This is a genomic window from Paenibacillus sp. FSL A5-0031 (assembly GCF_001956295.1).
Lineage (GTDB): Bacteria > Bacillota > Bacilli > Paenibacillales > Paenibacillaceae > Pristimantibacillus.
In genome coordinates this window covers 115,343-173,013 of the sequence record NZ_MRTD01000016.1, presented here as the reverse complement: position 1 = coordinate 173,013, position 57,671 = coordinate 115,343, and the positions used below count along the sequence as shown (strand labels likewise).

Sequence of the window (57,671 nt, the reverse complement as noted above, 5' to 3'; positions counted from 1 at the left end):
GAAGAGCGACCTGCTAGCGAAACTGAACGGCATCAAGAAAGCAACGATTTACGTCATACTGGGATTAATGGTTCTGTCATTATTCATAGCGAACAACATGATCTATTTAGTGTTAAAGCCGTTGTACAGTCTCCAAAGATTGATGAAACGGGTGGAAGAAAATGATCTGAACGTGCGTTTCGAAAGCGAATATAAAGATGAGGTATCCCAGGTGGGGTTTCGCTTTAATCGGATGCTGGACGAAATTAAGCAGCTGATTGAAGACGTCAAGGTGCGGGAGAGTGAGAAACGAAAGGCTGAGATCAAGGCGCTTTCCGCACAGATGGACCCTCATTTTTTTTACAATACGCTGAATACAATTTATTGCAAATCAGTGCTTGGCGAGAATAAGGACGTAAATGAGATGATTCTGGCTTTATCCCAAATGTTTCAGCTTAGCCTCAGCGGCGGGAGAGACTTAATTACGCTGGAGGATGAGCTTGACCATGTGCGCCAATATTTAGCCATTCAGCAGATTTCTTATGAGGAGCTGTTCGTTTGCCATATCGAGGTGCATCCGGAACTGCTTGCCTGCGGAATTCCAAAAGTCGTCATTCAGCCGCTTGTAGAAAACAGCATTTTGCATGGTTTTCAAGATCGTGAATCAGGCGGTGAAATTTATATTAATGCGCAATCGGAAGAGGACTGGCTGCATTTGACGGTAGAGGATAATGGGACGGGGCTCATTCCCGAGCAACTCATGGCTTCGATTATTCATCCAACGACGATGGATGAGGGATATGCTCTCCGCAATATATATCATCGGCTCCAGCTGTACTACGGCGACCAGCAGCGCATGATTATAAGCAATAATGAAAGTGGCGGAGCCCGGATTGAAATTTGGATTCCGAAGCAGACGGAAGGGATGGGGTAACATGAGTCAACCGGTGAAATTGTGCATTGTAGACGATATTCGAAGTGTAGTAGATATGCTGAAGCACAAAATCCCTTGGGCGGAGCATGGGATCGAGGTGGTCGGCAGCGCCACGAATGGCGAGGAGGGGCTTGCGGTTATTAGGCGAACGTCGCCGGACATAATTTTGACCGATATTCGAATGCCGAAGATGGACGGGTTAGAAATGACACGAAGTATTGTGGAAATGCTGCCTCATAGCAAGATCATTATTTTGAGCGCGTACACCGATTTTGAATATGCGAAAAAAGCGATTCAGTACGGGGCGCTTGATTATGTGAAAAAGCCGTTTTCAATCGAGGATATTATCAAAGTTGTCTTAAAGGCGAAAGAAGCATCAGAGCAAGACAAACGGGAGCGTTCACATGTCATTGGGCTGGAGAAAAAGATCAAGGAAAGCCTACCCGCGCTGCGGCAGGAGTATATGTCGCTGCTTGTCCATCATCAGACCGAAGAGGCGGATATTTCACAGTGGTGGGGATTTCTAGATCTGCCGCCTTTGCAGGCTCCGCTTGCGGTCATGGTAATTCAAATTGATCAGTTTACGGACAAATATGGCGGCTTGGTTGTGAAAGAGCTGGAGCTGGCGCGTTTCTCCCTGCAAAATATCGTTGAGGAGACAATCAAGGAGCATACATCGGCGGTTATCTTTCGAGAGGCGCTTAATCGCTACGTCTGCATTATGCAGGCGCAGCCCGGGGATCATTTGATGCGGATTGCTGATTCCTGCTGCGAAAATATCGCCAGCTACACGAAGTTTACTATTTCCATCGGCATCGGGATGGAGGCGGGGAGTGTGCGTGAGCTCCCGAAGAGTTATCAGCAAGCGCTCAGCGCCTTGTCTTATCATTTCTATACCGGGGGAAATGGCGCATTTAGCTCCCAGCAAGAAGCGCAGGACAGCGCCGCTGGATGGATTTATACGACAGAGAGTGAAAATGAATTTTTATTCGGGTTTCGCTCGGGCAATAAGGAGAAGACATTAGAGTGGCTTGCTTCCATTTTTGATGAAATGCAAAGCTCCTCCGTGCTCCCCGAGCCGAGCGATGTCGAGCATCTCTTTCACGGCCTATCCCTCAGAATGCTCAGGGTGCTGCTGGAGAAGTTTCCACGCAGCAGCCTAAAGGAGTTTGAGTCGAAGGTGCAGGAGGCGAGACGGGGAAGCCGTTCGTCGCTGCAGGAGTATAGGCAATGGTTGACTGAGCTTTGCGAAATCGGCTGCAGGCTGATCGATAAGGAGAGGGCAAGCGAATCGCAAAAAATTATATATAGATCGATCGATTATATTAAAACGCATTTGCAGCTTGACCTAACTTTGGAGCATTGCGCAAGGCAGGCGAATTTAAGCTGGGGTTATTATTCCAATTTATTTAAGAAGGTGTCGGGAACGACTTTCCAGCAATTCGTCACGCAGGCCAAAATCGAGCGGGCGAAATCGATGCTAATCGAGGACTTTCAAGTGCAGGAAATCGCGCAGGAGCTTGGTTATGAACACCGGCGTTATTTCAGCGAGGTATTCAAAAAGCAGACCGGCCTTACGCCGACCGAGTTTAAGGAAATCTCCTTAGGCAGGTCGCCAAAGCCGTAGAAGCAGGGTTTTGATAAACATGAAATATCTGCCCTTATTCGCAAGGTAGCCACATTACCTATGTAGGTCTGATCTCTTATAGTTAAGAAGCAAGCAAACGGTTTCACCTACAAAGGGAGGATCACCAATGTACAAAAAACTCGGAACGATCGTGCTGAGCTCATTTCTTGCCGTATCACTGGCAGCATGCGGAAGCACAAACAACAATTCGCCAGGGGCTGAGAGCGGAGCTTCCAACAAGCCTGCGGAATCGGAGGGCGCAACAACTCCAGCGAAAAGCGGTAAAAAGACAAAAATCGTGTATTGGACCGGAGATCGCCACGATATGGACTATATCAAGGGGGTTGTTCAAAGCTTTAATGACACGAATACGGACAACATCGAGGTGGAAATGGTCGTCAAGACGGATGATTACGATCAGGCAATCGACTTGGCGTTTTCTTCCGGACAGGGGCCGGATGTGTTCAGAGTGAAGGAGAATACGATCAAGACTTACGTAACTAAGGGTTATCTTGCACCGATTGATGCGATGCTGACAGACAAGATGAAGGAGCAGTTCCCAGTCATTCAGGACTTTAATCAAATTGATGGCAAAATGTACAGCTTGCCAAACTATGGCTCGACATTAAGGCTGGTGTACAACAAGGATCTGTTCGCCAAAGCAGGCATTGCCGCTCCTCCAACAAGCCTTGCGGAAATGGTCGACGCAGCCAAGAAAATAACGGCTGTCGGCAAGGCAGAGGGCGCTTACGGCTTCGCGCAAAACTTCAAAAATGCGGACAGCGCGTTTGGCCGTTCTGCACGTGTCATTGCTGAAGTGAGCGGTTACGGCGGCTTCGGATATGATTTTAAAACCGGAAAATACGACTTTGCAGGCTTCAAAGACATAATTCAATCCTTCAAACAAATGTATGACGACGGAAGCACGCTGCCGGGCATGGAGTCGCTTGATATCGATCCGCTGCGGGCGCAGTTCGCGGAAGGCAAGCTAGGCATGTACCTTTCCTTCTCTTCCGAACCGGGTGTATACAAAAATCAATTCCCTGCGAAAATCGATTGGGCTGCGGCACCTGTGCCAACAATTGATGGCACAGTCAAAGGAGCAAGCTCGTTCCTTGGCGGCCAATGGCTGGCGCTGAGCAGTTCCTCCAAAAACCAAGAAGCGTCGTGGAAGTTCATGGAGTATATGTACGGCGATGAAATTTTGAAAACGTATCATGAAAAAGGCTTTGGCATCTCGATGGTACCTTCGATTTCGGCAGTTGCCGCGAAACCGGACATCAATGGCATTGATGGTTTCCTGCCAAGCGACAACGATGCTACGTGGCCATTAAGTCCGGCTGTTACGATTGAGGGCATTAAGTACAATGATGCATTCTTTAAATATATGCTAGGCGGCGGGGATCTGGATGCGATCATTCAGGATTTGAACACAAGGTACAATGCGGCGCTTGATAAAGCGATTGCTAGCGGCGATGTGACCACGGCAGCGAAACCAGATTTTGATCCAACGAAGCTGGGTGCCAAATAAAGGCTTCACCATAAGAACAGCAATGCGGGGTGGAGTGCAGACTCCACCCTTTGCTTTCCCCTAAGACAGAGTGTACGGGAGTGGAAACGATGAACAAAGCGCGTCAAATGAGTTTTTCTTATCTCTTTTTATTTCCAAGCCTGCTGCTAACGGTTGTACTAGGCATCTATCCGCTAGGCTGGGCTATCCGGTATATGTTTTATGATTATAAAGGCTATGGCGAAGCTAGATTTACCGGCTTGTACAACTTCCGCAGGCTGCTTGCAGATACCCAGTACTGGGACTCCGTAGTGAATACGTTCATTTATGCGGGCGGCAAGCTCATTGTAACAATACCGCTGTGCCTGCTGCTAGCCGTTATTTTGAACCAGAAGCTCAAAGGCCGCAATGTACTTCGTGCGATCTATTTTATGCCAACGGTCATCAGCTCCGCGGTTATGGCTGTCGTGTTCTTTATTATTTTTAATTCGTATAACGGGGTGCTGAATCAGTATTTGCTTAAGTTCCATATTATCTCCGAGCGAATTGACTGGCTTGGACCCAAAAACGCAATGATGACTACGATTATTATTGCCATCTGGGGCGCCGTGGGCAACTATATGCTGTTGTTCTTGGCCGGACTCCAGAATATTCCGAATGATGTGTATGAGAGTGCTTCGCTAGACGGTGCAAACAAAAGACAGCAGTTTTGGTATTTGACGATTCCGATGCTTGGACCTGTTCTGCAAATCGTTATTATGCTGGCAATTATCAACTCGCTTAAAGGTTATGAAACAATTATGGTACTGACCGAGGGCGGCCCGGTTGGAAAAACTGAAGTTATGTATTTATACGTATATAAGCTATTTTTCCCTACGCCTTCCTCCGGTGCGGTCGTTGACCAGCAGTTCGGCTACGGAAGCGCAGTCGGCTTCACTACAGCCGTCATTGTAGGCATCATTACGCTTGTCTACCATCTGCTGTCTAATCGCATGAATAAAATGCAATAAGGGAGGATGCTATGAAGACGGAAGTTATACCCCATGTTCAAACGAACCAGAAACGAAAACCGCTTCGCACAGGGAAATTAGGCGGTCAGCTGCTGCTCTGGATTTTCTTGATTGCAACGGCGCTCCTGATCTTGTTTCCCATAATCGTTACGTTGTTTGGTTCATTTATGTCGAATGCAGAGATCGCTACGGGCGGCAACATTTTGCCATCGGTGTGGCATTTTGAAAACTATGCGGAGGCTTGGGTGCAAGCGAACTTTTCCCGCTTTACTTGGAACAGTCTCATGCTTAGCGGCATGACAACGATCGGTACGCTTATCGTCGCTTCGATGGCTGCTTATGTTGTAGAACGGATGAATTTTCCGGGCAAAGCTTTGTTCGTGGCGATACAGGCATCGACGATGTTTATCTCGATAGGTGCGGTCGTCATTCGCCCCCAATACGAGCTGATGATCAAGCTGCATTTGCATACTTCTTTATGGGGCGTTATTTTGATATTAATCAGCGGCCACGCATATATTTTTTTCATCCTGCTTAGTTTCCTGAAAGGAATATCCAGAGAGCTGGATGAAGCGGCGCGGATTGACGGCTGTTCTAATGCAGGCATCTTTTGGAAAATTATTTTGCCGCTGCTTAGACCGGGTCTTGGAGTGGGAGCGTTGTTCACGTTCTGCGGGGCGTGGAACGAATATTTGAGGCCGCTCGTCTTTACGATGAATACGCCCGAGCTGCAAACATTAACGGTGGGACTTTCCTACCTGCGCTACGGAGCGTCGGCGGCGGTTCAGACGCATTATATGCTGGCCGGGGCTTGCTTGTCGATTTTACCGCTGCTTATCGTCTACATGCTCGCGAACAAATCGTTTATGCAGATGACGGCAGGATCACTGAAAGGGTAGGGAAAGAGGCATGCGTTATGAATGATAAACGGCTGGTGAAAATGAGAATAAACGCATGTCTGCCGCAGTTTGAGGCGGCTATGCAGCTGCTGCGACAGGAAGCGGAAGAGGCATTACGCATCTCGTATACGATAGGCCCGGCGGAATATGGAGAATGGATGCATCAGTACTACTGCCATCATGACGGGGCGAAGCTTTCCTTTGAATGGGGGCAGCCGCACGCGCATGTCTGTCCGGTATGCGGGACGGTATGGTCTGGCGAACCCTTTGACTCTGCATGGACATCCTTTGTGCATGCGAATATAGGCCGCGCGGTTTATCATATGGCGATGCTTCACACTATAGAGCCGGATGAAGCGCTGCTCCATCAAACGAAGCAGTTTCTTCTGTCTTATGCAGACAATTACGAAGGGTATAAAATTCACGGGAGCATCCCGTACAACGGTCCGGGTAAGCTGTTTGCCCAGACGCTTGACGAGGCGCACTGGATTATTGATTTGTCCGTAGGCTTTCAATTCATTCGGGCTTCGTTGTCTGAAGAGGAAGAGGCTCATATCCGCTATGGCTTGCTGGAGCCTTGCGTACATTTTCTAATCGCGCACAAGGAGGAGCAAATCCATAACCATGCGGTGCTAATTACTTCCGCGATCGCATCCCTGGGGATTTTGCTGAACGATGAGGGAATTATTCATGCCGGACTCTCTGGAGAGTACGGGCTGCATGATCAAATGAAGCGGGGCCGCTTTGCTGACGGACTGTGGTACGAGGGTAATGTTCAGTATCATTTTTATGCGTTCAAGTCGCTGCTGAATTACGCGCTTATGGCGGAAGGGACCCCTTGGGATATTTGGCAGGAGTCTGGCCTCCAATCGATGTTTGATTATCCGGTTCACTGGATATTGCCAAATGGCTATATGCCTTCTTTCAATGATGCAGGAAGCGCGGGCGGCATTCATACCTATGCGCCTTATTATGAAATAGCGCTGGATATTTTCGGAGATGAGCTCTATCGCTCGTTGCTTAATACGGCATATGGCACGCCGTGGGCGGAAACGGCATTTACAGGCGTGAAGACAGTGGAGCGAGACTCTATTCTAGCGTTATTGTTTGGCTGTGAGCTTGCACCTGCGGACGCTTCTGAAGGCGAACAGCTGTGGAAGGCATCACACCGTTCGTTATCCATGCCTGTGAGTGGGATAACGAAGCTGGTCAATGCGAAGCGCTGGCAGGCGTTCATTAAGCACAGCAAGTTCGGCGGCGAGCATGACCATATGGACCGGCTCGGCTTGTCCGTCGTATGCGGGGAAGTGCCGCTGCTCGTTGATCCGGGCACGACCGCTTATGGCGTGCCTGCGCATTATGGGTGGTTTAAGCATACCTTCTCGCATAATACGGTGTGCCTAAATGGCGCCGACCAGCCTCCGGCGGATGGGCGGGTTATTCGGTTTGAGCAGCACCCGTGGGGAATATGGACAGAAACGATGGTAGACTGGAAAGCGGAAGCGTATGAGATGAAGGACCGGATTATTTTGCCCCCGGAGCTTAGTCCATGGGATCTCTTGGCTTATGAAGGTGCTTCTATTAGAAGAATAAATGTGCTGACTGAGCATTATTTACTTGATATGGTTAAGGTAGATGTAAGCGAGCCGCGGGAAATCAGCTGGATGAATCATTTTAGCGGGAGGCTTGAAGAGGAAGAGCACAAGGTCTGGCAATCGACAGATGTATGCTTAAGCAGGCTTGATCAGCAATGGTTTAAGCACAAAAGCAGGTTTGTGGCTGGTGGAATTTCCGAAGGATCGCTAACTTTTCGCTATAAAATGGAGAATGGGAGCTTGAGGCAGCATCTGTGGAGTTCTCAGCCTGTGGAGATCTATTCGGCTTTGACACCGGATAACCCGCCGGATCGGAACCGGACCTCACTTATTATGCAGGTGAAAACCAGCCAAACGATCGTTTTTGCGCAAGTGCTGTTTTATGATTTGGAGCAAGAGCCGTTGTTCGAAGGAGCAAAGCTGGTGGGGAACGTTGAATCAGTAGATTATGCTGATACAATAGAGTCTATAGGAACAGTAGAGGTTATTGAAAAAATAGAGAAAACGGAAACGCTAGTGAATGCGGAAGCTTTGCAGATTACGGAAATGTCGGATCGGAGCTACCGAATGACAATCACAGCAGATGGTATCAGGGATGAGTACTCGCTGATGTGGGACGATGGCGGAGCATGGCTAGACAAATGGGATGGTAGAAGCTAAAGGAGGAAATCGGATGAGCAATATCGGAGTATGGGAAAATGCGGAGCCTGGCGTTACACGTAAAATTTTGCAGCCGGGAAAAACGCTGATGCTGATGGAGGTTCATTTTGAGCCTGGTGCGGTTGGTTATGAGCATGCTCACCCGCATGAGCAGCTGAGCTATTGCTTGAGGGGCGCCATTGAATTTACAATTGACGGCGAGAAGCAAGTGATCCGGCAAGGAGAGTCCATCGTTATACCAAGCGGGGCGAGGCACGGGGTAACGGCATTGGAAGCCTCGGCGCTGCTCGATTCCTTCACGCCGCTGCGCGATGATTTGATTAAGTAAGGGTGAGGATACACTTATATAAAGAAGAGCGATTCCATGGCTGAGCGAGCATGGGTGCTCTTCTTTTTTTGCATGATGATTGTTGCCGCCTTGTAGAGGGTATATTCTTTGTAATAGGGCTGTAATCATTAGAAACTTTGAAAACGTGGTAATATAGAGTAGGATATCCATACAAATAGAAAATGCCGCCTAGTCAAATAGAGCTTGAGCATAGGGTAAGGGGTTTACATATGAGTAAAATGACATTGCTGCGCGAGCCGAAACAGCGGAAACTGTTGTTTAGCGCGGGGCTTAGCTGGCTTTTTGATGCGATGGAGGTCGGAATGATCTCCTTTATCGTAGCTGCTTTGGCAGTAGAATGGCAGCTTGGTTCACAACAAGTAGGGTTGCTGATGGCAATTAATTCGATCGGTATGGCAGTTGGTGCCGCTGTATCCGGTTTGATGGCCGATCGATACGGACGCAGGGCGATCCTGCTCTGGACGCTGCTGATCTTCTCCATTGCGAGCGGTTTGTCCGCTCTGGCAACGAGCTTTATCGTCTTATGCGCGCTGCGTTTCATAGCCGGATTTGGGCTTGGCGGGGAGCTGCCAGTTGCGTCGACGCTTGTATCGGAATCTGTCCCTGCCAAGGAGCGGGGCCGAGCAGTCGTCCTATTGGAGAGCTTCTGGGCGATCGGGTGGATTGCTGCAGCTTTGATTGCCTACTTCATCATTCCCGATTACGGATGGAGGATGGCGTTTGCGCTAGGTGCTGTTCCTGCACTTTTTGCCCTATATTTAAGAAGAGCCATTAAAGACTCGCCCAGCTTCAATGCGCAGCAGAGCCGCAAGCTGAGTCTAAGCGACAGAATGAAATCCATATGGTCCTTGCGCTACCGAAAAACGACAGTAACATTGTGGATCTTATGGTTTACAGTCGTATTTTCCTATTACGGCATGTTCCTCTGGCTGCCTTCCGTCATGGTGCTCAAGGGCTTTGATTTGGTGAAAAGCTTTCAATATGTTCTGATTATGACACTCGCCCAGCTGCCGGGTTATTTCACTGCTGCTTATTTTATCGAGAAGTTTGGGCGAAAATTTGTGCTGGTGGTTTATTTGCTGCTAACTGCGGGCAGCGCCCTTTGGTTCGGCAGCGCGGAAACAGAAGGGGTACTGCTGGCTGCGGGCATCTGTCTCTCTTTCTTTAACCTTGGAGCGTGGGGAGGCATGTACGCCTATACGCCGGAGCTGTACCCAGCAGCTGTTCGAGGAACTGGCGTCGGCTTTGCCGCCTCATTCGGCCGTGTCGGGGGTATTATTGGGCCCTATCTTGTTGGGATGCTCGTTGCTAAACAAGTCGCGATACCATCTATTTTTATGATCTTTTTTGTAACGATTGTCATAGGCGCGCTAACGGTTTTATTCTTTGGCAAAGAAACGAAAGGGATCGATCCAGATAATGAGGAATCAGATTCTGTTCTTACAAGTTGAAGGGATGTTTATTCAAAATGCGAAAAAGCCGTCCAGAATGGGTTGAACCCATCGGGACGGCTTTTTTCTGTGGTTTTATTAGGCACCGGTCACTTGCTTGGAGAAAAAGGTTTTAAGCGCTTTGTACACTTCGCCTTTCTCCTTAATCACCGAATACATAAACTTTTTGTGGTTGATGTGTTTGTAGGCGGACATCAGAGTACTGCTTCGATTGTATTGATTGACCTCTCCGTATCCGAACATATTGCTTCTCTCCATTAGCTGACCGATTAGCTTCACACAGCGTTCGTTGTCTGAAGTTAGGTTGTCGCCATCAGAGAAGTGGAACGGGTATATGTTCCAATTGGGAGTCGGATACCGGCTATCGATGATGTCGATCGCTTTCTGATAAGCGGACGAACAGATGGTGCCGCCGCTTTCCCCACGATTGAAAAATTCCTCCTCAGTAACTTCCTTTGCTTCCGTATGATGCGCGATAAACACAATTTCCACATGCTCATATTTGCGCCTTAAGAAGCGTGTCATCCAGAAGAAAAAGCTGCGCGCGCAATATTTCTCGAACGAGCCCATGCTTCCCGATGTGTCCATGAGGGCAAGAATGACCGCGTTGGATTGGGGTTTGATGACCTCATTCCATGTTTTGTAACGAAGATCGTCAGGTGAAATGCCGCCAATGCCGGATTTGCCCGCATTAGCGTTGCGGCGCAGGTTTTCAATTAATGTTCGCTTCTTGTCAATATTGGACATAATGCCTTTTTTCCGAATATCGTGAAAAACGATTTCGGTAGTTTGCAGCTGATCCTTTTGCTTTTGCTCCAGATTAGGAAGCTCCAGCTCCTCGAACAGCATATCCTCCAATTGATCGATACTTATCTCAGTATCAACAACGTCTTCTCCGGGCTGGTCGCCTGCATCCTGACCCTTGCCGGGCCCCTTAGCTGCTTGTGGATCGACGCCGAGCACATCCCCAACCTGAGAGTCACCATCGCCTTGTCCGACGTGCTGCTTCTTGTTGTAGTTGTATATAAAGTGGGACTCGTCGAGACTTTTAATAGGGACCTTGATCGTTCGCCTGCCATCGGACAATACGATGCTTTCATCGGAAACCAGATCGGGAAGATTTTGCTTAATGGCTTCGTGCACCTTCTCCTGATGTCGCGCTTGATCCTCATAACCCTTGCGGTGGAGCGACCAATCTTCCCTTGAAACAATAAATAGCGGCTCTGACTCCATTTCCCTCACCTCATTCCATTATGTTAACGCTGCAGAATGAAAAAAAGCCTTACATGCTCATCGCTTATTTCTTGTCTGTTACTCAATATATTCAAGAGCAGAGCGGTTATGTGAGGGAAAATGAACAGGGATCGTATGAATTTATCCCCATAAACAGCTTCTAGAAGATTAACTCCGCCGAAAAATAGGTATCTTTTCCAAGCTTCCTGCCTTGCTTAACGAGGTTATTTTTGAGTCATAGCAGCAATCTCAGAAACAATTTGGAAGAAGCAGCGAAGAAGCCGCATACGCTAGTCTATAAGGACCGCTGATGGTCTCATCCACGGTTCGTTCTATTATAGAAGCGGCAGCCGCGAAGGAGGAAAGGAAGGCATGGGCGTGAATGAGGCAGCAATGAATGAAGAAGACAAAGCAGGGCTGTTAGAGAAGGACCGGAACTATTTATGGCATCATATTTCTCCTCATAATGAGAATCCAATGGTTATCGTGTCGGGAGAAGGAAGCTGGTTAACGGATATGGACGGGAATCGCTATTTCGACGGCATGTCCGGGATGTGGTGCGTCAATGTCGGTCATGGCCGGGTCGAAATCGCTGAAGCGGCTGCGGAACAGATGAAGACAGTAGCTTATGCGACGCTCATTCAATCTCATGTTCCAGCAATTGAACTGGCTGCGAAGCTGAATGAATGGCTCATTGGCGATTATCGTTTTTTTTTCTCCAACTCAGGTTCAGATGCCAATGAAGTCGCCTTCAAAATCGGCCGCCAGTATCATCATCAACGTGGGAAGGGCTCTAAGTACAAATACATTTCACGCCACCGCGCCTATCACGGCAATTCTATGGGTGCACTTAGCGCCACAGGGCAAGCGCAGCGCAAGCTGAAATACGAGCCGCTAGGTGTGGGATTTTCCCATGTGCCTCCGCCCTATTGCTATCGTTGTCCTTTCGGGCAAACGAAAGGCTCCTGCAAAATGCAATGCGCTCAAGCCTATGAGGATGCCATCCTATGGGAGGGTGCAGATTCGGTCGCTGGCATTATCGTTGAGCCAGTTATTACCGGAGGTGGAATGATTGTGCCGCCTGATCCATATTTAGCTCGGCTGCGAAAGATCTGCGATAAGCATGATGTCCTGCTCATTGTTGATGAGGTCATTTGCGGCTTCGGGCGATCTGGAGAGAAATTTGGACATCAGAATTTCGGGGTAAGGCCTGATATAGTGACGATGGCGAAAGGGCTGACAAGCGCATATTCTCCATTATCTGCAACGGCAGTGTCCGCCGAAATGTATGAAAGCTTCAAAGAAAGCGGAGCAGACAATCATTTCCGTCATGTGAATACCTTCGGAGGCAATCCTGTATCCTGCGCAGTGGCCCTAAAAAACATAGAAATTATAGAACGTGAAAATTTAGTCAGCCGTTCTGCTTATATAGGCAAAGAGCTGTTTAGCCGAATCAAGCCGCTTGAATCACATCAGTACGTAGGCGAGCTTCGAATTTTTGGTTCGGCTATCGGTATCGAGCTGGTTGAGGATAAACGAACAAAGGAGCCGGCATCTGCTGCTAGAGTTGCTGCTATTATTGCGGAGTGCAAGCAAAAAGGACTGCTCATTAGCAAAAATGGCGATACAGTGCCGGGTTTTATGAATATTTTGACGCTGAGCCCGCCTTTGTCGACTACGGATGATGAGATTGCATTTATCGCCGAAACGCTGCTTCAGGTTTTCGGTGTCTGAGGGAGGCGGATAAAAGAGTGGTGAAAGAACTCAGCATTAATGCGAAGCGGCTGCACAGGCGTATTGATGAGCTCGCTCAGATTGGCAAAATCGGTGATACAGGTGTTTGCAGGCTGGCGCTGTCGAAGGAGGATTTGGCAGGTGTAGAGCTGGTGCGGAGTTGGATGCTTGAAGCGGGGATGGAGGCGCGGATAGATCCGTTCGGCAATTTGATCGGCGTGCTAGAGGGAGCTGACTCGGCAGCACCGGTACTTATGCTTGGCTCCCATATTGATTCGCAACCGTACGGCGGGCGATTCGATGGTGTGATAGGGGTATTAGGGGCAATTGAAGCCGTTCAAACGATGGTTGAAAAAGGCTTTAAACCAGCTAGAAATATTGAAGTTGTCGCTTTTTGCGATGAAGAAGGCTGCAGGTTTAACAAAGGGTTGTTTGGCGCAAGAGGAATGACCGGGAAGCTTGAGGAGGGGGAGCTTGATCGGTCGGATAAAAATGGTGTGACTCGCAGAGAGGCGTTGATCGCATTTGGATGTGATCCTGCTGCGTTTGAAGGATATGTCTTTGAGGAAGGGCGGATAGCTGCTTTTCTGGAGCTGCATATTGAACAAGGTCCAGTGCTGGAGTCGCTCCATGAACCGATTGGAATCGTCAGCGGCATATCCGGCCCTGTCTGGTGGACGGTAGAAATGACAGGTTTCGCAGGACATGCGGGTTCCGTGCCAATGTCTATGCGCCAGGATGCATTGGTCGGCAGCGCTAAGGTTATCATCGCACTCCACGAATTAGCTAGCTCTGAAGCTGGCGCACCGACTGTAGGAACGGTTGGTTCGCTGTCGGTATTTCCGGACTCGCGCAACATTATTGCAGAGAAAGTAAGCTTCACCGTTGATTTCCGTGATATTGATCGGAGTCGCAGGAACAGGCTGGAGGAACAGCTTCTTGCGAGGATAGCTGCTGTTTGTTTAGAGCATGGCTTGACGTACACGATTCGTGAAGATACGAGGAGTGATCCGCGATACTGCGCGCCTGAGCTTAGGGAGCTTATGCAGGAGGAAGCGGCGAAAATAGGTCTTGCCCCGCCCGTTCTGATGAGCGGCCCGTTCCATGATTCGTTAACAATGTCCTATGTTTGCAACTACGGAATGATATTTGTTCGCTGCAAGGACGGGATAAGTCATAATCCGAAGGAATATTCATCGCCGGAAGATATCGAACTCGGTGTAGAGCTTCTATACCGAACAGCGCACAGATTAAGTGACTAAAAGTGAACGATTATAGTAGATCAACAACTCTTGCCCGGGTTATAGACATGTAAAACCTTCAGTGTGATTGAATACTTGAAACCTATAAAAATATTGAAGTTGAATAAGGAGGAGATGGGCATGGGCGCGATAGGAAAGCCGGTGTTTATTCCTGTCGAATCACTGCGGCGAAACTTTGCAGAGGTGAAGGCAGGCATGCGGCCAAAGGAAGCTATAGAGGAATCGAACCGCTGTTTGTACTGTTACGATGCTCCGTGCATAAAAGCGTGCCCGACGGGCATTAACATCCCTTCTTTTATCAAAAAAATTGCTTCCGGCAATATGAAGGGGTCTGCTCGCGTCATTATGGATGCCAATCCCGTTGGAGCGACCTGCGCCAGAGTATGTCCGACTGAGGAGCTGTGCGAGGGCGCATGCGTAATGAACGAATCCTCAAAGCCGATTATGATCGGCAGCCTGCAGCGCTATGCTACGGATTGGGCGATGAAAAATAATCAACAGCTGTTCGCAGCGGGTCAAAGCAACGGCAAATCGGTCGCAATTATAGGCGGCGGACCAGCAGGTCTGTCTGCTGCGCGCGAGCTTGCGAGATTCGGCTTCGCCGTTACGATATTCGAAGCGAAGGAACAAGCGGGCGGTCTTGATACATATGGCATCGTTTCGTTTCGTTTGCCGCAGAGCATCGCTCTGTGGGAGGTTGATCAGGTGAAGAAGCTGGGCGTTGATATTCGGACGAATACAGCAATTGGCTCTGGCATAGCCACAGATTCGCTGCTGGCGCAGTATGATGCGGTTTTACTTGCGATAGGAATGTCGAAGGTGCCTTATCTTAACATCGAGGGCGAACAATTAACCGGTGTGTATGATGCCATTGATTTTGTAGAAGCGACCAAAACGGAGCTTACAAATGATTTTGCTGGCAAACGTGTAGCGGTAATCGGTGCGGGCAATACGGCGGTTGATGCGGCTACCTGCTCGGTGAGGCTCGGGGCTGCGAAGGTGAAGATGGTATACCGCAGGACGAGAGAGGAAATGACCGCCTACGATTTTGAATTCGAATTCGCGAAGCAAGATGGCGTAGAGTTTGAATGGTTAAGCGCTCCCAGCCGGATTATCGGAGATGCTGACGGAAATGTCGAGGCGCTTGAATGCGTGAGGATGCAGCTTGAAGAGGACGAACAAGGAGGAAGAAAGAGGGTGACACCGGTAGAAGGCTCCTCTTTCCTGCTTGATGTTGATGTTGTCATTAAGGCAATTGGTCAGACACGTCACTTGCCGCTAATTGAGCAGTTGGGCTTGCATCATAAGCGAGGAATGGTGATGGTGAATACGGGAACCTATCAGACCTCTAATCCCAAAATTTACGCTGCTGGCGACGTTATTTTCGGTGAAGGTCAAGGGGATGCGATGGTGGTTGCCGCCGCACAGCAAGGCAAGCTGGCAGCTTATTCGATTTACAAAACGCTAGTTGCAGGGAGGGAAAATGATGGCTGATCTGCGCATTCAATTAGCAGGCATAGCTTCTCCAAATCCTTTTTGGCTTGCATCAGCTCCGCCAACGAACACCGGCTATCAAGTTCAGCGAGCATTTGAAGCGGGCTGGGGCGGAGCGGTATGGAAGACGCTGGGCGATCCAATTATTAATACATCCTCGCGATTTGCAGCTATTCATTTCAATGGCCAACGAGTAGCAGGATTCAACAACATTGAGCTGATTTCGGATCGCCCGCTTGAAGTGAACTTAAAGGAAATTTACGAGACAAAGAAGCGATTTCCGGAGCATGCGCTTGTCGTTTCATTGATGGTGGAGCCTAAACGCGAGAAATGGCATGAAATTGTAAAAAAAGTAGAGGCTGTCGGTGTCGATGGACTGGAATTGAACTTCGGATGTCCACATGGCATGGCGGAGCGGGGGATGGGCGCTGCTTCCGGACAACAGCCTGATCTGGTTGAAATGCAGACAATGTGGGTCAAGGAGGCAGCGAGGACGCCAGTCATAGTCAAGCTTACGCCCAATATTACGGACATTACCGCGACAGCGAAAGCAGCCGTTCGCGGAGGAGCGGATGCGATCTCTCTGATCAATACCATTAATTCGCTAGCAGGAGTGGATATCGATACATGGAATACGATTCCGCATGTTGGCGGAAAAGGCGCGCATGGGGGCTACTGCGGGCCTGCTGTTAAGCCGATTGCGCTTAATATGGTTGCGGAATGTGCCCGAAATCCTTTAGTCGGGGTGCCCATTTCCGGTATTGGCGGAATATCGAGCTGGCGGGATGCGGTTGAGTTTATTTTGATGGGATCAACTGGCGTTCAAGTATGTACAGCGGCCATGCATCATGGCTTTAGCATCGTAGAGGATATGATCGATGGTCTGAACAATTATTTGGATGAAAAGGGTTTACAATCAGTCAATGAGCTAATAGGCAAATCGGTAGAGCGCTATTCGGATTGGGGAGATCTTGACCTTAATTACGCGGTCGTTGCACGAATTGAACAGGATATTTGCATCGTTTGCAATAAATGCCATATCGCTTGCGAGGATACGTCGCATCAGTGTATTGAGCGGCATATAGACGATACTGGCGCAGCATACCTGAAGGTTCGCGAGGAAGATTGTGTAGGCTGCAACCTTTGTTCTATTGTTTGCCCGGTTGAAGGTGCAATTGAGATGGTAGAGGTTCCATCGACGGAGCCAGCTCTAAGCTGGAATCAACGGCAAGCGGCAATTGCGTCACTGGGAAAAAGCAATGATTCTGACGATGGCGATAAGAAGGAGGCTGTATAGGATGACGGTGAAGCTCATTAAAAATGGGGTTATTGTAACGGCAGCCGACACGTATAAAGCTGATGTGCTAATTAAGGAAGGCATCATCGCCAAAATCGGCATTGACCTCGAATCGGAAGCGGATGAGATTATCGATGCAACAGGCAAATACGTATTTCCAGGCGGCATTGATCCACATACCCATCTTGATATGCCGTTTGGCGGCACGGTTACGGCGGATGATTTTGAGACAGGCACAAAAGCTGCAGCTTTCGGAGGAACTACAACGATCGTTGATTTCTGCTTGACAACAAAAGGGAAACCACTTAAGGAATCCATTGCGGCTTGGCATCAAAAAGCAGGCAGAAAAGCCGTTATCGATTATGGCTTTCACCTTATGATTAGTGAAATAAACGATGCAGTGCTTGCCGAGCTTCCATCGATTATTAATGAAGAGGGCATTACCTCCTTGAAGGTGTTTATGGCGTACAAAAATGTGTTTCAAGCGGATGACGGCACGTTGTTTCGGACGATGCTCGCAGCCAAGGAGCATGGAGCGATGGTGATGGTCCATGCTGAGAATGGCGATGTCATCGATTTTCTCATTCATAAAGCGTTGGAGGCAGGCAACACCGAGCCTATTTATCATGCGCTTACGAGACCATCGATTATTGAAGGAGAGGCAACTGGACGGGCAGCAAAACTAGCCGAGCTTGCTGGAGCGAGACTGTATGTCGTGCATGTGACATGCGCCGAAGCAGTCCAGCAAATCGCAGAGGCGCGCAATCAAGGCGTAGACGTGTGGGGCGAAACTTGTCCGCAATATTTGGTGCTCGATCAGTCGCAGCTGGAGAAGCCGGATTTTGAAGGGGCAAAATACGTATGGTCGCCGCCTCTTCGTGAAGCGCACCATCAAGAGGTGCTTTGGAATGCACTGAAGAGCGGCCAGCTGCAAACGCTGGGTTCAGATCACTGCTCTTTTAATTTTGACGGACAGAAAGATTTGGGGCGGGGGGATTTCAGTAAAATTCCAAATGGCGGCCCCGTTATAGAGGATCGATTCTCGCTGTTTTATTCGGAGGGCGTTCATCAAGGGCGCATTACGCTTAATCAATTCGTAGACATTGTATCGACGCGCAGCGCCAAGCTGTTTGGTCTTTTTCCTCAGAAGGGGACGATTGCCGTTGGCAGTGATGCGGATATCGTCATCTTTGATCCGCTAGCAGAGCGTATTCTCTCAGCAGAAACACATCATATGAACGTTGATTATAACCCGTTTGAAGGATTGAAGGTGACAGGTTTGCCCGTTAGCGTGCTATCACGCGGTGAATTTGTTATTCAAGATTGTCAATTTGTTGGCTCTCTTGGGACTGGACGATACGTGAAGCGGGCTCCTTACAAGGCGGTTAACCGATAGCTGCTTGTCGCATCGCTGCCTTGCGACATGAGGGATAGAGGGAAGTAAAGGAGGAAGAGATATGTCCGCCTATGAGCAATTCGTCGAGGAGAAAAACAAGATTGATGCGTATTTGAATCAGGAGTATGTCATTACTGCTGTACGTGAAGGGCTGAGCGGCGATTGGCTGGAGCTTAAGCACCCCGGCGGAGATGAGGCTTCGCTGCTGATTGAGACGGCGGATGCTCGCAAATATTTTGTTAATGTGCTTCTTAAACAAGATGTTAGAGAACAAAAAGACGCGCAGTAAAAATTTGAGCGTCGTTTTCCAAAAAGAGATAGCTGCTTGAGTGCGCCAAAGGATAAAAGGTTTGTTCCCAACGATAATTAACAAACATAGGAGCTGATAGGATGGCTATAGAACCTATTTCCCTACAGGATTCGCTTAAATTACGTAATTTTATAAATGGTGTTTGGGTGGAGTCTGTAAATGGACGAACAGATAAAGTGATCAATCCAGCTACAGGTGCAGTAATCGCATACGTCCCGTTATCCGTCCAAGAGGATGTTGAAGCTGCTGTGTATGCTGCGGAGCAGGCTTATCCCGCATGGAGCAAAACCCCTGTTCCACGCAGGGCGAGGGTACTGTTTCGTTACTGGCAGCTTCTGCAGGAGCATGCGGAGGAGCTGGCGGAGATTATAACGATGGAGAACGGAAAAAGCTACAAAGAAGCGGTCGGAGAAGTGCAGCGCGGCATCGAAAATGTGGAGTTTGCGGCAGGAGCGCCGACGCATATGATGGGCGCAACGCTTGCGAACATAGCTACAGATATAGACTCGGAGCTGTTCCGGGTGCCGCTTGGTGTAGTGGGAGGCATCACGCCATTTAATTTTCCGATGATGGTACCCTGCTGGATGTTCCCGCTTGCCATCGCGCTTGGCAACACTTTTGTGCTCAAGCCATCAGAACGTACGCCGCTTACCGTTAACAAGCTTGCGGAGCTGTTACGGGAAGCGGGATTGCCGGATGGTGTACTTAATGTGGTGCATGGCGCTCACGATGTTGTAAATGCGTTGACGAGCAGTCCCGGTGTTAAGGCCATTTCATTTGTCGGCTCGCAGCCTGTTGCCAAATACGTATATGAACGTGCTGCGTATAACGGCAAAAGAGTTCAAGCGCTTGCCGGCGCCAAAAACATCCATATTGTAATGCCGGACGCGCATATCGATAAAACGGTTGAGAACATCATTGCCTCATCCTTTGGCAGTGCTGGTGAGCGATGCATGGCTTGCTCTGCTGTCGTTGCAGTCGGTGATGGGAGCAGCTTTATGAAGGCGCTGCAAGCTGCAGCGGAAGCAATGATCATCGGTTCGGGAATGCGCGATGACGTCACCTTAACGCCAGTCATACGCGATGAGCATCGTAAGCGCATCGAAAAGTATATTGCGAGCGGGATTGCTGAAGGGGCTGCGCTTCTGCTGGATGGCAGGCTTGCAACGGAACGCAGCGGCGAAGGATATTTTCTTGGACCGACGATTTTTGACCAAGTGAAGCCTGAAATGAAGATTGCCACGGAGGAAATATTTGGTCCAGTATTATCTGTCTTGCGCGCGGAAGATTTAAATGAGGCGCTTACTATAGTGAATAGTTCTAGATTTGGTAATTCAGCAGTCATTTATACGGAAAATGCTAAGGCGGTTCGAAAGTTCCGCGAGGAAGCGGAGGCTGGCATGCTGGGCGTTAATGTAGGTGTGCCTGCACCAATGGCTTTTTTTCCATTTTCGGGCTGGAAGGACTCTTTCTACGGAGATTTGCATGCCAATGGAAAGGACGGAGTGGAATTTTATACGAAGAAAAAAATGATAACATCGAGATATTTTTGAAAAGGCTGCCTGGAATAAAAAATGCCCCCGCAGGGTGCTGAGCTTCAGCACTGGCAGGGGCATTTCTATTTATAATACAGCATTCCTATTTCTAAGCATGCGATAAAGAATGATCGAAGTGACCGAGCAGGCAAGCGCACATGCCCCGATGAATAGATAACCGCCTTGCAGACCTGCAACGAGGCTGACCTGCGAGTTTCCACTTCCGGCGAACAGCTGCTTCGTCCATTCTGTAATGGCGCCGATAGCGAGGTTGCCGATGACACTCGCTATACCCATTAAGGTTACAGTAAATGTAATAGCGGTATCGGCGTTGTTCGGGTAACGTTTGGCAAGCAAGGCCATGACGGTTGGATAGATTGGGGCGATACCAACTCCTGCGAGTGCAAACAGAAAGGCCCCTGGTTCGCCGATGATAATAGCTGCAACTGAGCATAACCCAGAAAAAGCAGATAACAAAATGAGCGATCTCGTGTAGCCAATTTTGTCAGTGACGGGGCCGAGAACGAGCCTTGCGAGCATAAAGCAGAAGAAAAAGGCAGATAGCATTTTAGCCGATGCATCACCGCTCCAGCCGTAAGCCTTCTCCAAAAAGTTAACGAGCCAACCGCCAACAGCAAGCTCCGATATTACTCCGAAAGATAGTACGACTACAATGAGCCAAGCGATCTTATCACGAGCAAATTCCTTTAAAGAAATTCGATCCTCGTGTTTTTGCTCATCACCGGCATATTTTGCGAAAAGTCCTGGAAGCATGGGCAAAATCGAGAGCGCGAGCATAAGCATGTACATCCCCCGCCAGCCTAGCGCAGAGCCAAATACATGAACACCCATCAGCGAAGCAGCAATGATCGGGGCAAAGGTTGAGCTGAGCCCATAAAAAAAGTGTGCGAGGTTCATCATCGTGCCCGTGTTTTTGATGAAAATTCGAGCGGCAAGGATGGCTAGCGCGATTTCCAGCATCCCATTTCCGACATACATGAGGAAATAAGCGGATGAAAGAGAGGTGTAGTTTGCTGCAAAATAGATGCAAACACCAGACACCGCCATAGAGCCAAATGTGAGCAGCAAGGTGAGTTTCATGCCTGCTTTACGGGTTAGCCACCCGGTAAAGCTGCATGCAAGCAAATAGCCAAGGGAGTTAAATGCTAACAAAATTCCGACTTGCAGCTCGTCAAGCTTCAATTCACTCTGCATTCTAGGAAGCGCAGGCCCTTTAATATTTTCGGAGAAGCCAAAGATGAGAAAACCTCCGAATACGACAGTAAGCAGCAGTATGTAGTTTTTGGATAAAGTAGAAGTGAAACGAGACAATTTGGTAGTCCTCCATCGTTGTCATTATAATAGGAATAGAGTTTGATAAACGTATGCCGTGTCTAACTTTATCGTGTATTTATGCGATGTGCAATAGATACCGGAAAGCAATTTCAGCTTTACTATGCGGCATGATGAATCGGATGTTAAAATAAATGATAGACCAATAACGTGTTAAAATAGATAGAAATGCAAGGAAGGGAAGTTTGTGACGAATGAAGCTATTTCATACTGCGGACTGGCATTTGGGCAAGCTCGTTCAAGGCGTATATATGACAGAGGATCAGCGTTATGTTCTGATGCAGCTGCTGCAAGCAATCGAAATAGAACGGCCGGATGCGGTCATTATTGCTGGCGATCTCTATGATCGGGCTGTGCCGCCTACGGAAGCGGTAGAATTGCTTGATGAGCTGCTCAGCCGGATCGTCATTGATTTAGGTACGCCAGTGCTTGCAATATCAGGGAATCACGACAGTCCAGACCGTATTAATTTTGGTACAAAAATGATGGAGAATCGCGGTTTATATTTGGCGGGACAGCTTCGCAAAACGCTCGGACCAATCGTGCTAAATGATGAATTCGGCGAGGTTCACTTCCATCTTGTTCCGTACGCAGATCCTGCGCAAGTACGCTACGAGTTTGGCGATGAATCGATAAAAACGCATGACGATGCGATGCGGGCAGTCACAGCAAACATTGCTGAGTCTATGAATCCAGAAGCTCGGCATGTGTTTGTCGGGCACGCTTTTGTTACGGCAACCGGAGAGCCGGAGCTTAACACAAGCGACTCCGAGCGGCCATTATCTGTTGGCGGAGCTGAACATGTGAGTGCGGCTTATTTTGAGAAATTTAATTATACAGCGCTTGGACATTTGCATCAGGCCCATTTCGTTCGCAATCACAAGATAAGGTATGCGGGTTCCCCGCTTAAATATTCGATTTCTGAGGAGAACCATGCGAAGGGTTATTTCGTCATTGAGCTTAATGAAGCGGGTGAAGTGGAGATCGAGAAGCGCGAGCTGCTTCCGCTTCGCAACATGAGACGTATAACTGCTACTATTGAAGAGATAACGAAGCATGAAATAAACGAGGATTATGTTTTTGTTACTCTTTTGAATGATAATCCCGTATTGTTTCCAATGGAGAAGGTGCGTGCGGTTTATCCGAATGCGCTTCATGTGGAACGCAGGCCATTATCTTCAGGCAGCCATTCGAGCGATGGCAGCAGCTTGGACGCTGGAGTGGCAAAAGGACGGCGTGAGGCTGATCCAATCGAACTGTTCGCAGCTTTTTATCAAGAAGTAAAGCAGCAACCACTCTCAGAAGCGAAAAAACAGTTGTTTGCGAATACGTATGCAGAGCTGCTGCGTGAGGAAGGAGGTATGCTATGAGGCCAATCAAATTAACAATGACAGCTTTCGGCTCCTATCGAGACACGGAAACGATTGATTTCAGCATGCTGGAGGATCGACGCCTGTTTGTTATTTCAGGTAATACAGGCGCAGGGAAAACGTCGATTTTTGATGCGATTTGTTTTGCTATCTATGGAACGGCAAGTGGAGAGGATCGAGCTGATCCCCGTATGCTTCGCAGTCATTTTGCTGCAGAAGAAATACACACCGCGGTTCATTTCGATTTCGCTATCGGTCGAAGAAGCTACTTGGTCCTTAGGCAGATGCCTCATCGCAAGGGCGGGAACAAAAGTGAAACAGGCGGTAAGTGCGAGCTGTACGAGACGACTAGCGGGGAACCCATTCCAGCTGTGGACCGTTTTATTTTGTCTGACGTGAATGCTAAGCTGGAGCAGATAATTGGCCTCACCAAGGAGCAATTTAGTCAGATTGTCATGCTGCCGCAAGGAGAGTTTCGAAAGCTGCTAACTTCCGATACGGATAATAAGGAAGAGATTTTGCGCCGAATTTTCCGGACAGAGCTGTATGAGCGTTTGGAAAATCGTTTTCAGCAAAAAAATCGTGCGCTGCAGGATCAGCTGAAAGAAGCAAAAGCGACTCTTAATGCTTATATGAAGCAAGTGCAAGAGGCGCTGCCAGAGCGAGAAAATAGTAAGCTTGTTGAAACCTTTAAGCAGGAAGTATATAGTGCGACGCAAGTGACGGACGCTTTGGCGCTGGAGTTTGAATTTTATAAGAAGCTTGCAGGAGAAGCGGAAGAGCAAAAGGAGCTGCTTGCAGGAAGGCTTGAAGCGGCAGAAGTGCAGCTGAGGGTTGCGATGGCGCTTAATAGCAAGTACGAGGAGCATGCGAGGAAGCGGACGCAGCTTGAGCAGCTGGATGGACAGAAGCCGGAATATGGCTTGAAGGAGCAGCGGCTGGCGCTTGCTGAAAAAGCGGCCCATTTGACACCTTATCAGGAGCATGCTGAACGAACCGCTGCTGATGCGAAGTTGAAGCGGGAACAATTTGCTACGAGGCAAGCGGGGCTGGAGACTGCGGAGCGCGACTTTAAGCTTGCAGTTGAGCGGTTTGCAGTAGAAGAGCAGCGCAGCGACGAACGGCGAGAAGCTGAACGTGAGCTCAGCAGATTGCTAGAGATGGCTCCAATCGTAAGAACGCTAGCTAGTCAGCAGCAAGCGATCGACAAGCTCTTACTTGCAGAGAAGGGTTGTACAACTAAGCTTGAGGCATTGGATGCAGAGCTTATTAAGCTGCGAGAAGCGAAGCTCGCTGCAAATGCACAAGTGAAGGAAACAGAGCTAGAAACGGCAGAGCTGACAGACAAGCTGGACAAGCTGCGTCTTATTGAGCAGCAGGGGAAACAATTAAAGCGAGTAGTTGATGTCGAGAAGGAAATGACGAGAATCGCTCTATTAGAGAAAGAATTTGCTCAAACTCTCAGCAAAGCAAAAGACAACCACGATAAGCTTGAGGCTGCATGGCTTGAGGGGCAAGCGTCACTGCTAGCTGTTCATCTGCATGAGGGCATGCCTTGTCCTGTGTGCGGCAGTGAGGAGCATCCAGCAAAGTCAGTCATACATTCTGAGATTCCTTCTCGTGAACGGCTGCAAGAGGCAAAATTACAATTAGCCGCAGTGGAGCGGGAATGGCTTGAAGCGCGAGCACAAGCAGCTGCAGCACAAGCAACACGCGAGGATGGTGCTAAAGAGCTGGCGGAATTTGGATTGAAAGCCGTCATGCTGGAGGAGCAACGAGCGCAGCTGCTGCAGCTTTGGCGCGGCCTTAAAGAAGAAACGGACAAGCTTCTATTGAAAGTGAAGCAGCTTCCTGAGCTCAAGCAGTTGATCGAACGTCAGGAGCAGCAACTCGAGAAGCAACAGCTTCTTAAGGAACAACTACAGCAGGAGCAGCAGCGCTTAATCGTTGAGCGAACGTCACAGCAATCGGCGCTGCAGCAGGAGCTGGGCCGCATCCCAGAAACGCTGCGAACTCCTGAGAAGCTGACTGAAAAACTAAATGAGCAGCAGGTAGTTTATGACCGAATGTCGGCAGCTTGGAAGTCTGTTCAAGAGCAGCAGCAAAAAATGACGGCGAAGCTGGCTGAACAGAAAGCATATGCCGTGCAATCCGAGCAGCAGCAGCTAGAAGCGGAAAAAAACAGGCAGCAAGCAGAGCAGCGATTGCTGGATGAGCTCGTGAAAGCGGGTTTTGACACGGTTCAGCAATATCGAGAAGCAGCTTTGCCTGACTCAGCTAGAGAACAGTTGAAAAAAGAAATTGCTGCATACCAAGCAGCCGTTGCTTCACTTATGCAGCAGCTGGTTGAACTGCAAAGCGAGCTTGCAGGCAAACCTAGAGTTGATCTGTCGCAGCTTCAGGAGCAGCTTGCTGCTTTGAAGCAGCAGCAGGAGAAACTATTTGCCGCCGCACAAACGGCAATGCGGACCGGTCAAGTTGCTGAGCGACTTGCCATTTCAATTGGAAAAGCCAATGATTATGTGAGCGAACTTGAGGCTAAGCTAGAAGAGGTCATGGATGTATTCCAGATGCTGAAAGGGGATAATGCGCTCAAGGTATCGTTCGAGCGCTATATTCTAATCGAGTTTTTGGAGCAGATTCTTTTTGCTGCCAATTCGCGCTTGCACGATTTATCGAATGGGCAATTTATGCTGCAAAGAAGTGATCGCCTTGAAACTCGCGGCAAGCAAAGCGGACTAGGCCTCGATGTCTATGATGCTTATACAGGTCAGAATCGTGACGTGAAAACATTGTCCGGCGGTGAGAAGTTTAACGCCTCGTTATGTCTTGCACTTGGAATGACGGATGTTATTCAATCCCACATGGGCGGCGTGACGATTGAAATGATGTTCATTGATGAGGGCTTTGGTTCACTGGATGAGGAATCGCTTCAGAAAGCTATTACAGCACTTGTTGATTTGCAGAAATCAGGAAGGATGATCGGTGTTATATCTCACGTTCAGGAGCTTAAGGATGCATTCCCGGCTTGCCTTGAGGTTAATAAGACGAAGGAAGGTTTTAGTCGGACGAAATTAACGGTGAGATAAGCGGCTTGAATAAGAAAAGCCTGCTTCGAGCACTCCATTGAGGCTGAGACAGACTTTTTACAGCTGGCCGAAATTTAATTAGGCAACAGATGAAGCAATAGAAGCAGAGCCTACAAAAAATAAGGCAATACCGCCTACAAATACGACAACGTTAAGTACAATGCCAATAACGCCAAACGTTTTACGACGCTTGCTGGAGACGGCACCGATAATGGCTAATATAAGGCCTGCAAGGGAGAGTAGTCCTGCTCCAAAAATACAAACGATAGTAAGCATCATAGAAACAAGAACTTCTTGACCAAGCGCTTCGATTGAAGCTTGAAAAGCTGCGCTATCAGAAGGGTCTGCTATAACGATGTCTGTATTTGCGATCTGATCAGCGAATGAGGAGCCTGAGACGATTGCAATAATAAGCAATACGGCTGAGAGCAGCCCAATGATGAAGGATGCAATGCCAATTCCTGAATGTTTCTTAGGACCTTCATAGATGGTTTGGTCATTTGAGAAAACGGGTCTTGAGCCATAAGGCTCATTGCTGGAAGATGGATTAGCATTGTTATTGGTTTCATTTTCCATTTATATCAGCTCCTTTACTAATTACGGTAAAATTATACACAAATACGAGAGGATTGAAAACAAATGTTTCCAAAATATTTTGCAATCGGAGCAATAAACGCGGCTTTAGCCATTGCTTTAGGCGCATTCGGAGCACATGGATTAGAAAAACAATTGACTGATCATTATTTAGAGGTTTTTGAAACAGGCGTTCGTTATCACATGTACAGCGCACTCGGTTTAATTCTAATTTCCTTGTTCGCCAAACAAATGGGGACGAGCAAGCTTGCTTTAAATGGCGGTCGATTAATTCTAACAGGAATGATCATTTTTAGCGGCAGTTTGTACGTATTATCAATTACGAGCTTCAGCAAGCTTGGCATGATTACACCTATTGGCGGCGTTGCGATTATTGCTGGCTGGATATGTATTATTACTGCAGCACTTAAGAAAGAAAGTAATTAGTTAGAAATAAATAATGAAATGACGACATATTACTCTGTATTACAACAAAAAAACAAGTTGCTTTAGTAAATATTTCTATACCAGAGCGCGTACATCGTTTATAATAAAGCGAACACTGACTTGACTCGAAATAGAGGAAGGACGTTTGTGCGTGACGAAACGGATAGATGGTTTTCCTGATAGAAAGCGGCAACTCCTCAAGCAATCATTGAATGGATCGTTGGTTATTAGCAGTTTGCTGGCAGCACTCGGGTTGGTCTGGATTATCGTATCATTTATATTAATTTCTAACACGATGTACAAATGGACCGCTTTGGCCATCGCTGCATCGTTAATCGTAACTGCAGTAATTGTTTATATAAAGCGAAATGTGACGTTTAGCTTCCAAAATTATCATACGGCAATTGTAGAGACTTTGCTTCGTTCAGATGCCGTTCCGCTAGCGATATTGGATAAAAACGGGATTGTCATGGAGTTGAACGAGGCTTCCGGCCGTACACTTGGTTATGACCGAACCGAGCTTCTGGGTGAAACGATCTTGCGACTAGTCGAACCGGGTAGCCGGCAATTGCTGCAAGAAACATTTGAGCATGCTTTGCTTGGTGAAACCAAACAGATCAATATTAACATTACACATGGTTCAGGTTTTCCGCTCGAGCTTCAAGTTGTTTGCTCACCTATGATACAGATGGATGAAGTCATCGGAACGGTAGTAATAAGCCAGGATTTAAGCGATCGCAAACGTAATATTGAACGAATTCGCTATATGGCCTATCACGATGATATGACCGGATTGCCGAATCGCACTTTGTTTCAAATGAAACTGACGGAGACGTTGACAAGGGCGAAGGAAGAAGAACGTATCGTTGGTATTTGTTATTTGGATTTAGATCGCTTCAAGCTGGTCAATGCATCTTTTGGACGCGAATTTGGTGATATTCTTCTCATGCAAGTTGCAGAAAGACTAAATCGAGATCTTGATGACAATGATTTTGCAGCGCGTATGGAAGGCGATGAATTTGCTTTATTATTTTGCAATTTACGATCGGAGAAGCATTTGCTTGAGCTGTGCAGAAATCTCCTCAAGTCGATTGAAGAGCCCTATGAGCTGAGCGGCTTCCCGTTACATATTACAGCGAGCATTGGTTTGGTTACAAACCGCAACGCGGATGATGATAGTTATTCGCTTATCAAGAAAGCAGATATGGCGCTTGTCAAAGTGAAGGAAAGCGGGAAAAATGATTGCCTGCTTTATTCGGAGGACTGGAGCAATTCGTCATTGGAGCGACTTACGCTGCAGCATGAGATGTATCGCGCGATTCAGCGCGAGGAATTTATTTTGCATTATCAGCCGCAATATGATTTGAGCTCAGGTACTATGGTTGGCGTAGAAGCGCTTGTAAGATGGAATCATCCGATTAAAGGCATGATACCGCCAGGGAACTTTATTCCGTTAGCTGAAGAGAGCGGCATGATTGTCCAAATTGGCGATTGGGTGCTGGAAGAGGCCTGCCGTCAAAACAAAGCATGGCAAGACGCTGGATTGCCATTAATGCCAGTATCCGTCAATTTATCGATTAGGCAATTCGTTCAAACGGATCTCGCAGGCAAGGTAGCGGCAGTACTTGAGAAAACAGGCCTCGATCCAAAATATTTGGATCTGGAAATCACGGAGTCGATGACGATGGATGTTAGCCATGTGTCTCGCTGTTTGCTCGACTTGACGGAATTAGGCGTTAATATTAGCGTTGATGATTTTGGTACAGGCTATAGTTCATTCCATTATTTGAAAAACTTCCCGATTGATCGGTTGAAAATTGACCGCTCCTTCGTACGTGATATTCAGCAGGACCCGAGTGATGCAGAAATCGTTGCTGCAATTATTGCAATGGCTCATAACCTGAATATTCAGGTTATCGCAGAAGGCGTGGAGACTGAAGGGCAAATGGAGTTTCTTCGCAAGCATAAATGCGATGAAATGCAGGGCTTCTTTTGGAGTCCCCCTGTATCAAGTGACAACATTGAACAAATGTTATCACCGGGTTATGCATAAAAAACCGTTCTATGGCTGAAAAACAGTCATTGGAACGGTTTTTTTTCTTCATGCGTGGATTAGTATGAGAAGTCTTCAATTTCGTTCATTCGAAACGTATAAACTTGCTTCTCGTCGACATGATAAACGGTAATAATATTTTCCGACTCATCCATATTAATGATTCGGCAAGGAATGCTGAGCGTAATACCTAAGCCTTTATTAACGAGGAGCCGGATTAAGGTATTGTTTTTCATGAGTGCCCTTATTTTGTCGTAATAGCTTAAAGCTTCTAGAGCATCTGCTGCTGGTTTGTCGACCTTTTTAGCTTCTTTTGTTTTCTCAGGAGTGGTGGTTGAAGTTCTGTTAGGTTGTACGTTGTCAGCATTTTTAGTTAGGTTAGGCGGCAAAGGAATTTCACGGGTGGAGCTTGTATTATTCTTGCGATGATCGATTTGCTCTCCAAGTTGGATGCCGGATAATATACGGAAATCAACAAAGTCAGAACCATTTAGCGAATGAAGCAATTGCTCAAGCGCTGCAGCATTGTTTTTCCCTTCTACAAGCACCTCAATATTAAAAATAAAGGATGCTCGGTCTTGTGAAGAGTTATGTTTTTCCATAGGACCTCCGGACGATTCGATATAGTACTAATATACCACTAAATCGATTTTTCATGTAGTAGTGAGCGGCGATAACTCGAGTGATGCAAGAAAATGTATCCGCATTCAAATGGACAGATACAGGATTTAGATTAAATCTGTGCTATACGGTATAAAGACCTAACTACTTATAATAAAGTTCGGCTGATCTATTTTAGCATATATTATTATTTCTTTGAAACATTAAACGGAAGTTGTACTGTCAAGATTAATTGCAGAATAAATGTAAAATTTTATAAAAAATAAAAAAATGGATTGTTGGTCTCGATATATTATGTGATCTTTGTATGGGAAGGGTTAGACAGGTTAAAAGTAGTGGAAAAGATAGAGTCACTTTGCCTTATTGAAGGCAGCGGTGGCTCTATTTTTAGGTATGTACTAAATGACTATTATTTGGAAAATAAGGCTTGAGTACAATCAATAACTGAGGAAGATACATTTACTATTAATAGAGTCTGCCGATAGAGGGGTAGAATGTTTTCTGTTTCTGGGAGAATTTTTATTTTAGATGATAAGTTTTATATAGATTCAATGATAGGAAAATTGGGATCGAAAAATTTCATCGATTCTGATTTTTTATGATATATGAATTCGAGATTGTTGAACAAAGGATGGGGCTAATGGATATGTATTGTGGCAGCTCAAAACTTAACAGATCACAATGTTCTAGTAGCAATTGTTCATGCTCCGGTTCATTAAGCTGCGACGGGACGCGTAAGAAGGGGATAACTGGCGCGACGGGGGCGACGGGTGAAACAGGGGCAACGGGAGTAACAGGGGTAACAGGAGCAACTGGGGAGACAGGGGCAACAGGGGCGACAGGAGCGACGGGAGCAACTGGGGTAACTGGAGCAACGGGAGTAACGGGAGTAACAGGAGTAGCGGGTGAGACTGGAGCCACAGGAGCAACTGGGGTAACAGGAGCAACCGGGCCGACTGGGGCAACAGGAGTAACTGGAGAGACAGGGGCAACAGGAGCGACGGGAGTAACTGGAGTAACAGGGGCGATAGGGACTGTAGGAGTAACGGGTGCAACGGGAGCAACCGGCACTACAGGAGCGACGGGAGTAGGAGTGACGGGTGAAACCGGGGCAACAGGCACGACAGGAGCTACGGGAGTAGGAGTGACAGGAGCAACCGGGGCCACCGGCGCTACAGGAGCGACGGGAGTGGGAGTGACGGGTGCAACAGGAGCAACCGGAACGACAGGAGCCACTGGAGTAGGAGTAACGGGTGCAACAGGAGCAACCGGAACGACAGGAGCCACTGGAGTAGGAGTAACGGGTGCAACTGGGGCAACCGGCGCTACAGGAGCGACGGGAGTGGGAGTGACGGGAGTTACCGGGGCAACCGGGGCCACAGGCACGACAGGAGCGACGGGAGTAGGAGTAACGGGTGCAACTGGGGCAACCGGCGCTACAGGAGTAGGAGTAACGGGTGCAACGGGAGCAACCGGGTCGGCAGGAGCGACGGGAGTGGGAGTGACAGGTGCAACAGGAGTAACCGGTGCGACAGGAGCGACGGGAGTAGGAGTAACGGGTGCAACTGGGGCAACGGGCACAACAGGAGCGACGGGAGTGGGAGTGACCGGTGCAACTGGGGCAACAGGCACGACAGGAGCGACGGGAGTAGGAGTGACAGGAGCAACTGGGGCAACAGGCGCTACAGGAGTAGGAGTGACGGGTGCAACGGGAGCAACCGGGTCGACAGGAGCTACGGGAGTGGGAGTGACAGGTGCAACAGGAGCAACCGGTGCGACAGGAGCTACGGGAGTAGGAGTGACGGGTGCAACCGGGGCAACGGGCACGACAGGAGCGACGGGAGTGGGAGTGACGGGTGCAACTGGGGCAACAGGCACGACAGGAGCGACGGGAGTAGGAGTAACGGGAGCAACCGGGGCGACAGGCACGACAGGAGCGACGGGAGTAGGAGTAACGGGTGCAACGGGAGCTACAGGAGCGACGGGAGTAGGAGTAACGGGCGCAACAGGTGCGACAGGAGCCACTGGTCCGAACTTTGCTGCTGAAGGATTTTCAGCATTTTTGTCAACTCTTACTTTATCTGCAACAGGTCAGCTTATTAACTGGTCTGTAGCGAATCCTTATTACGGAAATGCGAATTTCAATGCTGCAACTGGAAATTTCACAATACCGGTCACTGGTAGATATTCTATTTTAGCAACAGTAAATTATATAACCACAGCAGCTATTGGCGTAAGCCTCGGAGCTGGAGTAAACCCCTTTTTTCTAGTTCAAAGAACAGCACCTACAACAACAAGTCTAGTTACGGGATTATTACCTATTTTGAATGTTAATATTGCATTGCTTCTAACTTTAAGAGCCGTACTCGGAAATGGAACTGTAACCTTGGCAGGTGAGGTTACGCTCACCGCTGGTGATGTTGTTGGGCTTTACTATAATGCGAACGGTCTGACTATCGCACTTAATATAGGTGGCGGATCTACAAATGGTGTAGTTTGGTCCATGCATGAACTTACGTAATAATCAAACATGCATTTCGTTAATGGAGGTTAAATCTACTAGGCATATGACCTCTTTTGGAATAAATTCAGATAATGTATAACCATGTGCCGGAAAGATACATTTAATATAAGTATGAATTGGAATATGCGTTTTTTGAAAGAGGGGGGAATATGCTGAAAAGGAGATTCTGTTCAAAGAAAAAGCCCTTATTTGAATCAATGAATGTTCTCATGGTGAAACCCTCTTTTATTCAAATAAATAAGCAAAAATCAAAATATATAATAAAGAAAAAATGCTGTAAAAAAAGAACGCGTAGGAAGAGATGTTTCCCAATATTTCCGTGTCCTCCTAAGCGATGTCACAGGCGAAGACCGAGACCATGTCCAAGGCCTTGTCCTAGACCATGTCCAGATCCATCTTGCGTTGATCCTGCGACTACGTTGGTTGAAAAAGAATGCTGTGGAAATATATTACTCCAAAGTAATCTAACAGGACTTCAAATATGGGAAACAGATATTGAAGCAAAAGTTAAGGTGGCGCAAATGACTATATACTCGAGCCCATCGAGCACTGATCCTTTGGAAGTAGAAATTGTTGGTACTGAAACTAAACTAATGATTGTGCCACCTGGTAATACGGTTAATTTTATTGGTGAAGGCATTAAGTCTGTAAAAGTTTCTGCAAAAGGTAATGAGTTACTTTATATTGAAGGGAAATATGTAATTTCAACTACGATTGGTCTGCATTCGAACCCCATTCCATTAAATGAACAATAATAAAGGGTGGTTCTTCAATAAATGAAGAACCACCCTTATTTTTAGGCTATATGATTTATAGGCTATAACGGACTGTAATACAAAACTCTCCTTGTGCTGCTGCCGTCGTAGTTAAGGAAATGGTATTAAAACGTGCTACCGTAAATGATGCACTGCCTCCAACAGGAATAACTATGGTTTGAATAGCTGCTACGATTCCTGTTCTGAAGAAGTTTACTGTTAATGGTGCTGTACCGGTTTCATATTTAACATACCCTGTCCCATTGATGGTTTGTGATATATTGTCCGAATAAATGATTTGGGTTCCAGCTGCAGCTAATTGCCAATTCGAGCACACTTTATCTTGCACAATGACTTTGTCTGAGCAACAACTAAGTGTAGAATTTGTTTCACACATATTCGTTTATCCCTCCACTCGTTTATTTTATTGGACAGGGTAACGGGTAGTTATGCAGAATTCACCTTGATAAGTACCTGGTGATGCTGCTGGAAGCGTTATTTGAATGGCACTGAAGCGCCTATACGTAAAAGCAAGACTTGTTCCGGGAGAGAGTGTAAATGGAGCAGCATTGATAGGAGTTCCCGTGCTGTCGAGAAAATCAAATGTAATATCATCTGGACCGATGTCGTATTGCAAATACCCGGTACCGACAATATTTTGATTTATATTATTTGTGAATACGACAACTAGGACGTCAGCAGCGACAACGGTACCGCTCCATGGTGTACATACTTTATCTTGCACAAAGTTTTTATCAGCACAACAAGTTAAAGCAGTTGCAGAATTATTACAACCCATACCTAAATCCCTCCTATTTATAATTTCTAACTATTTAATGCAGGCATTAACCTGCCCGCTTGGACATCTGCCTGAGGTGAGAAATATCTTTTAAACAAGAAGTCATTCGTTATTGCAATTTCTATGGGTAATAGACTAGAGAGAGAAGAAGAACCATCAAAATGAAGAGCGAAGGGATTTGTCATTGGAGAAACAGAATTAAAGCCTAGAAAGCCATGTAAGTAAAGATGAAAAACATCCGAGTTTGTTAACCAGTTGATTTTCTTTTTTGAAGGGGGAAGGTGCAGGAGTACCTGACGTATAAGTATAAGGATAGTAAGTATCCGTTAGGTTGTGATTAGTTTGATTAGCAAGGCAAGGAAAGGTTAATTTCAAAGGGAGAGGTTCGAGATGAAAAAAGAAGAATTTTGTCCCGAATGTGGAGGAACCAACTTTGGGAAAGGTAAGTCGCACGGTGAAGCCAGAGTATACCCTATGAAAAAAATGCTAACATTAGGATCAGATGTTACTCATGTAATTTGTATAAAGTGTGGATATATATTAAAAAGTTTTGTTATTGAGCCACATAAATTTGAGGATAAATAACGGTTTCATTTTACGGAGATGAGGAGATGAAAATCAATAAGAAGTATAATTATTGGGTATTTTATTTTGACGAAACAAATGACGATGATAGGCAGCGTGTTGCTGCGATTTGGGATGGAGAATGGCATAGTATAGAATTGCTGGATAAGTCTGATGCCGAATTGAAGGAATATCTAATAGAAGTAATTGATGATTACAATGTATACACTGGTGAAAAAATCAATAGAAATTTGATTGAACATGCTATAAATGAGATAAAGAAAATTAAAGAAGAGCTGAATTTTTTAGGGTAATGAAAACTCTGTTTCATGTGGTCTCCAACATGCAACAAGAGCTGGCAGAGCAAATTGATTCACTCATAAATATGTGACTGCATTTGTGATTTCACCCCTCAACCACTGCATAAATGAGCAAACGTCCAACACTGCAAATTTACTTTTGCATATACTGATGTTGCAGTGCATTGCCTCTTACATTATGTAAAAAAAGGGGGTGGATCCTATATGATGCGGATGGTTCCTTTCACACTGGAGAATGGAGAAACCGTTCTTGGCGTTGAAGTGAAGCTGCCCAAAACAACTTTGCTCGCTATCATGACGGACAAAGGATATATTATGTGCGGTGCGCTTGATGTTTCTCTGCTTAATGAGCGACTCAAAGACCGGGAAATTATAGCTGGCAGAGCTGTCGGAGTAAAAACGTTGGAAGAGTTGATGGAAGCCCCTTTGGAATCGGTTACTTTAACAGCAGAGACAAAGGGTGTTGTAGTAGGCATGAAGGGCTCGGAAGCGCTCCAATTGATGCTTTAACAAAAATAAAACAAAGAGCCCCAATCAAGCTGTACGCGTGAATGCCGCGAACATCGGATTAGGGCTCTTATTATTTAGTGATTATTCAAACAGCTTGCGAAGGTTAACATCGTATGGCGCTTGGACGATACCTTTTTCAGTAATAATGGCTGTTACATATTCATTAGGCGTTACGTCGAATGCTGGATTGTATACTTTAATGCCTTGAGGAGCAGTGCGCTTGCCGAAGCCCTCTGTAATTTCTTCCGCGTTGCGTTCTTCAATTGGAATTTCAGAACCAGTCGGCGTATTCAAATCAATTGTGGAAAGAGGGCTTGCTACATAAAAAGGAATGCCATGAGCTTTAGCGAGTACAGCTACGCTGTACGTTCCAATTTTGTTAGCTACATCACCATTTGCAGCAACGCGGTCAGTACCTACGATAACCGCATCTACCCAGCCCTTAGCCATAATCATACCAGCCATGTTGTCGCAAATAAGCGTAACATCGACGCCTGCCTGCTGCAATTCAAATGCTGTTAACCGAGCGCCTTGAAGGACAGGACGCGTCTCGTCAGCATATACACGCAGTGTAATACCGCGTTCCAAGGCTAAGTAGAAGGGTGCAAGAGCTGTGCCATATTTAGCCGTAGCCAAGCCGCCAGCATTACAGTGTGTCAATACGCCCATATCATCTTTAAACAATGATAGTGCATGTTCACCGATCATTCTGTTTGTTTCTTCATCTTCGCTTTGAATCGCGATTGCTTCCGTTAGCAGAGCGGCTTTGCTTTCCTCGAGCGACAAGCCTTTCTCGATGTAAGAAGCGGCAGCTGCTTTCATGCGATCAAGTGCCCAGAACAAGTTAACAGCGGTTGGTCTTGAAGTCGCGAGATATTCTGCTTGCTTGACGACTTGCGCGAGCCATGCCTCAGTGGTTTGCTCATCACGGCTGCCTAGAACGACGCCGTAAGCTGCTGAAATGCCGATGGCTGGAGCTCCGCGTACTTTTAAGTGGCGAATCGCTTCCCATACATCCTCTGCTGTCGTTAAAGGCAAATAAACGATTTCTTCTGGCAAAAGCCGTTGGTCAAGTAGATCAAGCCTGTCTTCGGTCCAAATAACCGATTGCAAGCCAGCATAATTATTTGTTGTCATGGTGTCATTTCCTCTCTGTGTTCAATCATTTATTTGCAAGTGATAAGGCAACGTCGATAACTTCCTCAATGGATTGCGTATTGCGGTTGTTGCGAATCAGCGATGTTCCAATAGCAAGAGCAAGGCGCTGAGCTTTCTCTTTTGCAGCTGCATCAGGGATACGATCTACATCAATTACATGAGACAAACCGACGATTCGGCGTACGATTTTGCAGCCTGCAAAACCAACAGCGTCCTGCAGCAAACGATTCATATAATAATCTTGATAGCCTGGTGTTGAAGAAGCAATACGATCAAGACCATGCTCATCCCATAATGCACGGAATTTTTGATCGAATAGGTTCCACACATCACGTACCGAATCGGTCAAATAACGACGGAAGTCATTTCTCGTTTCTGTATCCGTGCTCCAATGCTCTTGCCCTGCAAAGTTGAGAAGCAAATTCGCAATAACAGCACCAATGTCGAAGCCAATTGGCCCATAATAAGCGAATTCAGGATCGATGACCTTTGTAGATTCAGGCGTTACGAAAACACTGCCCGTATGAAGATCGCCATGCAACAGCGCTTGTGCATTTGTTAAAAATTTGTCACGCAAAATCGATACTTCAAGATGAAGCTGTGAATCCTGCCAAAGCGCCTCAGCAGCATCCTGAATTGCTGGATCAAAGCTGTTGTTAGGCGAATTGGTATAAGGATCGTCGAATATGAGATCCTCTGTTATTTTACATAACTCAGGATTAATAAAAGCTTTTACGCGCTGCTTCTTTTCCTGCTGGTTCATGCCAAGATCAGAGGTGAAAAATAAAGTCCGCGCCATAAATGTTGAAATATCGTCCGCGAATTTAGGATAACGTGTTCCGCCAATCAACCCTTGACGCATGATAATATGATCGCTGAGATCTTCCATAATGGTGAGATAGAGCTCTGGGTCATATTTATAAACGTTTGGAACAAGTCCAGGAGCAAGCTCGCCTTCCAAAATAAGCTTATCACTTTCAATACGTGCACGATCGAGTGTAAGCGGCCAAGACTCACCAACAACTTTAGCATAAGGAAGCGCCTGTTTCATAATAAGGCTCTTGCCGCTGCTAGAATCAACAATGTGGAAAACCAAGTTTAAATTACCGTCTCCAATTTCTCGGCTGGTTAAACTTGCTCCCTCTGGGAAATAACCGTCAAGCGAAAGAGCTATTTGAATGGCTTCTTGTTCTGATAATGGATGATATGCAGACACGGCTGTCCACCTCCGGTTTATAGTAGTTGGGCAGCAATGCCCAGTATTCATCTCAACATAGTATAATGTATATTATTTCGCCTTGGAATACCCTCATTTGATATAATGTTATCAATTATAGACAAGTTGGATGGAGGAAGTATAGTGACTGCACAAAATGAACAACAGTCGATCGCTTTGAAAGAGTGGGCTGTCAGTGTAAAAGCGCTCGCAGAGGGGCAGCAAATTATCGTTATGCGTAAAGGCGGAATCATTGAAGAAACGCGAGATTTCCAGCTTATTAGCCCTAGCTTTTATTTAATGCCTGCGTACGAGCACCAAAAGAAGCATCTTTTAAAGGAGCAATATGTTGACGGTTTGGAAGAAACGTTAGCGAATTGGTCGATAGACATGGAAACGATTAAGCTAGAAGCTTACGCCGAGGTCGTTGAAGATATTGAAGTAACGGATCAAGAAACACTCGATCGTTTACGCGATTTGCATATATGGACAGATACGTTTGCAGAGGAAAGATTGCGCTGGAAAAAAACCAAGCCGCTGCATGTTTTATTGCTCCGTGTTTACCGATTGGAGACGCCTTTGGAAATTTCGATGAGGCCTGCTTATAATGGATGCAAATCTTGGGTAAGAATGGAAGATGAAATACAATCTCCAAAAATGCTGCCTGTACTGGATGAAGAAACATTTCTGTCAGAAGTTCAAAAGATTAAAAATGAATTGGCATAAAAGATTTATTTTGATCAAAGGATCTTACGAGGAAAACCCATCTAATTGCCGATTAAAGGTGAAATAGGAGAAATATAAGCCGAAATCAACCTTTAGCTTTTCGATTTATATCTACAATAAAAAGACATTATCAATGAATCAAAGACATCTCACATTGATTTATAACAAAAACTATATTAAAATGATTATTGAGAATCATTGAGAATCACTCTATAATAGAAAGTCTATTATTTATAGAAGTGACTGAGCGAATTAAACCAACCTTGGAGGGATCAGCATATTATGTCTACTCATTTTGTCATTGATGGTCTGAAAGCGGCTATCGACGGAAAAGAGATTTTGAAAGGTATTAACCTAGAAATTAAAGGTGGAGAAATTCACGCAATCATGGGCCCGAACGGTACCGGTAAATCTACACTGGCATCCGCTTTGATGGGACATCCTAAATATGAAGTAACAGAAGGAACGGCAGTACTAGATGGCGCTGACATCCTTGAAATGGGTGTTGACGAGCGCGCACTTGCTGGTTTGTTTCTTGCAATGCAATATCCAAGTGAAATTCCAGGCGTAACGAACTCTGACTTTTTACGCAGTGCGCTAAATGCACGTCTTGGCGAAGGCAATGAAATCTCGTTGATTAAATTCATTCGCAAAATGGAAAGTAAAATGAAAGAGCTTGAAATGAATGCTGAATTCGCTCACCGTTACCTTAACGAAGGTTTCTCAGGCGGCGAGAAAAAACGTAACGAAATTTTGCAAATGATGCTTCTTGATCCGAAAATCGTTGTTCTTGATGAGATCGATTCAGGTCTTGACATAGATGCACTTCGTATCGTTTCACAAGGCGTAAATGCTATGCGTTCGGAAGATCGCGGTTTCCTTATCATCACTCACTATCAGCGTTTGCTTAACTATATTACTCCAGACTATGTACATGTTATGATGCAAGGCCGCATCGTTAAATCGGGTGGTCCTGAGCTGGCTGAGCGTTTGGAAAACGAAGGTTATGATTGGGTAAAAGAAGAGCTTGGAATCGAAGATGAAACGGTCGGTCAGGCTTAAGCAGAGAAGGGGGCAAAACGGATGAGTACACAACTATCAACGCAGGCCAACCGTCAAGCTGCTGAAGCGCTGGCACGTAGTAAAGGCGAGCCGAACTGGCTTGTTGAACTGCGCGGAGAAGCGGCAGACCTTGCCGGAACACTCGGATGGCCTAAGCCGGAGAAGGTTCGTATTGAACGGTGGAATTTGACGGCACTAGGAAACTACGAGCAACCGACAACGGTTGGAGCAATTAGCGAACTTCCACAAGCTGTTCGTGAATTGATCACAGAAGGAACTGAAAATTTGCTTGTTCAACGTAATTCCGGCATCGTATGGAATCAGTTTTCAAACGAATTGGCTAGCAAAGGCGTTATTTTCACAGATTTGGAGACGGCATGCAAAGAGCATGGCGACCTCGTTCAAAAATATTTGTTCCAAGCAGTAGCGAAGGACGAAGATAAGCTTACAGCACTTCATGCAGCACTTTGGAACGGCGGCGTATTCGTTTACGTTCCTAAAGATGTTGAAGTCGAGCTGCCGCTTCAAGCGATTTTTTACAATGATAATGCTGAAGCGACATTTGCTCCGCATATCTTGATCGTAGCGGACAATAATAGCCGAGTGACATATGTGGATTGTGTTGTATCCGAACCGGGAGCAAGCAGTGCTCCTTTCGTACATCCATCTGTTGTTGAAGTGTTCGTGAAGCCAGGCGCTCATGTTCGTTTCAGCTCCATCCACCATATGGCTGAGACGGGCGTGGATATGTCAATCCGTCGTTCGGTTATTGAAAACGACGGCCAAATGGAATGGATTATCGGTGATTTGAATGACGGAAATACGTTGTCTGACACGAAATCCATGTTGAAGGGCACAGGCTCTACTTCTGATGCAAAAGTAATCAGCGTAGGCAAAAACGCTCAACAAAACAGCTTGACGACTGGGGCCGTTCACTTCGGCAAAAGCTCCGACAGCAACATGGTAACACGTGCAGTAATGAAGGATTCCGCTTCAGCGATCATTAACGGAATTACAAAAATCGAGAAGGGTGCGACGAAAGCGAACGGTGTACAAACCGAGAAGGTGCTCATGCTGAGCCCTAAAGCGCGCGGCGATGCCAATCCGATTTTGCTTATAGATGAAGATGATGTAACAGCAGGCCACGCAGCAAGCGTGGGGCAAGTAAACCCTGAGCAGGTATATTACCTAATGTCTCGCGGTATATCTAAGCAAGACGCTGAACGTCTAATTATTTACGGCTTCTTGGCTCCAGTCGTATCGGAAATTCCAGTCGAGGCGGTACGCGGTCAGCTTCAGCGTTTGCTCGAAAGGAAGCTAGAGGGATGAATATAAATGCGATTCGGGAGCAGTTCCCGATATTGCATCAAGAAATAAACGGGCACCCGCTCGTTTATCTGGACAGCGCGGCATCTTCGCAGAAGCCGCGCTCCGTCATTGATGCGGTTAATCGGTACTATGAGCTGGATAACGCGAACGTTCATCGCGGTGTGCATACACTTGGTTCCAGGGCGACTGATGCCTATGAGGGAGCGCGCGAGAAGGTAGCGAAGTTTCTGAATGCGGGAGCACCGGAGCAAATTATTTTCACACGCGGTACTACAACAGCACTAAACTTGGTTGCTTCAAGCTATGCACGCAGTGTATGCGGTGAAGGTGATGAAATTGTCATCACACCGATGGAGCATCACAGTAATTTAATTCCGTGGCAGCAGGCTGCTAAGGCCACTGGCGCAACGTTGAAATATATCCCGATGCAGCCCGATGGCACCATTTCTCTTGAGGATATTGAGAAGACGATCACTCCACAGACCAAGGTGGTTTCCATCACTTACGTCTCGAACGTGCTCGGTCTCATAAATCCGATTAAAGAAATTACCCAAATTGCACATCGTAACGGTGCCATTATGGTCGTGGATGGTGCTCAGAGCACACCGCATATGAAGATTGATCTCCAAGATTTGGATGTTGATTTTTATGCTTTTTCTGGTCATAAAATGTGTGGTCCTACGGGCATCGGTGCATTATATGGCAAGAAGGCACTGCTTAACAAGATGGAGCCGATTGAGTATGGCGGCGAGATGATTGATTTTGTTGATCTTTATGAGTCTACGTGGAAAGAGATTCCGTACCGCTTTGAAGGCGGCACTCCCATTATTGCGGGTGCGGTTGGACTCGGTGCTGCAATTGACTTCCTACAAGAAATTGGACTAGATGAAATTGATCAGCATGAGAGACGTTTAGCCACATATGCTTACGAGAAGCTATCTTCGCTGGAAGGCATCACATTGTACGGTCCGAAGCAAAATCGTGTAGGACTCATCACATTCAACTTGGATGATGTGCATCCGCATGATGTTGCGACCGTGCTTGATTCCAAAGGCATTGCGATTCGTGCAGGCCATCACTGCTGCCAGCCGCTAATGCGTTGGTTGAATGTATCGGCAACGGCAAGAGCAAGCTTTTATTTATATAATACTGAAGATGAAATTGACCGCTTAGCCGATGCCTTACTACAAACAAAGGAGTTCTTCGGTCATGCAATTGGATGATTTATATCGCAGAGTCATTATGGATCATTATAAAAACCCTCGAAATCGCGGTACCTTGGATGAAGAATCAGTTACCATTAACCTGAATAACCCTACCTGTGGCGATCGTATTTCGCTGCAGCTGCAGGTCGTAGACGGCCAAGTTGCCAATGCGAAATTCAGTGGTGAAGGCTGTTCTATCAGCATGAGCTCTGCATCGATGATGACAGAGGCGATAAAAGGAAAAACATTTGATGAGGCGCTTGCCATGGCTGAGAAATTCTCAGCTCTAATGAAAGGCGAACCGGTTGAATTTGATGAATATGAGGAATTGGATGCACTTTCTGGTGTAAACAAATTCCCTGCAAGAATTAAGTGTGCGACACTAGCGTGGAACGCCTTACGCAAAGGGATCGAGCAGCAAGAATCACATTAAACTAGATTTATGAGGAGCGTGAATGACCATGGCTAAATCAATGCCGGAAATGGAAGATTATAAGTATGGTTTCCGTGACGAGCACAAAGCCGTATTCGAATCAGGCAAAGGTTTAACGGAAGAAATCGTGCGTACGATTTCGGATATTAAAGGCGAGCCGGAGTGGATGCTGGATTTCCGCTTGAAATCACTTGAGCAATTTTTCAAAATGCCGATGCCTAAATGGGGCGGCAACATGGATGAGCTTGATTTTGACGACATCCAATATTATGTTCGTGCTTCAGACAAGCAAGGGAAAACATGGGAGGAAGTTCCTTCCGAAATTAAAGAAACATTCGACAAGCTGGGTATTCCAGAAGCTGAGCAAAAGTTTCTAGCAGGCGTATCGGCTCAATATGAGTCCGAGGTCGTTTATCACAGCATGCAAGAGGATCTTGAGAAGCAAGGCGTTATCTTCACAGATACTGATACTGCGCTTCGTGAGTATCCTGAGCTTATGAAAGAATATTTCGGAACGATTATTCCTCCGAACGACAATAAATTTGCTGCTTTGAACAGTGCGGTATGGTCAGGCGGAAGCTTTATCTACGTACCAAAAGGCGTGAAATGCGAAGTGCCTTTGCAGGCATACTTCCGTATTAACTCCGAGAACATGGGTCAATTTGAGCGTACGCTTATTATTGCCGATGAAGACAGCTCCGTTCACTATGTAGAAGGCTGTACAGCTCCCGTTTACAGCACAAACTCTTTGCACAGTGCGGTAGTTGAAATCTTGGTTAAGAAAAATGCACGCGTTCGTTACACAACGATTCAAAACTGGGCACCGAATATCTACAACCTGGTTACAAAACGTGCGGTAGCTGATGAGAATGCAACGATGGAATGGGTAGATGGAAACATCGGCTCCAAGCTGACGATGAAGTACCCAGCTGTTGTTCTTCGCGGTCGCGGAGCAAAAGGTATGGTATTGTCCATTGCCGTTGCCGGCAAAGGCCAGCATCAGGATGCAGGGGCAAAAATGACTCACCTTGCGCCAGACACGAGCTCGACAATTATTTCCAAATCAATCAGTAAACACGGCGGTAAAGTAACATACCGTGGTCTTGCATCCTTCGGACGCAACTCCGACGGCGCGAAAGCTAATATCAAATGTGATACGCTTATTCTTGATAACGAATCAACGTCTGATACGATTCCTTATAACGAGATTTTGAACGATAACATCACACTTGAGCATGAAGCAACAGTGTCGAAGGTTTCTGAGGATCAACTGTTCTACCTCATGAGCCGTGGTCTAAGCGAAGCGGAAGCAACGCAAATGATCGTAATGGGCTTCATCGAGCCGTTCACGAAAGAACTGCCGATGGAATATGCGGTAGAGATGAACCGTTTGATCAAGTTCGAAATGGAAGGTTCTATCGGTTAACGATAAACCCAACAGGAAAAATGGGCTGTCCCAAAGTAGAATTTTCTACTTTAGGGCAGCCCATTTTCTTTGTTCATCGTCTCCATCTATTTTTCCATTAGTAGCTTTACTGCTTTATCGAAATAGCTGCCAAGCTTAGCGGTTTCTTCCATGTTGCCATGAGCCCAATAAAAGATCATCGCATTGTTTAACTTATAAATACGAGGATAAAGCATATTAATCAATTCGGTTTGTTTTTGAAAATCCTTTAGACCGTCTTCAAGCTGCTGCTCCGAATTAAAAATATAGATTGAAACCTGCTCTAGGCGAGTAGAGTCAGCTTCATTGTTTATAGGACTAACCGTATATCTGCTAGGCTTAATACCATCCAAAATCCATTCCTTATCCGGGCTGATCGGAGTTAAAAGCAGCTGCTGATTGTATAATTCTTCTTCGATTAGATTTAAATAAAGGGATGATTTGGTTAATATAGGATCAATGATTTGTGCCGTAATGGAGAACCGAATGGGTGGCGATGAATCAAGCTGCATTGCTGCTGCTCTTATAGCGACTGGCTGACTAATATGCAGCTTATCATAGATTTCTTTATCGATTGTGTACCACGCTAACTCACGGTTCTGTTCTGCTTTTGCAAACCAATCATCCGTCGTCATTTTCTCTTGTTTAGTCCAATTTGTTGCGACTAATACACGATAAGAATCATCTCGAGTGATTACTTTTTTGTCCATAACAAGACCTTGTACTGCTTTCTCTGGCTTTGACCAAGATAATATTTCTCGAATCTTAATCGTGTCAGAAGTAGATAGCCTAAACATCGTATGCGAGTCATCTAAATCAACGATTGAATCTGTCTTATCTTCACCGATCAAAAGATAATATTCAGAGCTGCCGATTATTACTTTATAAGTTGGAGCTGTCATTTTTATGACACCTTTTAGTGCTTCAGCTTCTTCAAAAGCTTTTTTAAATACTTCTACAAGATCCGCTTCGGTTATGGTCTGATAGATGGATTCAATAGCTTCCTTGCTGCCATCACCGTCCTTGAGACTGTAAATGACCACTTTTTCGCTGGTACGATTTGGCTGTTGGTTCGGTTCATTGCTTGCTAGCTCGTTTGGTTGAACAGTTGGTGTATTGCTTATTGCTTCGGATTTGCAGCCGGTCATCATTAAAGCGATAATGATTATTGCTAAAATGCTTCTCACTCTATCACCTCTATTCTTAATTTGCATATTTGGTATCATTTACAATAACAACGATAAAATCAATGTATAAGTTGCGAACGTGGCTGATAAGAATAAGCGGAAGCATAAAAAAACAACCCGCAATCGCAGATATGATCTGCAATTCGGGTTGTTTTTGAAACATTTAAATGTAAACCTGCTGGATTTCGTACTCACGCTCAATGGCCATATCGATGAATTCTTCACCAATTTGAATAAGCGGGCGGAAAAACTCGGTAGGGTGAGTCATGACGATAATTCCACTTTCTCCACCTACAAGCTCAATTCTTTTGCCTATGAAATTAGGCATCATATGTTTAATAAAGGTGTGGGTTGTATAGGGATCAAGCTCTTTGAAGCTCAGCTGATAAAGTTCCTTTAGCACAAAAAGCAAATCACGCTTCTGTTGATATACGCGCTGGGAAATCATCGCACTGTAAATATCGACTACAGCAATGATCTTGGATACGGGATGAATCTCATCACCCTTCAGACCTTGAGGATATCCAGTGCCATCATTTCGCTCATGATGTTGAAGTGCTCCAATGGCTACAAAGGGTTCATCCAGTGAATCTGAAATAATCTCATGTCCGTAAACGGTGTGTCTCTTCACTTCTTCGTACTCTTCATCAGTCAGCTTCCCAGGCTTATTCAAAATACTCTCTTCAATTCGGCATTTTCCGATATCATGGAGGAAGCCGGCGTTGCCGATTCGAACAGCTTCTTCATTGGAGTATCCCACCCAAGTAGCGAGATAATAGGACAACATACCGACCTGCACGGAATGCTGATACGTATAATCGTCTTTAGAATTGAGCAATAGCAGCATAGATACAACATCGCGTTCCATTTGGAGGTTGCTCAGTAGAGGCTGGAAGATGGATGTTACTTCCTCGACATCTACTTTTCCTTGCAGATTCGCTTTCGTGAATAATCCCTCAAAGCTTTTGACAGCGTTTTCGTAAAGGGGCTGAACGGTAGGAAGCCACTTGGGATTTATAGTAGATTCAAGTGTACGACCTTCCGTTTCTTCGCTTGCTCTTTCATCTATATCAATATAGTCCATTTGATGTTGAAATAATCTTGATATATCTTGGTTATTGAGTACTGTTCCTTTGGAGAGTACATGAAGTCCGTAATTGTTGAAAGTGTCATTGCTTAAACGGTCTCCATTAATTAATTCTGTAACATGAACTCTCATCGAGACACCTCATTGGTAGTAGTAGAAAAGATATACCTACAATAGTAGCAATGATTGATCGGATTGGCAATATGAGGGTATTATAATAGCGACTAATTACCTAATAATTCAGCATAAAGCGACCTTGCTTTTGCTAATTGATCTGTGCCTTGGACGATGGCTCGGCCATCCTGGAACAGGACTAAGGTCAAATCAGCCTCAAGTTCAATTCGCAGTAAAAAACGATTGCGTGTTATTGTGCCAACCGGCTTTAAACGTTCAGCTAACTCTTCCAAATTCAGTAGAGCATCTTGACTCGGTGTAATTTGCACAGAATGGCGGCCGCATAGAGCAGCAGCTGATCCTGACATTTGGTCTTCCAAAAATGCAAACTGCCTATTTCCGCAGCAGTCGCAATGGCTTCGCTTCGATTTGGCCACAGAAATAGGAAGCCAAGCATGATTCCAAAGGTCAACTTGAAATAAGGTGCCGTGAAGTGCGTTCTTGTTGCCTGAGAGCAGCTTAATGGCTTCCGTAGCTTGAAGAGAGCCGATGATGTCAACGACGGGAGAGATGACACCTGACGTTTCACAAGTATCGGTCGTTCCAGGCGGTGGCGGTTCATTGAACAAGCATCGGTAGCAGGGGGATTCACCTGGTATAATCGTCATCGTCATGCCCGATGCGCCGACGGCTCCGCCATAAATCCAAGGAATGCTGTATTTCACGCTATAATCATTAATTAAATATCGAACAGAGAAGTTGTCACTGCCATCAACGATAAGATCAACATCAGCGAGTAATTCCTCCGCATTCATTGCCGTCAAATCAGCAACTATCGGATCAATGAAGACAGAGCTGTTCATGGCTCGCAAATGCGCAGCAGCGGCCTCTGCTTTGGGGAGCAGCGATAATACATCTTCTTCGGTATACAGCATTTGCCGCTGTAAATTACTCCATTCAATAATGTCCCGGTCTATAATACGCACATATCCAACGCCGGATCTGACCAAATGCTGGGCGATGACAGAACCAAGCGCACCCATGCCAACGACCGCTGCGCGACTGCCGGCAAGCAGCTGCTGTCCTTTCTCTCCAACGGGAGAGAAGCGGATTTGTCTCGCATAACGAGCTGATCCCACGCCTGATATTTCAGGCGCAGCGTTATTTTGTATGATTGGTTTGTTCATTTTTGCTAATCTCCTTAAAAGCATTGTGAAGCCATGTTCAACACGCCTAGTTGTAATTCTAAAAGTCCTTTAATTGTTCAGTAGGATTCCACGGGCCAAGCTGATGCCCTTTCCATTCTGATCCGTCTTCCCAAATTTCTTTCTTCCATATAGGAACGATTTGTTTAAGACGTTCAATGGCATAGCGGCTCGCCTCGTAGCAGCTGTCACGGTGGGGGGAAGACACCGCGATAACGACGCTTGTCTCAGCGAGGCCAACAACGCCAATTCTATGGCTGATGGCACATAAGGCGCCATGCCAGCGCTCGGCAATTTCATTGCCGATTTGCTGCATCGTTGCAACGGCCATCGGTGCATACGCTTCATATTCAAGCCGTACCGTACGCTGCCCATGTGTCCATTCACGCGTTGTTCCTACAAATGCAATTGAGGCACCATTTTCCGGTACGATAACTTTTGCAAGCACAGCATCGGAGCTAATGACATCGTTTGTTACGATATAGCGCTCTATAGGCTCCTTGGCAAGCTCTTGTTTCTCTTCTCCTCCGGATACTGGCGGAAGCAGGGCTAGCTCGTCAGAGGCGTGTACGATCATATCCTCGGCGGCGTAAACGTGGTTGCATGCGATAAAAGCTATTTGTATTAATGCTTGATGATCTGGGTATTCGTCAGAAATGGCGGCTTTCAGATCGGCTACGCTCATTTTCTCCAAATCAGATTGCAGCTGTATGGAAGGGGCTCCAATTCGCTCGGGAAGCCCTGCAAATAGTTTAATAATCCAGTCATATTTCATGGTATAAAACCTCTCATCGTATAGGCTTGAAGCTGTTTATAGAATATCATAATTCAAGAAAAAATGTTATGCTTATACTCGTACAGAAAGGGAGTGAAGGTCATGCCGACATTGACGGATCGTTTTGGACGGGTACACGATTACTTGCGTATTTCAGTAACGGATCGTTGTAATTTGCGATGCTTGTATTGCATGCCTGAGGAAGGAATGGAATTCACAGAATCAGAAAATTTACTTTCCTATGATCAAATTGTCGAGGTTGTTGAGGCGGGTGCGGCGCTTGGCATTACGAAGCTGCGCATTACCGGAGGCGAGCCGCTTATAAGGCCGGGTCTCGATGGTTTAATTAAAAGATTATCTGCCATAGCTGGCATTAAAGATATAGCATTAACGACGAATGGTGTTTTTCTAGCCAAACAAGCGGAAGCGCTTCGTGCAGCAGGCTTGAATCGCGTCAATATTAGTTTAGATACGCTGGACTCCGCAAGATTTCGTTTTATTGCAAGAAGCGGGGAATTAAAACGTGTGATGGAAGGAATCGAAGCGGCAGCAGCAGTAGGCTTCGACCCTATTAAGCTGAACTGCGTCCTTCTTAAAGAAGTAAATGAGGATGAAATTGCCGCATTTTTAAAACTCGCCTACGAGCAGCCGATGCATGTTAGATTTATTGAATATATGCCAATCGGCCATGCGGATGAAAATTGGAAAAAGCATTATTTGCCGCTTTCACGTGTACTGGAAGTAGCAGAGCAAGAGGGCTATACGATTAGCCGCGGACCAAACGTACATGGAAACGGCCCCTCAGAGGATTGGCAAATGAAGGGCGGCCGCGGCTCCTTCGGGCTTATTCATCCCATCAGCGATCACTTCTGCAGCAATTGCAATCGGCTGCGCTTGACAGCGGATGGGTCCATTAAGCCTTGCTTATATTGGGTAGATGAGCTGAATGTAAGAGAAGCATTCGGGCATCCAGAGGAAATGCAGCAATTGCTGCTGAAATCGATGGACATTAAGCCGGAAAACCATGAAATGGCGGCTAAGCTGGCTGACAGCGCACAAACTCATATTCCTACCGAACGGCGGATGTCGCAGATTGGAGGCTGAGAAGCAGCTGATGCATGAGATCAAGATTGAACATTTTGAGATAGGAATGTCCGCTACGACCCCAGAGGAGATGGCAAAGCTTTCGGGCGCAAGTTTCCTTATAGCGGGCAGAGTGCCGGATGCTGAAGGTGAAGCATTTGACTTATATCAATGGTACGCTGCATGGATGAGGGACAATAATTCTGAGAATGCTGCAGCGTCCAAGACGCCATCTTATTTAATTGTTGAAGCGGGGGATTCTTTCGAGGCTACTATTCCATGGGAGCAGCTTGAGCGGGCGGCTGTGCTTTACCGGATTAATGGCTTGCCTTTGCAGAAGGCAGGCCCTATCCGCCTTTATGTGCCCAACGGCAGCAGCAAATGCTTAAATGTGAAAAGCATTGTTAAACTCAAAATTAGACACGATGAGCCAAATACGCAGGTTGAAGCAGCATATGGTTTTAAGCATACCTTTTCGATGAATGATTTGCGTAATAACAAGTAGACTGGTTTTGTGTCGCTGAGTACAGGCATTAAGGAGGCGTGCATGAATTTGACGGACAGTTTTCGTACACGGGTAGTGCTTCTTCATAGCAATGATATACATAGTCGTTTGGAGCATGCCGCCAAGATCGCTTCATTTATCGCAGAGGAAAGACGAAGCTGGGGCAATGAGCGAGTGCTTGCGGTAGACTGCGGAGACCATATGGATCGCATGCGAGTGGAGACCGAAGGCAGCGATGGGATTGTTAATGTAGAACTTTTAAATCAAGCTGGTTATGAAGTAATAACACTTGGCAATAATGAAGGACTTACTTATTCTTCTCAGACGATTTCGGAGGCGTATACCAATCGCGCTCAGTTTGCTGTCGTTTGTGCCAATATGCATGAGGCTGATACAGGTGAGCAGCCTGATTGGCTGCTGCCAAGTATTATCATTGATAAAAATGAACTTCGAATCGGTATCATAGGCGTCACAGCGGCCTTTTCTGACTTTTATTCCTTGCTAGGCTGGCAGGTATCCGATCCATTCGCGGCGGTGCAAGAACAGGCGGCAAAGCTGAGAGATAAGGTAGATGTGCTGGTAGTGATGTCCCATATTGGGATTACCTTCGATAAGCAAATGGCGGAGAAGCTTGAGGGCATCGATCTTATTTTGGGAGCACATACCCATCATTTATTGGAAGAGCCGATTGTTATCGGTGATACGACGATTTGTGCAGCCGGGAAATTCGGCGAGTATATTGGGCGAGTAGAAATCGGAATGGACGCCGTTTCCTCGCGCCCAATGTACCGCGCAACCTGCGTTCCTACGGCCGCAATGGCAGAGCATCCCGAAGCTGCCGCCATCATCGGCAGCTACCTAAAGGCGGGACAGCAGCGCCTAAGCCGGGTTATCGCCCGGCTTTCAGCGCCGCTGCCCGCCAGAGCCGAGCGGGAATCACCGCTCGGCAACCTGCTGGCCGCTGGCTTGCGCCGCTGGACCGATGCCGAGATCGGCATCGTCAACGCTGGACAGCTGCTCGGCGGCCTCGCGCAAGGGGACGTGACAGCGGGCGAATTGCATGCCCTCTGTCCGTCGCCGATTAATCCGTGCCTCATGCTCATCGCAGGCACGGATATAAGGACAGCGCTGGAGCAAGCGCTGCTGCCCGAATTTATTCATAAGCCGATCAAGGGATACGGCTTTCGCGGTGAAGTGCTTGGAACGCTTGCCATAGATGGTTTGTCCGTTACCTATGATTCGAACAGAATGCCGATGGATAAACTCATTCAGGTAACGGTCAATGGAGAAACGCTGGATGATGAACGACTGTATAAGCTGGGAACGATCGATATGTTCAGTTTCAAGGCGGGTTACGAGTCGCTCGCTAACGCGGTGCAAGTGAACTATTATTTGCCTGAATTCATTCGAGACGTGATCGAAGCGCAGCTGCAAAATTCGTCTGAATTGGCGGAATGTTGTCAGCTTAGATGGGAAAATGCCTCGATTTGACAAAGAATATGAAAAATATCGACAATTCATGTCGAAAAAATAGTATAAAATGGTTGCGATTTTCCCGTATATCCCGTACATTAACATTACGAACGATTTTTTCCGATGTAATAGTTAGCCGACTTTTAATGGGGAAGGATCGAGAAAATGCGGTTGTTGCCAATAGCGAAATGCAGGCCGGGTATGAAGCTGGCCAAAAAAATATTTTCTCAAGAGGGTATCGTTCTTCTTGGCGAAAATATGGAACTGACAGAGAGACTTATATCCCGCTTGGATCAATGCGGAATTCAATATGTTTATATAACAGATCCGAAGACGGATGATATTGTGCTGCCTTCTTTAATTAGAGAGGAAACGATGCAAATCGCGCTGAAGGAAATTCGAACGAATTTCCGCGAGATGATGGATCGTCCTAAACGCAAAAAAGGTGTAACCTACCCCTATATTGCACAGCCATTTAAAAATATGATGAATATGATTATCGATGACCTCTCCGGTCATAAGGATGCCATGATCATGTTAATGGACATGAGCTCCGTTGATCATTATTTGTTCCAGCATTCCTTAAACGTCTGCGTTTATACGACCCTGCTCGGTATGTCGAACGGCTATTCCAAGGATGAGCTTACGACGCTTGGCATGGGTGCTCTTCTTCACGATATCGGCAAGACGCAGATTGCGATCGATGTGTTAAGAAAACCAGGCTCCCTCTCCAAAGAAGAATTCGAAGCGATGAAGCAGCATGCGAGAATCGGTTACGAGCTGCTCAAGGATGAGCCTAACCTGCCGCTGCTTGTTGCCCACTGTGCATTCCAGCATCATGAGCGAATTGACGGAAGCGGGTATCCGCGCGGAATCAAAGGCAATGAAATTCATGATTATGCGAAGTGGATCGGGTTGGTCGATTCGTACGACGCTATGACAACAAATCGCGTCTATAGTGCTCCAATGCTTCCGCATCACGCGATTGAGCGGCTGTATGCCGGTACGGGAACGTTATACGAGCAGCGTATGCTGCAGCTTTTCCGTGATAAGGTTGCTATTTACCCAATAGGAATAACAGTAAAGCTGCAAACAGGAGAGTCGGGTATCGTAGCAGATCTTAATCATTCTTACCCGCATCGACCTATTATTCGCATTCTATATAATGAAGCGGGCGAGGAACTGAAATCGCCTTACGAGATCGATTTGTCGAAGCAGCTCACGATGATGATCGTCAGCGTGAACGATGACGCGAGCGAAGTACAGTTTGCCTCAGGCATTTAACGAAAGACAGATTGGGAGCCGCCTAGGCTCCTTTTTGCTTCTTTTTTTGCCGTTTTATTTGCTTCCTTTGCAGTCGCGCATTACAATAACTAAAGAATGATTCATTCCAGAAAATAAGTCAGGTGCTGAAGAAAAAATGAACACAATACAATTTCAACAATCAAGAACACCGTTATCCACACTTTCGCCAACGAATGATCCGTGGGATCCCATTCGTTCGTTGCAGCAATATGGAAGACATCGCTTAACAAGCGTCGAAATGACCGTTTCCAACCTATGCAATATGCGATGCGAGCATTGCGCGGTTGGAGATACACTAGTAATGACAGAACCCGCCAAGCTTCCGCTTAAGCAGATGCTGGACCGACTGGATGAAGTGGAGCATCTCGAAACGATAAGCATTACAGGCGGGGAGCCATCCTTCTCCGACCGAACGGTTCGTGATTACATGGTGCCGTTGCTTCAATACGCCCGCAGCCGCGGCATTCGCTCCCAAATCAATTCGAACGTGACGCTGCCTTACAGCCGTTATGAGCAGCTAGCTCCTTATCTAGATGTCATGCACATTTCGTTTAACTACACGTCTCCGGAAGATTTTCACCAAATTGGATTTGCGAAAGCCAACCACCATGTATCGCTCGAAGCTGCGACCAAGCTTTATGAACGAATGATCGAAAACACGCGTCGCCTTAGCGAGACAGGTGTACTCGTTTCTGCGGAGTCTATGATCAATTACAAAACGTATAACAAAATTGATGAGATTCATCAGCTGATCGTGGATATGGGATGTCAGAGGCATGAGGTGCATCCGATGTATCCTAGCTCTTTTGCGAAGGATTTACCGGTTCTCTCACGTGAGCAAATGTTGGAAGCAATTGAACGCTTGTTGAAAGCGCGCGACCAATCCGTTTGGATGCTGTTTGGCACACTTCCCTTTTATCCATGCAGCGACAGCAAATCAGAACGTGAGCTGCTGCGAAGATTAGCGAATGAGCCAAATGTGACGGTACGCAACGATCCTGACGGCCGCAATCGGCTGAACGTAAACTTGTTTACAGGTGATGTATTTGTTACTGACTTTTCTGACGTGCCCGCTTTTGGCAACATCGGTTCGTCCAAATTGGAGGATTTATTTGATAAATGGCTGGACCATTCCCTTGCGCAAAGTGTGAATTGTCACTGCCCGGTCGCTTCATGCTGCGGACCTAACCTCCTTGTTAAGGATATGTACTATAAAGATGTTAATTTCCATGAGCGCAGCGCAGTGCTGGATTAGTATGAAAGAGCTGGTTTAAGAGTGGCGTAAAGTGCATATAAAAGAATAGAGAGGAGGAGAAGCTGTGTCTATTAAGACAATCGTATTTATCGCTTTAGGGTTATTGTTGCTCTATCTGTTTTTTACGGTAGGTGCTCCTTTCTTGCTTGCGCTTGTTGTAGCTATTTTTCTTGAGCCGCTTAATCAGCTGTTTATGAAAAAATTCCGAATGAATCGGCTGGTGGCAGCTACAATATCAAGCAGCCTATTTACGGTTATTCTCATCGGACTAATCGCGCTGCTTGGTGTGAAAGTGGTAGCCGAATTAATAGCCTTTTTCAAAAAAGTGCCCCAATACTTCGAGAACGCCAATGGGATGGTAGACGATCTCATGTTTCAGGCACAATCGTTATATCAAAACTTCCCTCCTGACGCCATTGAAACGTTAGAGAAGTGGCTAATGGAGCTAACGAGTACATTAACGAAAATGGTGGGTACGTTATCGAACACCGTTATCGCATTCGCCTCAAGCATCCCGGGCATGTTCATCTTCTTTATCGTCTTCTTGGTAGCGGTATACATGATGAGCTTCAGTCTAAATACGATGAAGGCAACGGTGCTTTCGTTATTTGAAGAAAAATCGCAGCCCCAGGTCAATGATGTGCTGAACAATCTCAAGAAGTCGATTTTTGGTTTCCTGCGTTCGCAGTTTATTTTGAGTGCACTCACCTACATCATTTCGTTGATCGGTTTGCTCATCCTTAATGTCAAATATCCGCTTGCTATCGCGCTGCTTATTATCATTGTTGATATTATGCCGATTCTTGGAACAGGTTCTGTACTTGTGCCATGGGGAAGCTATTTGCTGCTGACGGGCAATGTTTTTGTTGGGGTAGGGCTAATTATTCTATTTCTAGTGATTACCGTATTCCGCCGCATCGTTGAGCCTAAAATTCTCGGTGATTCTGTAGGGATCGGCTCATTGTCAGCGCTTGTAAGTCTTTATGTCGGCTTCAAGCTCGTCGGTGTTATCGGTGTATTCATCGGACCGCTTGTCGTGATCATCTATATGGCAGCTCGAAGAGCTGGACTATTCCAAATGAAATTCAAGCTATAGCCTTGGAAAAGCCGTGCCAAAGCCGCTGCTAGATACGTATGATACTGCAAAAAAAAGCAGATCATGCAGGAGGCATACGAATAGATGGCACCTATAAAAGTAGCAATTGTAACTCCAGGCTCCTTCCCGATTCCATCATCAGGAAGCAGCTCGGTTGAGCGAGTGGTAGAGAAATTTGCCCCGCTGCTTAAGCCTTACGCGGAACCTCGTATTTTTGGAAGACTGAGCAAGCGATTGCCTCGTCAAGGACAATTTAACGGTGTTGTTTGTGAACGGTTTGCAGCGGGCAATAAGCAGCGATATATTCAAGAGGTAGGACATGCGGTTCACCGTTTTTCTCCTCACGTCATCGACGTTGAGAATCGTCCCCAATTTGTGCTAACGATGAAGCGTTTGAATCCAGGCAAACGAGTCTGGCTTTATTTGCATTCCTCCACCTTCATTTCACCCTCCTATATTTCTTCTGCAAACTTGCATAAGTGCTTGCAGGCAGCAGATAGAATCATCGTTAATAGCGAGTTTCTAAGGCGAATTGTAGTGTCGAAAGCGCCAGAGGTCGCTTCGAAGCTGCGAGTCATTTATCCTGGGGTAGATACGGCCAGGTTCCCTTCACAATATTCCTCCGAAGGAGCCGCTAAACGGGAGAGTTTAAGGCAAAAGAGAGGATTGAATGGTAAAAAAGTGGTGCTTTTTATGGGGAGGCTTATTCCGCTTAAGGGCGTTCATCATCTTCTCAATATCGTGCCGCAGCTTGCCAAAAGCCACCCGGAGCTCGTCGTTATCATCGTAGGGAGCCCATTTTATGGCTCGCATCGCAAAACGGCTTATGCGCGCAAACTTGAACAGCTTGGACGCAAATGTCCGGGTCATGTTCGTTTTGTGCCCTACGTGCCGCATTCGGAAGTGCCCAGCTGGATGCTCGTTGCTGATGTAGCGGTCGTTCCATCTGGACAGAGGGAGGCATTTGGGCTCGTTAATGTTGAGGCGATGTCCTGCGGCGTTCCGGTAGTCGCAACACGTGCAGGCGGAATGAAAGAAATTATCCGTAATGGCGAAACGGGCTATTTGGTCAATCAGCTTCATATCGAGCGAGAGCTGCGAGAAAAGCTGCATCTGCTGCTTCGCGATAAACAGCTCAGGCAGAAGCTGGGACGCCGCAGCCGCGAGCGTGTGGAGCAGACATTCACATGGCGTCACACCGCTGATCGATGGGTAAGGCTGCTGAAGGAAAGCGGACTGTAGCAGGCTGTATTTTTCCGCGGTTTGGAAAATAGAGGGTTGACACCCTTCTTTACTAAACGGTATAGTCAAACAAGGAAATCCACTAGGGGCGCCGTAATGGCTGAGATAAAGCGAATCGCTTTGGTCCCTTTGAACCTGATCTGGGTTATGCCAGCGTAGGAAAGTGGGATTGTGCGTTTATGCTTTGCGCGTGAAAGCTCTGCCGAAATCTGCTGAAGCCTCAGCTTATGCGGCATGACTTTATCTGCTTAGGGGAAACCCTTGCAAGATAACACTCGCATGACGACACTCTTCGACCGCTCCTTTGCTGGAGCGGTTTTTTTGTTTGGCGCCAGTGAATCGATAAAGCTTTGTGGCCGCCATGCACGCTCCAGCGATTGCAGCTCTTGTAGTAGCCTAGCTACTTGTATAGCAGCGGTGTTTTAAACTTTCTCATATGCTTGCGTATGCCTCCAGGAGGAATTCTATTATTCCATTAGGAGGTTTTTGTTATGTCTATTTTTTCTACTCCGCTTCCGGGCAGCCGCAAGGTGTACGTCGAGGGCTCAAAGGGAAACATCCGTGTTCCGATGAGAGAAATTGCACTTGAAGCTAGTACTGGCAGAAATGGTGAAGAGCTGCCGAATGAACCTGTAAGAGTTTATGATGCAAGCGGTCCTTATACCGATGAAACGTATGAGGCAGATGTTCGGCGCGGTTTGCCCGGTATTCGCAGCGAATGGATCTTGGAGCGTAGTGATGTAGAGCCCTATGAGGGCAGAGAAATCAAACCGGAGGATAACGGATTTATTTCGGCTGAAAAAGCAGAGCAGCGTGGCGCGGAACGATTCCCAGGGTTAACGAGGAAACCGCTTCGTGCCAAAACAGGGCAAAATGTTACGCAGCTTCATTACGCTCGCAAAGGGATCATTACTTCTGAGATGGAATACATCGCTATTCGTGAAGGGATGAGTGCAGAATTTGTACGCAGCGAGATCGCGGCCGGCCGTGCCATTATTCCGACGAACATCAACCATCCTGAAAGTGAGCCGATGATTATTGGGCGGCAGTTCCACGTTAAAATCAATGCTAATATCGGCAACTCTGCTGTAGCTTCTTCGATTGAAGAGGAAGTGGAGAAGATGACTTGGGCGACTCGCTGGGGAGCCGATACGATTATGGATTTGTCCACAGGGAAAAACATCCATACGACGAGGGAGTGGATCGTGCGGAATTCTCCAGTTCCAGTTGGCACAGTGCCCATTTATCAGGCGCTGGAGAAAGTGAACGGCAAAGCAGAAGATCTTTGCTGGGAAGTATTCCGCGATACGCTTATTGAACAAGCCGAGCAGGGCGTCGACTATTTTACGATTCATGCAGGTGTGCTGCTGCGCTACATACCACTCACGGCAAAGCGCGTTACGGGTATTGTCTCGCGAGGCGGATCAATTATGGCAGCTTGGTGCCTGGCACATCATAAGGAAAATTTCCTATATACGCATTTTGAAGACATTTGTGAAATTATGAAAGCATACGACG

General features: G+C 46.6%; 51 protein-coding genes and 1 riboswitch (2 of these 52 running past the window's edge). Of the genes, 38 read left to right on the top strand and 13 right to left on the bottom strand.

The annotated features are described in order from the left end of the window. From BK120_RS25440 to BK120_RS25405, 8 genes are all read left to right on the top strand, one after another. Positions 1–913, top strand: partial view of a cache domain-containing sensor histidine kinase gene (locus tag BK120_RS25440; RefSeq protein ID WP_083682427.1) — the 3' portion only. 893 nt of this gene lie to the left of the window's left edge; only the last 913 of its 1,806 coding nucleotides appear in the window; its start codon lies beyond the left edge, outside the window; it ends in the stop codon at positions 911–913. A gap of 1 nt (position 914) precedes the next feature. Further along, positions 915–2,540, top strand: coding sequence for a response regulator (locus BK120_RS25435; protein WP_076270302.1), 1,626 nt, complete (start codon positions 915–917; stop codon positions 2,538–2,540). Between the two features lie 127 nt (positions 2,541–2,667). After that, the gene (locus BK120_RS25430; RefSeq protein WP_076270301.1) at positions 2,668–4,071 is read left to right on the top strand and encodes an ABC transporter substrate-binding protein; all 1,404 of its coding nucleotides are present in this window, start codon (positions 2,668–2,670) and stop codon (positions 4,069–4,071) included. Between the two features lie 89 nt (positions 4,072–4,160). Further along, the gene (locus BK120_RS25425) at positions 4,161–5,060 is read left to right on the top strand and encodes a carbohydrate ABC transporter permease (protein WP_076270300.1); all 900 of its coding nucleotides are present in this window, start codon (positions 4,161–4,163) and stop codon (positions 5,058–5,060) included. Between the two features lie 11 nt (positions 5,061–5,071). Beyond that, positions 5,072–5,959 carry a carbohydrate ABC transporter permease gene (locus BK120_RS25420; RefSeq protein WP_083682425.1) on the top strand — a complete coding sequence of 296 codons (888 nt, stop codon included), beginning with the start codon at positions 5,072–5,074 and terminating at the stop codon, positions 5,957–5,959. Positions 5,960–5,976: 17 nt separating this feature from the next. After that, positions 5,977–8,214: a heparinase II/III domain-containing protein gene (locus tag BK120_RS25415; protein ID WP_076270299.1), complete on the top strand. Its 2,238-nt coding sequence runs from the start codon at positions 5,977–5,979 to the stop codon at positions 8,212–8,214. 13 nt (positions 8,215–8,227) lie between these two features. After that, a complete protein-coding gene (locus BK120_RS25410; protein WP_076270298.1) occupies positions 8,228–8,542 on the top strand; it encodes a cupin domain-containing protein in 315 nt (104 codons plus the stop codon). A 230-nt stretch (positions 8,543–8,772) separates the two neighbouring features. Next, on the top strand, positions 8,773–10,014 hold the full coding sequence (locus BK120_RS25405) for an MFS transporter (RefSeq protein ID WP_076270297.1): 1,242 nt from the start codon (positions 8,773–8,775) through the stop codon (positions 10,012–10,014). Positions 10,015–10,092: 78 nt separating this feature from the next. Here BK120_RS25405 and yhbH read toward each other — a convergent pair whose 3' ends face one another. Continuing rightward, positions 10,093–11,247, bottom strand: a complete 1,155-nt coding sequence (gene yhbH / locus BK120_RS25400) for a sporulation protein YhbH (RefSeq protein WP_076270296.1) — start codon at positions 11,245–11,247, stop codon at positions 10,093–10,095. A gap of 372 nt (positions 11,248–11,619) precedes the next feature. Here yhbH and BK120_RS25395 point away from each other — a divergent pair, with 372 nt between their 5' ends. The 7 genes from BK120_RS25395 (at position 11,620) to BK120_RS25365 (ending at position 20,293) form a co-directional block, all read left to right on the top strand. Then, the gene (locus BK120_RS25395) at positions 11,620–12,981 is read left to right on the top strand and encodes an aspartate aminotransferase family protein (protein WP_256711018.1); all 1,362 of its coding nucleotides are present in this window, start codon (positions 11,620–11,622) and stop codon (positions 12,979–12,981) included. Between the two features lie 17 nt (positions 12,982–12,998). Next, positions 12,999–14,243 carry a M20 family metallo-hydrolase gene (locus BK120_RS25390; protein ID WP_144376857.1) on the top strand — a complete coding sequence of 415 codons (1,245 nt, stop codon included), beginning with the start codon at positions 12,999–13,001 and terminating at the stop codon, positions 14,241–14,243. 120 nt (positions 14,244–14,363) lie between these two features. After that, positions 14,364–15,737 carry an NAD(P)-dependent oxidoreductase gene (locus BK120_RS25385; RefSeq protein WP_076270294.1) on the top strand — a complete coding sequence of 458 codons (1,374 nt, stop codon included), beginning with the start codon at positions 14,364–14,366 and terminating at the stop codon, positions 15,735–15,737. Further along, a complete protein-coding gene (gene preA / locus BK120_RS25380) occupies positions 15,730–17,034 on the top strand; it encodes an NAD-dependent dihydropyrimidine dehydrogenase subunit PreA (protein ID WP_076270293.1) in 1,305 nt (434 codons plus the stop codon). The genes BK120_RS25385 and preA overlap by 8 nt, the downstream gene beginning before the upstream one ends. Position 17,035: 1 nt before the next feature. Then, complete coding sequence (hydA, locus tag BK120_RS25375; protein WP_076270292.1) at positions 17,036–18,430, top strand: dihydropyrimidinase; 1,395 nt, start codon at positions 17,036–17,038, stop codon at positions 18,428–18,430. Between the two features lie 61 nt (positions 18,431–18,491). Next, complete coding sequence (locus tag BK120_RS25370) at positions 18,492–18,719, top strand: hypothetical protein (protein WP_076270291.1); 228 nt, start codon at positions 18,492–18,494, stop codon at positions 18,717–18,719. Positions 18,720–18,820: 101 nt separating this feature from the next. After that, positions 18,821–20,293 carry a CoA-acylating methylmalonate-semialdehyde dehydrogenase gene (locus BK120_RS25365; RefSeq protein ID WP_076270290.1) on the top strand — a complete coding sequence of 491 codons (1,473 nt, stop codon included), beginning with the start codon at positions 18,821–18,823 and terminating at the stop codon, positions 20,291–20,293. Positions 20,294–20,362: 69 nt separating this feature from the next. Here the strand turns inward: BK120_RS25365 and BK120_RS25360 are convergent, their stop codons facing one another. Then, positions 20,363–21,607, bottom strand: a complete 1,245-nt coding sequence (locus BK120_RS25360; protein WP_076270289.1) for an MFS transporter — start codon at positions 21,605–21,607, stop codon at positions 20,363–20,365. 215 nt (positions 21,608–21,822) lie between these two features. Between BK120_RS25360 and BK120_RS25355 the strand changes: the two genes are divergently transcribed. Next, complete coding sequence (locus BK120_RS25355) at positions 21,823–22,998, top strand: exonuclease SbcCD subunit D (RefSeq protein ID WP_076270288.1); 1,176 nt, start codon at positions 21,823–21,825, stop codon at positions 22,996–22,998. Then, positions 22,995–26,087 carry an AAA family ATPase gene (locus BK120_RS25350; RefSeq protein ID WP_076270287.1) on the top strand — a complete coding sequence of 1,031 codons (3,093 nt, stop codon included), beginning with the start codon at positions 22,995–22,997 and terminating at the stop codon, positions 26,085–26,087. Before BK120_RS25355 ends, BK120_RS25350 begins: the two co-directional genes overlap by 4 nt. Positions 26,088–26,165: 78 nt before the next feature. Here BK120_RS25350 and BK120_RS25345 read toward each other — a convergent pair whose 3' ends face one another. Then, positions 26,166–26,663, bottom strand: a complete 498-nt coding sequence (locus tag BK120_RS25345; protein WP_076270286.1) for a hypothetical protein — start codon at positions 26,661–26,663, stop codon at positions 26,166–26,168. A gap of 63 nt (positions 26,664–26,726) precedes the next feature. Here BK120_RS25345 and BK120_RS25340 point away from each other — a divergent pair, with 63 nt between their 5' ends. Together BK120_RS25340 and BK120_RS25335 are read left to right on the top strand one after the other, a co-directional pair. Next, on the top strand, positions 26,727–27,107 hold the full coding sequence (locus BK120_RS25340; RefSeq protein ID WP_076270285.1) for a DUF423 domain-containing protein: 381 nt from the start codon (positions 26,727–26,729) through the stop codon (positions 27,105–27,107). Between the two features lie 151 nt (positions 27,108–27,258). Beyond that, positions 27,259–29,160, top strand: coding sequence for a putative bifunctional diguanylate cyclase/phosphodiesterase (locus BK120_RS25335; RefSeq protein ID WP_076270284.1), 1,902 nt, complete (start codon positions 27,259–27,261; stop codon positions 29,158–29,160). A gap of 59 nt (positions 29,161–29,219) precedes the next feature. On the opposite strand, the gene BK120_RS25330 is transcribed toward BK120_RS25335, so the two are convergent. Next, positions 29,220–29,762: a hypothetical protein gene (locus tag BK120_RS25330; RefSeq protein ID WP_076270283.1), complete on the bottom strand. Its 543-nt coding sequence runs from the start codon at positions 29,760–29,762 to the stop codon at positions 29,220–29,222. 659 nt (positions 29,763–30,421) lie between these two features. Here BK120_RS25330 and BK120_RS36310 point away from each other — a divergent pair. Then, a complete protein-coding gene (locus BK120_RS36310) occupies positions 30,422–32,302 on the top strand; it encodes a collagen-like protein (RefSeq protein WP_305953904.1) in 1,881 nt (626 codons plus the stop codon). A gap of 152 nt (positions 32,303–32,454) precedes the next feature. Next, positions 32,455–33,060 carry an S-Ena type endospore appendage gene (locus BK120_RS34995; protein WP_144376856.1) on the top strand — a complete coding sequence of 202 codons (606 nt, stop codon included), beginning with the start codon at positions 32,455–32,457 and terminating at the stop codon, positions 33,058–33,060. Positions 33,061–33,115: 55 nt separating this feature from the next. On the opposite strand, the gene BK120_RS25315 is transcribed toward BK120_RS34995, so the two are convergent. Beyond that, complete coding sequence (locus BK120_RS25315; RefSeq protein WP_076270281.1) at positions 33,116–33,457, bottom strand: DUF3992 domain-containing protein; 342 nt, start codon at positions 33,455–33,457, stop codon at positions 33,116–33,118. Between the two features lie 27 nt (positions 33,458–33,484). Continuing rightward, positions 33,485–33,859 (bottom strand): DUF3992 domain-containing protein, encoded by a 375-nt coding sequence (locus BK120_RS25310; RefSeq protein WP_076270280.1) that lies wholly within the window; start codon positions 33,857–33,859, stop codon positions 33,485–33,487. 390 nt (positions 33,860–34,249) lie between these two features. Between BK120_RS25310 and BK120_RS25305 the strand changes: the two genes are divergently transcribed. The 3 genes from BK120_RS25305 to BK120_RS25295 all read left to right on the top strand — a co-directional run bounded on the left by BK120_RS25305 (position 34,250) and on the right by BK120_RS25295 (position 35,253). Next, positions 34,250–34,444: a transcription initiation factor TFIIIB gene (locus tag BK120_RS25305; protein WP_076270279.1), complete on the top strand. Its 195-nt coding sequence runs from the start codon at positions 34,250–34,252 to the stop codon at positions 34,442–34,444. A gap of 26 nt (positions 34,445–34,470) precedes the next feature. Continuing rightward, the gene (locus tag BK120_RS25300; protein ID WP_076270278.1) at positions 34,471–34,737 is read left to right on the top strand and encodes a hypothetical protein; all 267 of its coding nucleotides are present in this window, start codon (positions 34,471–34,473) and stop codon (positions 34,735–34,737) included. A 210-nt stretch (positions 34,738–34,947) separates the two neighbouring features. Beyond that, on the top strand, positions 34,948–35,253 hold the full coding sequence (locus BK120_RS25295; RefSeq protein WP_076270277.1) for a YunC family protein: 306 nt from the start codon (positions 34,948–34,950) through the stop codon (positions 35,251–35,253). 81 nt (positions 35,254–35,334) lie between these two features. Here BK120_RS25295 and mtnA read toward each other — a convergent pair whose 3' ends face one another. Next, positions 35,335–36,390 (bottom strand): S-methyl-5-thioribose-1-phosphate isomerase, encoded by a 1,056-nt coding sequence (gene mtnA / locus BK120_RS25290; RefSeq protein WP_076270276.1) that lies wholly within the window; start codon positions 36,388–36,390, stop codon positions 35,335–35,337. Positions 36,391–36,415: 25 nt separating this feature from the next. Then, the gene (gene mtnK / locus BK120_RS25285; RefSeq protein WP_076270275.1) at positions 36,416–37,627 is read right to left on the bottom strand and encodes an S-methyl-5-thioribose kinase; all 1,212 of its coding nucleotides are present in this window, start codon (positions 37,625–37,627) and stop codon (positions 36,416–36,418) included. Between the two features lie 144 nt (positions 37,628–37,771). On the opposite strand from mtnK, the gene BK120_RS25280 reads away from it, so the two are divergent. The 6 genes from BK120_RS25280 to sufB all read left to right on the top strand — a co-directional run bounded on the left by BK120_RS25280 (position 37,772) and on the right by sufB (position 43,808). Beyond that, entirely contained in the window at positions 37,772–38,353 is a 582-nt protein-coding gene (locus BK120_RS25280) for a DUF1802 family protein (RefSeq protein ID WP_256711017.1), read from the top strand. A 282-nt stretch (positions 38,354–38,635) separates the two neighbouring features. After that, a complete protein-coding gene (gene sufC, locus BK120_RS25275; protein ID WP_076270273.1) occupies positions 38,636–39,415 on the top strand; it encodes a Fe-S cluster assembly ATPase SufC in 780 nt (259 codons plus the stop codon). 21 nt (positions 39,416–39,436) lie between these two features. Beyond that, the gene (sufD, locus tag BK120_RS25270) at positions 39,437–40,744 is read left to right on the top strand and encodes a Fe-S cluster assembly protein SufD (protein ID WP_076270272.1); all 1,308 of its coding nucleotides are present in this window, start codon (positions 39,437–39,439) and stop codon (positions 40,742–40,744) included. Beyond that, complete coding sequence (locus BK120_RS25265; protein WP_076270271.1) at positions 40,741–41,967, top strand: cysteine desulfurase; 1,227 nt, start codon at positions 40,741–40,743, stop codon at positions 41,965–41,967. Before sufD ends, BK120_RS25265 begins: the two co-directional genes overlap by 4 nt. After that, positions 41,954–42,382, top strand: a complete 429-nt coding sequence (gene sufU, locus BK120_RS25260) for a Fe-S cluster assembly sulfur transfer protein SufU (RefSeq protein ID WP_076270270.1) — start codon at positions 41,954–41,956, stop codon at positions 42,380–42,382. Before BK120_RS25265 ends, sufU begins: the two co-directional genes overlap by 14 nt. A gap of 28 nt (positions 42,383–42,410) precedes the next feature. Beyond that, positions 42,411–43,808, top strand: a complete 1,398-nt coding sequence (gene sufB / locus BK120_RS25255) for a Fe-S cluster assembly protein SufB (RefSeq protein WP_076270269.1) — start codon at positions 42,411–42,413, stop codon at positions 43,806–43,808. Positions 43,809–43,894: 86 nt separating this feature from the next. On the opposite strand, the gene BK120_RS25250 is transcribed toward sufB, so the two are convergent. The 5 genes from BK120_RS25250 to BK120_RS36305 all read right to left on the bottom strand — a co-directional run bounded on the left by BK120_RS25250 (position 43,895) and on the right by BK120_RS36305 (position 48,194). Beyond that, entirely contained in the window at positions 43,895–45,013 is a 1,119-nt protein-coding gene (locus tag BK120_RS25250; protein ID WP_076270268.1) for a YhfM domain-containing protein, read from the bottom strand. Between the two features lie 16 nt (positions 45,014–45,029). Beyond that, on the bottom strand, positions 45,030–45,176 hold the full coding sequence (locus BK120_RS35525) for a hypothetical protein (RefSeq protein ID WP_179089889.1): 147 nt from the start codon (positions 45,174–45,176) through the stop codon (positions 45,030–45,032). Then, on the bottom strand, positions 45,177–46,232 hold the full coding sequence (locus BK120_RS25245) for an HD-GYP domain-containing protein (RefSeq protein ID WP_076270267.1): 1,056 nt from the start codon (positions 46,230–46,232) through the stop codon (positions 45,177–45,179). 92 nt (positions 46,233–46,324) lie between these two features. Next, positions 46,325–47,401 carry a ThiF family adenylyltransferase gene (locus tag BK120_RS25240; protein ID WP_076270266.1) on the bottom strand — a complete coding sequence of 359 codons (1,077 nt, stop codon included), beginning with the start codon at positions 47,399–47,401 and terminating at the stop codon, positions 46,325–46,327. A 58-nt stretch (positions 47,402–47,459) separates the two neighbouring features. Then, the gene (locus tag BK120_RS36305) at positions 47,460–48,194 is read right to left on the bottom strand and encodes a molybdenum cofactor biosynthesis protein (protein WP_076270265.1); all 735 of its coding nucleotides are present in this window, start codon (positions 48,192–48,194) and stop codon (positions 47,460–47,462) included. A 102-nt stretch (positions 48,195–48,296) separates the two neighbouring features. On the opposite strand from BK120_RS36305, the gene moaA reads away from it, so the two are divergent. The 8 genes from moaA to thiC form a co-directional block, all read left to right on the top strand. Further along, on the top strand, positions 48,297–49,298 hold the full coding sequence (gene moaA / locus BK120_RS25230; RefSeq protein ID WP_076270264.1) for a GTP 3',8-cyclase MoaA: 1,002 nt from the start codon (positions 48,297–48,299) through the stop codon (positions 49,296–49,298). Then, positions 49,288–49,782, top strand: a complete 495-nt coding sequence (locus BK120_RS25225) for a hypothetical protein (RefSeq protein WP_083682423.1) — start codon at positions 49,288–49,290, stop codon at positions 49,780–49,782. The genes moaA and BK120_RS25225 overlap by 11 nt, the downstream gene beginning before the upstream one ends. Before the next feature lie 42 nt (positions 49,783–49,824). Next, the gene (locus tag BK120_RS25220) at positions 49,825–51,273 is read left to right on the top strand and encodes a bifunctional metallophosphatase/5'-nucleotidase (RefSeq protein ID WP_083682421.1); all 1,449 of its coding nucleotides are present in this window, start codon (positions 49,825–49,827) and stop codon (positions 51,271–51,273) included. A 147-nt stretch (positions 51,274–51,420) separates the two neighbouring features. Continuing rightward, a complete protein-coding gene (locus BK120_RS25215; protein ID WP_076270263.1) occupies positions 51,421–52,539 on the top strand; it encodes an HD-GYP domain-containing protein in 1,119 nt (372 codons plus the stop codon). Positions 52,540–52,675: 136 nt separating this feature from the next. Next, positions 52,676–53,815 (top strand): radical SAM/CxCxxxxC motif protein YfkAB, encoded by a 1,140-nt coding sequence (yfkAB, locus tag BK120_RS25210; RefSeq protein ID WP_076270262.1) that lies wholly within the window; start codon positions 52,676–52,678, stop codon positions 53,813–53,815. A 64-nt stretch (positions 53,816–53,879) separates the two neighbouring features. After that, a complete protein-coding gene (gene ytvI / locus BK120_RS25205) occupies positions 53,880–54,911 on the top strand; it encodes a sporulation integral membrane protein YtvI (RefSeq protein ID WP_076270261.1) in 1,032 nt (343 codons plus the stop codon). Positions 54,912–54,995: 84 nt separating this feature from the next. Further along, positions 54,996–56,153, top strand: coding sequence for a glycosyltransferase family 4 protein (locus BK120_RS25200; RefSeq protein WP_076270260.1), 1,158 nt, complete (start codon positions 54,996–54,998; stop codon positions 56,151–56,153). A 74-nt stretch (positions 56,154–56,227) separates the two neighbouring features. After that, positions 56,228–56,332, top strand: a riboswitch (TPP riboswitch). 312 nt (positions 56,333–56,644) lie between these two features. Next, positions 56,645–57,671 carry the 5' portion of a phosphomethylpyrimidine synthase ThiC gene (thiC, locus tag BK120_RS25195; protein ID WP_076270259.1) on the top strand. It continues 737 nt past the right edge of the window, so 1,027 of the gene's 1,764 nt are visible here — the first part of the coding sequence; its start codon is at positions 56,645–56,647; the stop codon falls past the right edge of the window.

Bases quoted from the DNA above. Each gene is read 5' to 3' on its own strand.
- BK120_RS25435 (WP_076270302.1), top strand. From the start codon at position 915: ATGAGTCAACCGGTGAAATTGTGCATTGTAGACGATATTCGAAGTGTA.
- BK120_RS25430 (WP_076270301.1), top strand. From the start codon at position 2,668: ATGTACAAAAAACTCGGAACGATCGTGCTGAGCTCATTTCTTGCCGTA.
- BK120_RS25425 (WP_076270300.1), top strand. From the start codon at position 4,161: ATGAACAAAGCGCGTCAAATGAGTTTTTCTTATCTCTTTTTATTTCCA.
- BK120_RS25420 (WP_083682425.1), top strand. From the start codon at position 5,072: ATGAAGACGGAAGTTATACCCCATGTTCAAACGAACCAGAAACGAAAA.
- BK120_RS25415 (WP_076270299.1), top strand. From the start codon at position 5,977: ATGAATGATAAACGGCTGGTGAAAATGAGAATAAACGCATGTCTGCCG.
- BK120_RS25410 (WP_076270298.1), top strand. From the start codon at position 8,228: ATGAGCAATATCGGAGTATGGGAAAATGCGGAGCCTGGCGTTACACGT.
- BK120_RS25405 (WP_076270297.1), top strand. From the start codon at position 8,773: ATGAGTAAAATGACATTGCTGCGCGAGCCGAAACAGCGGAAACTGTTG.
- yhbH (WP_076270296.1), bottom strand. From the start codon at position 11,247: ATGGAGTCAGAGCCGCTATTTATTGTTTCAAGGGAAGATTGGTCGCTC.
- BK120_RS25395 (WP_256711018.1), top strand. From the start codon at position 11,620: ATGGGCGTGAATGAGGCAGCAATGAATGAAGAAGACAAAGCAGGGCTG.
- BK120_RS25385 (WP_076270294.1), top strand. From the start codon at position 14,364: ATGGGCGCGATAGGAAAGCCGGTGTTTATTCCTGTCGAATCACTGCGG.
- preA (WP_076270293.1), top strand. From the start codon at position 15,730: ATGGCTGATCTGCGCATTCAATTAGCAGGCATAGCTTCTCCAAATCCT.
- hydA (WP_076270292.1), top strand. From the start codon at position 17,036: ATGACGGTGAAGCTCATTAAAAATGGGGTTATTGTAACGGCAGCCGAC.
- BK120_RS25370 (WP_076270291.1), top strand. From the start codon at position 18,492: ATGTCCGCCTATGAGCAATTCGTCGAGGAGAAAAACAAGATTGATGCG.
- BK120_RS25365 (WP_076270290.1), top strand. From the start codon at position 18,821: ATGGCTATAGAACCTATTTCCCTACAGGATTCGCTTAAATTACGTAAT.
- BK120_RS25355 (WP_076270288.1), top strand. From the start codon at position 21,823: ATGAAGCTATTTCATACTGCGGACTGGCATTTGGGCAAGCTCGTTCAA.
- BK120_RS25350 (WP_076270287.1), top strand. From the start codon at position 22,995: ATGAGGCCAATCAAATTAACAATGACAGCTTTCGGCTCCTATCGAGAC.
- BK120_RS25345 (WP_076270286.1), bottom strand. From the start codon at position 26,663: ATGGAAAATGAAACCAATAACAATGCTAATCCATCTTCCAGCAATGAG.
- BK120_RS25340 (WP_076270285.1), top strand. From the start codon at position 26,727: ATGTTTCCAAAATATTTTGCAATCGGAGCAATAAACGCGGCTTTAGCC.
- BK120_RS25330 (WP_076270283.1), bottom strand. From the start codon at position 29,762: ATGGAAAAACATAACTCTTCACAAGACCGAGCATCCTTTATTTTTAAT.
- BK120_RS36310 (WP_305953904.1), top strand. From the start codon at position 30,422: ATGGATATGTATTGTGGCAGCTCAAAACTTAACAGATCACAATGTTCT.
- BK120_RS34995 (WP_144376856.1), top strand. From the start codon at position 32,455: ATGCTGAAAAGGAGATTCTGTTCAAAGAAAAAGCCCTTATTTGAATCA.
- BK120_RS25315 (WP_076270281.1), bottom strand. From the start codon at position 33,457: ATGTGTGAAACAAATTCTACACTTAGTTGTTGCTCAGACAAAGTCATT.
- BK120_RS25310 (WP_076270280.1), bottom strand. From the start codon at position 33,859: ATGGGTTGTAATAATTCTGCAACTGCTTTAACTTGTTGTGCTGATAAA.
- BK120_RS25305 (WP_076270279.1), top strand. From the start codon at position 34,250: ATGAAAAAAGAAGAATTTTGTCCCGAATGTGGAGGAACCAACTTTGGG.
- BK120_RS25300 (WP_076270278.1), top strand. From the start codon at position 34,471: ATGAAAATCAATAAGAAGTATAATTATTGGGTATTTTATTTTGACGAA.
- BK120_RS25295 (WP_076270277.1), top strand. From the start codon at position 34,948: ATGATGCGGATGGTTCCTTTCACACTGGAGAATGGAGAAACCGTTCTT.
- mtnA (WP_076270276.1), bottom strand. From the start codon at position 36,390: ATGACAACAAATAATTATGCTGGCTTGCAATCGGTTATTTGGACCGAA.
- sufC (WP_076270273.1), top strand. From the start codon at position 38,636: ATGTCTACTCATTTTGTCATTGATGGTCTGAAAGCGGCTATCGACGGA.
- sufD (WP_076270272.1), top strand. From the start codon at position 39,437: ATGAGTACACAACTATCAACGCAGGCCAACCGTCAAGCTGCTGAAGCG.
- BK120_RS25265 (WP_076270271.1), top strand. From the start codon at position 40,741: ATGAATATAAATGCGATTCGGGAGCAGTTCCCGATATTGCATCAAGAA.
- sufU (WP_076270270.1), top strand. From the start codon at position 41,954: ATGCAATTGGATGATTTATATCGCAGAGTCATTATGGATCATTATAAA.
- sufB (WP_076270269.1), top strand. From the start codon at position 42,411: ATGGCTAAATCAATGCCGGAAATGGAAGATTATAAGTATGGTTTCCGT.
- BK120_RS35525 (WP_179089889.1), bottom strand. From the start codon at position 45,176: ATGTTTCAAAAACAACCCGAATTGCAGATCATATCTGCGATTGCGGGT.
- BK120_RS25245 (WP_076270267.1), bottom strand. From the start codon at position 46,232: ATGAGAGTTCATGTTACAGAATTAATTAATGGAGACCGTTTAAGCAAT.
- BK120_RS25240 (WP_076270266.1), bottom strand. From the start codon at position 47,401: ATGAACAAACCAATCATACAAAATAACGCTGCGCCTGAAATATCAGGC.
- BK120_RS36305 (WP_076270265.1), bottom strand. From the start codon at position 48,194: ATGAAATATGACTGGATTATTAAACTATTTGCAGGGCTTCCCGAGCGA.
- moaA (WP_076270264.1), top strand. From the start codon at position 48,297: ATGCCGACATTGACGGATCGTTTTGGACGGGTACACGATTACTTGCGT.
- BK120_RS25220 (WP_083682421.1), top strand. From the start codon at position 49,825: ATGAATTTGACGGACAGTTTTCGTACACGGGTAGTGCTTCTTCATAGC.
- BK120_RS25215 (WP_076270263.1), top strand. From the start codon at position 51,421: ATGCGGTTGTTGCCAATAGCGAAATGCAGGCCGGGTATGAAGCTGGCC.
- yfkAB (WP_076270262.1), top strand. From the start codon at position 52,676: ATGAACACAATACAATTTCAACAATCAAGAACACCGTTATCCACACTT.
- BK120_RS25200 (WP_076270260.1), top strand. From the start codon at position 54,996: ATGGCACCTATAAAAGTAGCAATTGTAACTCCAGGCTCCTTCCCGATT.